The sequence below is a fragment of the Tissierella simiarum genome (genome assembly GCF_018917865.1).
Taxonomy (GTDB): domain Bacteria; phylum Bacillota; class Clostridia; order Tissierellales; family Tissierellaceae; genus Tissierella_C; species Tissierella_C simiarum.
The window spans coordinates 115,343-170,482 of the sequence record NZ_JAHLPM010000007.1; the positions used below are offsets into that span (position 1 = coordinate 115,343).

Consider the following 55,140-nt stretch of genomic DNA (forward strand, 5'->3'; position numbering starts at 1 on the left):
ATTGAATCTTATTTCTAGTAGTCTGAGGTTTATCTGAAATTATGGATATCTTCTCTCCAATAACCTTATTTAAAAGTGTAGATTTTCCCACATTAGGTCTTCCTATAACTGTTACGAATCCTGATTTATACATTTTTTTCACTCCTATTTTCTAATTCTTGTAAGTTTTCTGGTCCAAAGCTATAAGGAAGTAATTCATCTAATTTATATTCTTTGTAATCATCTTCAGAATTAGCAATTATAACTAGAGCATCTTTACCAAACTCTCTAATAACTTGTCTGCACACTCCACATGGATAAGTAAAGTTCGCATCTCCTACTATAGCTATTGCTTTTACTTTTTGATGTCCTTCTGATATGGCTTTAAATATTGCTGTTCTTTCTGCACATATGGTAGGTGAGTAAGAAGAAATTTCTATATTACAGCCAGTAAATATTTCATCATCTTCTGTAAGCAACGCTGCCCCTACATGAAAGTTTGAATAAGGTACATAAGCCATTTTCTGTGCATCTAAAGCTTTTCTTATAAGTGCTTTTTTATCCATCTCATCACTCCCTATAATTATTCTATAGTTATATCTGGATTAATGTTTACAATTTGTATCCAAGTAACTCCAGAATTTAGAATTATTTCTTCCCCATTTTTATTATAATAATAGGTTTTTCCACTCCTTGACTTTTTTACCCAATTTATATCCATTCCCTTACCATTAGTTATATATTTACCTTTTCCTTCTCCAATTAAATCTAACTCCAGTCTTCCTTCTTTATCTATAGTCTTAGTCTTTACTTCCTGAATAATAATATTCTTGGCTATTATAGGAGATTTATCAAATTCATCTATATGGTTTTTTCCATCCTTCATTCTAGTATATATTTTTTCTTTTTCATCATAATTATAAATAGTATTGTTGTTTTTATTATAGTTTATAAAAATTTTATTGGCAGGATATCCGTCAATATCCTTATCTTCTTCATTAAATTTAAAACCTTTATAGTCTCCAGTAAGTTTATATCCCTTTTCTTTTTGAGTTTCTCTTATAACTTCCATACTGGTATAAAGATTATGAGGAGCTTTTTTATTAACAGATTTGTTTCTCCAGAAAACTTTAGGTGAGCTAGACAATCCATCAATATCTGCAACTTTTAAAGCAATTATGTCCTTTTTAGCTTGTGGACTCCCTCCTACTCTAACATAAATTGGATCATATTCTAAAAGAGTAGTTACAAAATATGATCTAGAACTTCTTATTGGTCCAATAGACTTTGGATTCTCTATTAAATATATACCCATATATCTAGTATAAGGAGGTTCTACCATAAATTCATATACAATTTCTGCTTGACTTAATCCAGACTGCCATCTAGCTCTTGGATGATTATCAAACATTATGGCTACGGGACGCCTATTAACTTTTTCCTCTAAAGCATATTTTCCACTTAATGGAGACGGCACTCCTTCTTTTTTCTCAACTGGTTTTTCAGTTTCTTCTTGTACAGTATCTTCCTCTTCTTCAATAATAGGTGGATTTTCTATTTCTTCTTTCCCACAGCTAGATAATAAAAATATACACAGAATTAATACTACAATAATTTTAACTTTTCCTTTCATGTTTGTCCTCCTTATCCTATAATTTGAAATACTAAGACGCCTATAATTATTCCTAGTGCTGCTCCAGATATTACCTCTAATAAAGAATGTATTCTCCCTTCTATTCTGCTCTCTCCAACTAAAATAGCTAACAAATATGACAAAGTAGATACTAACATATTCTTTCCTAGAAAAGCTATTATGGTGGCAATACAAAAAGAAATTGCAGCATGACCACTTACAGCTCCACCTTGAAAATGTGTTCCTCTCCCCCTATAAAATTTAGCTTTAAATCCAATGGTTAGTAATACAACTAAAATTAGAGCTACAAAAGTTAGATGAATTGATGAATTTTTAATCTTATATAGTATAAGATTTGTATATGGATTAAGTCTATCAAAAAACAACAAATAGCCCACAATAATCGAGTTAACAGCAGCAATTAAAACACCACCAGCAGCTACATCTTTAACTAATCGTGCCAAAGGATGAAATTCATCTACAATTAAGTCTATGGTCCTTTCTATGGCAGTATTAAACATTTCTGCTACAATAACTAAAGCAATAGAAAAAAGAAGGATTAGAAACTCCATTCGAGAAAAATCAAAAAATAAGCTTACAGCTATAACTAATATAGCTATAATAAAATGAATTTTCATATTTTTTTCTGTTTTTAAGGCTACTATAATTCCAGATACGGCATAGTTAAAACTTTCAATAATATTTCTTGCCTTCATTAACTTTACTCCCCTTTGCAATCTTTAAACACTCCTAATATTCTCATTACTTCCTTTTCCTTCTCTCTCATTACTGCTTTCTCTTTTTCTTCTATATGATCATAACCCATTAAATGAAACATACTATGAGCCGTTAAATATGCTATTTCTCTAAATAAAGAATGTCCATAATTTTCTGATTGCTCTAAAGCTTTTTCTGCAGATATAATTATATCTCCTAATAGTGGAATAGGCACTATTAAGTCTTCATCTATAGGAAAAGACAATACATCCGTTTCTTTATCTACATCTCTATATTTTTTATTCAATTCCTTAATTTCTTCATTATCCACAAAAGAAAGACTTATTTCATAATCTAAAGTTTTTCCTTCTAATAATAAGCTTTCTTTAGCTACTTTTTCTATAATCTCATAGATTTCTTCTTCGATTTCTATTTTATTCTGTCTATTATCAATATAAATTTCCATTTAACTTTCTTCCTTTCCATTCGCTTCCAGTGTAGGGTATTCTATCCTATCATGAAATATTCCTATTAAAACTTTAATAAAAGAATTAATTATTATGTTTATTTCTTTTAAAGTCACATCACATTCATCTAGCTGGCCATCATCCAATTTTCCTTTAACTACTTTCTTTACCATCTCTTCAATTTTCTCTTTAGTAGGTCCTTTAATTGATCTTACTGCTGCTTCTGTAGAATCTGCTAACATAACTAGAGCTGCTTCTTTAGTTTGAGGTTTTTTCCCTTTATACCTAAATTCATTTATATCTATATCCATATCCTTATTAAGCTCCCTAGCTTTGTGATAAAAATAAACTACTGCGGTATTTCCATGATGCTGCTCTATTATATCTAAAATTTCAGTTGGAAGTTTATGTTCTTTTCCTAACGCTATTCCATCTAAAGTATGACTAGTTATGATTTGAGTACTCTGCATTGGCTGTAGTTTATCATGAGGATTGTCCATTCCAAATTGATTTTCTTTGAAATAATAAGGTCTTTTGGTTTTTCCAATATCATGATAATAAGATCCAACTCTAACTATCAATGGATTAGCATCTATGGCTTCTGCTGCAGCTTCGCTTAAATTTCCTACTAATACACTATGATGATAAGTGCCTGGGGCTTCTAATAAAAGTTTTTTAAGCAATGGTTGATTTGGATTTGATAATTCCAACAATTTTAATGGAGTTAGTATCGCAAAAGTATTTTCCCAAATAGGTAAAGTTCCAATGGTTAAAATTCCACAAATCATACCATTTAATAAGCTATAACCTCCTTTAGTTAAGATATCTCCTATTTCTATACCTTTGATTAAAGTAAAAGATATTAAAGTTAATATGTTTATAAATCCTATTAACAATCCATTAATCAATATATTATATCTCTGTTGTTGTTTTATAACCATTAAAGCTCCTATACTGCCTCCTACAAGGAACATTGCAATTATACTAGTATCTAATTTCAAAACAAATCCTAATATAAAAGAAATAAACAAGTTTACCATTAAAGCAAGTCTTGGATCAATAAGTATAGATACTAATAAAGCACCTGTTGAAACTGGCATTATATAAGGAGATAAATTATATAACCCTTCAGATATAAGTATTGTTAATAATATAATAATTAAAAAGATTAGAAACTGATTATTAAACAATATTTGTCTATTAAAATAATAGATATAACCTAACATTATACTAAGAATTAGAAGTAATAAGAGTATAACCCCTATTATCAAAGATGTTTTATACTCTTTATCATTTTTTAATAAACCTGATTCCTTAATTAACTCTAAAGTATGTTGATCTATTTTATCTCCTTTTCTTGCTATTACCTGATGTTCTTTTATGATAACAGGTTCAATCTTACCTGCTTCCTCTTCTTTTTTTCTTTCAGTTGCTTCAATATCTATAAACTTATTTGGTTGAATTGTGGCATTAAACAAAGCTAGTCCTAATTTCTTTTCTTCTTCAGTAATTTTTAGTGTTTCAAATATATTTTTTATATTTTCCTTCTCATAGTCCAGTTCATCTTCTCTAATTCCATTTCCCATAATCTGATTAATTAAATCTATGATAGTATTTTCAAAAGAATTTAAACCTTTGTAATCCATTCTCAAGGCAATATAAAGTTCTTTTTGAGATAGCTCTATCTGAGACTGCTCTTTTAATAAAGCTACCTTTTTATTAAAACTTATATTATCTTGAGATTTTAAATCTCTTACTATATCTAAGAAATCTTTTATGGTATTTTTCATAGTCATTTGAACTGACGGAGTTATTCTATACTTTGGCTCCACCCTATCCACAGCTTCTTTCTTAAGTTTATTTGTGGCAATTTCATCTATTATCTCTTTGGTAGCTCTTATTTCGTCTGGAGCTATATCTCCTAGTTTAATATTTAGCTTATTGGTTTCTACTTTGTGAATAGTTATAAAAAAAAGGATTGCCGTAAAGCATACAAGCAATAACCCATTAAAATATCTTTTATTCTTTATTAAAGAAAATTTACTCCTTTGATTATCTTTGTTTTTTCTATTGTCTTTTTCCATGGGAGTACCCCCTTATGGTTTTTATCCTTTTTTCTTTTCAAATTTGTCGTAAGCTTCAATTATTTTTTGTACTAATGGATGTCTAACTATATCATATTTTGATAAATATACAAGTTCAATACCATTTACATCTACAAGAATTTCACTTACTGTCTTTAGTCCCGATTGTTTCCCTTTAGGTAAATCAATTTGGGTTATATCACCAGTTACAATAGCTTTCGAACCAAATCCTAATCTTGTCAAAAACATTTTCATTTGTTCATTAGTAGTATTTTGAGCCTCATCTAAAATTACATAAGCAGAATCTAATGTTCTTCCTCTCATATAAGCTAAAGGAGCCACTTCAATAATACCTTTTTCCATATATTTCACATAAGTGTCAAAACCTAATATGTCAAACAGCGCATCATAAACAGGCCTCAAATATGGATCTACCTTTTCTTGCAAATCTCCCGGTAAGAAACCTAAACTTTCTCCAGCTTCAACAGCAGGTCTAGTAAGTATTATTCTATTTACTTCCTTATTTTTAAGGGCATTTACAGCCATAGCCATAGCTAAATAAGTTTTACCAGTACCTGCAGGTCCAATTCCAAAAACTATATCATTATTCCTTATAGAATCTAAATATCTTTTTTGACCTAATGTTTTAGGTTTTATACTTTTCCCAGAAGCTGTTATACATATAACTTCCTCTAATAATTCTTTTATTTTATCTTCTTTTCCTTGAAGAATCAATTGAATTGTATATCTTAATTCCTGTTTTGTTAATCTTTTATTACTTCTTATGATATCTATTAATCTGTAAATAAGCTTTTCTCCTAAAAGAGCAGATGTAGAGTCACCAACAATTCTTATTTCACCTTCCCTTATTAAAAGATTAATATTTAGCTCATTTCTAATTATATTTATATTTTCATCAAATTCTCCAAATATTTCAGATATTATCTGATTATCGTCAATAGATATTCTTCTTTCTTCAATATTGTTTGTCAAATTCAATCCTCCCTGTTATTAATTATTTGTTTTTTACCTATATCTTCAATGGTTTCTATTATAACCTGAGTTTTTAATATATTATCTTCTATGAAATATTTTACATCTTTAGATACTATCTGCACATCATCTGGTAATTCTTTATTTATTTCTTGTGTAGCTCGTATTTGGGATGATTTTTTTAAGAAATCGAGATTTTGTTTTACTTCTTTTATCTCAACTTCCCTAAATTCATAGGTCACTATTTTTATTGGAATATCTATATTAAATTTATCTAAATTAATTATCTTCTTTTCATTTATAACTTCAATATAGTCTTTATAAGGAACATCACCTTTTATAAATTGAATTCCTTTATCCTTTACTTTTAGACCTCTTTCTTTATATACTTCTCCCGTTTCTTCTTCTATTTTCTTGATTATTGATTCTTCAACTATATGTGAATATCTAGTTAAAGCTAAAACTTTTCCCTCTGAATGTACTAAAAATCCATTCTCATTATCTTCTTCTGTATTTATAATACCTGTAATTAATAATTGTCCTTCTTTTACTACATCTCCTTTTTTAACTACACTTTTTCCATTCTTAGCTACTACTTTCATAATTACCCCTTTCTTTTTAGCCACAATATGGCAAGGGTAATCTTTGTTTACTTCTTCTGGAGGTAAATCTTGTTCTTTAATTTCTATAGTAAGTTTAGTGCCCTTTATGTCTACAGACAAAAATGAAAAATAATCAAAATTTTCTAATAAAATTTGTCTGGTTTTTTCTTTATCAATACTATATTTTATTTTTCCAATACTAATATTATGGTCTTTTAATGTCTTAATAATTTCTTCTTGCGCCGTTTGTTCGTTTCCTAATATTTCAATTTTCCATATGAAAGAGGTTAATAAAATAACAACTCCCCAAAACATTAAAAAACCTAAACCTAGCATTTTTCTTTTTTTAAGAGTCTGTAAAATAAAAGGAAAACCTTTTTTATCCACTATTTCTACTCTACAACCTACTTTTTTTACAAGACTTTTTAATGCTTTAAAACCTTTAGTAGTAGCTTTCATCTCAATTACAGTATGATCTATTCTTTTTACATCCCATAAATAGACATTATTAGATGCAGCTAAATTTAACAACCTTTCTAAAGTTAAACCTTCAACTTTAATAATAACATATCCTTTTAAATAATTCCATATTTTTATAGCTAGCATAATAACACTCCCTAGCTGATTATTTCAATCTTTTCAATGATACCAACTATCATTATTTCTTCTGATAGTATAGTCTTTATTTCCATTTCTTCTCCTGTAACCTTTATAACTCCAGAATTAGTATTTACCCTTATAATTTCTTTTGTATATTCTATAATTCCTTTATGATTTGACAAGTTAAGCTGAATGTTTCCTATCATGGTTATCTTAGGTAAATCCATTACTATATCCTTTGGCAATTCTAAAGCTTCGGAAAGATTGTATTTAACATTATCCACTGATTTTTTCACTTTAAGCCCTCCTCTATAACAATTTTATGCCTATGTAGTTAAGAGTATTACAAATTGAAAAACCTGGAACTATAATTCCAGGTTAGATTAAAAACAAAATATTTATTTTATATTTTCAACAGTATAGCCTTTCTTTTTAAGTTGGTCAATTACAGTATCTTTCACTACTAAATGACCAGAACCTACTACAACCAAATATGTACCTTCATCATCACTTTCTAAAAGTTGTATTAGTTTAGATGCCATATCTTCATCTCTTTTACCAAGTAACATTTGTGAAAACTCATCATTTGAACCTTCCATTATAGATGAGTAAGATTTTGTAAATCCATCTACGTCACCTTTGTGCCATTGTTCTAGCCATGTTTTCATCATATCAACTTCATTTAACGCTTCCTTAGATTGTGGATTTAAAATATTATCTAATGCTCCATTTAAATATTCTTCTTGGATTTCTTGAGATAAACCGTTAAATAAATTTGCTTGATATTTTAGTCCCTCTAACTCTTCAATAGGTTTTCCTGTTAATGCTGCTCTAGTAATAAAATACATATCTATACCAAGGGTAGCAGCTTGTTGAGCAGCTTCCGTAGTTTTTGAATCACTAGTTGTTCCAACAAGTGTTAAATCATTAGCAATTCTCCAAGGTTTTAATTGTTCATAAGTTTCCTTAGGTAATTTAATCTCTTCAATAACCTTTATAAACTTCTCATAAGTTTCTTTAGATATATGGTCTTTAAGGCTTGTTCCGTCTGTATACATAGACTCCTGTATAAATTCATTCATCCCTTCTTGTTTCATTAAGTTGGCTTCTACAATAAGAGAATCTGATTCTTCAAATGCATCTTTTAATCTTTTGCTAATTGGATATAAATTTGTATCTCCAACATGAATAGAACCTAAAAGATAAATAGTATTCTTACCTTTAGAAACCTTCCAAAGAAATCCTTGAGATCCTCCCTCGTGAACTTCATAGGTATCAGAAATAAGTCTTGTTGCAAATATTACTGCCTGTTCTGTAGTACATGGCTGTTCTAGTTTTAACTCTTTATTTATACCAATAAGAATACCTCTTCTTTGCATATATTCTATTGGAGTCTCTTGTTTAACGTTTAAAATTTTCGATAATTCATATTGATTTAATAGATTATAAAGAGCTGTCAGAACTGCTTTTCTTGTACCATCTGCTGTATAAAGTATAGGTTTAAAATATTCATTCTTTTTAAGGTCTAAACCGGCAAGTTTCTCGGCAGTTCTTTCTAACAATAGATTAAGCTTATCTTCTGAAATATTTTCTAGAAATCCATCATAATACCAACTAATAGGATATATGCCGTATTTTTCTCCTTCATTAAGCTCTGATATAGCCCATCTACTAATTTGTATCTGAGATACATCATCTGCTATAACAGGTGCTACAGTAGAGAATATTATGGCAAGTATTATAACCCATGAAACCGTACATGCTTTAATATTCTTAAAGCAAACTTTTTTAGTTTTGTTCATCTTTATGTCTCCTTTTTATATATTTAAATCTCTATAAACCTCAGTATATATTATAATCTTTAATTGTCAACTAAGGTTTTGATAAAATTAGACAAAAGAAAAGAAGCATGTATGGCACATTACATGCTTCTTCTCTGATTTTTAATACTTTTAGGTTCTGAAAGTATTTCAGAAAATATTATACCTCTTAAAATATCTTCTCGAACTTCCTTATTATATCCAGTAGAATTTGCAACTTCTTCTTCATGGTGTTTTCTTTCATTTCTCTTTGCTTCCCAAAACGAATCATCCCAGTCTAATTCTCTATCTATTACTTTCTCTTGAACTACTACTTCTTGTTTAGCTTTATTAGTGTTCTGTTTTCTCTGTCTTTTTTGTGTCTCTTTTTGCATTTCATCTTTTAAAACTGTTATAACACCTTTATTAGGTCTAGGTTGTTTTTCTAATTCTTGTATTCTTTTTCTTCTAGCTTCATCAATCTTTTTCTTATCTTTTGAGCTTTTAAGCAATAAGTCTATAACAATTATAAATATAAAAAATATTAAAGGGCTGCGCATTTTATCACATCCTATTTTTGTTTCTTATCATCATCAGCTATCTTTGATATGGCACTTCTCATATCGGTATCTGCTAAAACATTTCTCATATTATAATAATCCATAACTCCAATTTTTCCTTCTCTTAAAGCACTTGATAAAGCCAAAGGAACTTCTGATTCTGCCTCTACTACCTTAGCTCTCATGGCTTGAACTTCAGCTTTCATCTCTTGTTCCTTAGCCACAGCCATTGCTCTTCTTTCTTCAGCTTTTGCTTCTGCTATACGTTTGTCTGCTTCCGCTTGATCTGTCTGTAACTTAGCACCAATATTTCTTCCAACATCTACGTCAGCAATATCTATGGATAATATTTCAAATGCAGTGCCTGAATCTAGACCTTTATTTAAAACTGTTTTAGATATACTATCTGGATTTTCCAAAACATCTTTATGAGAACTTGAACTACCAACTGTAGTTACTATACCTTCACCAACTCTAGCTATTATAGTTTCTTCTCCTGCTCCCCCAACTAGCCTTTCAATATTAGCTCTTACTGTTACTCTTGCTTTAGCTACAACTTCAATACCATCTTTTGCTACAGCAGCTATTTGTGGTGTTTCTATCACTTTAGGATTAACGCTTACTTGGACTGCTTCTAATACATTTCTACCAGCTAAATCTATAGCTGCAGCTCTTTCAAATTCTAATGGTATATTAGCTCTTTGTGCAGCAATTAAAGCATCTACTAAAGTATTTACATTACCTCCTGCTAGATAATGAGCTTCTAATTCATCTACGTTAATTGTAAGACCTGCTTTTGTTGCCTTAATCATTGGATTTACAATTCTATTTGGTACTACTCTTCTAAGTCTCATACCTATCAATGTAGAAATTTTAATCTTTACTCCAGAGAAAAAAGCTGTTACCCATAATCCTACAGGAATAAATGTAAAGAAAAGCATTACAAGGATAATAATAAGTACAGCTATTGCAATTGTGAAACCAAAACCACCCATAATTATAACCTCCTAACAAATATTTTTGATCCTTCTACCCTAGCTACTTTAATAGGAATATCCCTTGGTATAAATCCTTCTTCGGATAAAGCATCTAATCGCTTTCCATCTATTTCAATAAACCCTGTAGGGCGAAGTTCTGAAACTGTAAGTCCTTCTTTATCTAAATATTCATCTTTTGAATCTACACTTAAATATCCTTTTTCATCTTTTTGATGTGTAGTAAGTATTATCTTATTGAAAATTTTACTTCTAAATCCTAGTTTTAGTAATATTATGGTAGCTATTGTAGTAATTATTATAGCCACACTTAAAGATAATATAGCGGTAGATAAAGATTCCATTGCTAATATAGTACCTGCCAAAACTAAAATTATTCCACTAATTCCTGGCAAACCAAACCCTGGAACCATTCCTTCAATTACTAATAAAATAAGACCTGTTACAAATAAAGCCAAAGAAGTCCAATTAGAATTTCCAGCAAGTATATTTCCTCCAAAATATAAACCAAAACCAATAATACTTATAGTGCCTCCAATTCCAAATCCTGGAGTTAAAATTTCTACTATTAACCCTACAAATCCTAGTGTTAGCAGCAAGCTACTTACATATGGATTTGAAATATACTTTGCTAATTTTATTTGAAGACCTTCTTCTACCTTAACTATATTAGTATTTTCTATGTCAAAATATGCAATAATTTCCTTATAATCATCAGAAATAAAATCTGCAATACCATGTTCCATAGCTTCTTTTGATGTTAAATTAACTAATTTCCCTATTTCTGAAACTCCTTCTATATACATATCCTTATCTGCCATAGCTTCAATTATATCAGAATCTCTTCCTCTATATTGAGCTGTATCCCTTAAAAAACTTCTCCACATCGAAAGAACTTTCTCAGTATTTGGTATTGTTTCAGCAGAACCAATAGTTGCAGTAGGTGACATAACTATTTTTTCACTAGCAATAGTAATTAAAACTCCCGCAGATTCTGCCTTATTATTTACATAAGAGATGGTTGGAACATTTAGAGAAACTATCAAATTTTTTATCTTTTCTGCTTGGTCTATTAGTCCACCATAGGTATCAATTTCAAATATAATTCCTTGAACATTTTTCTTCGTTAATTTATTTAATGTATCATTTAAAAAGTTATAGGTTGCCCTGTTTATTTCTCCTTTAATAGGTATTACATAAACTTCTTCTTTCGTTTCTGCAAATACTAAATTTGATAAAATAAAAACAATTAAAAATATTAATAAAGATATCCTCAACTTTTTCATTTTTACACCCCCTATAACATTATATTACATATTATTATATAACTACCCATTTATTATAGCAATAATAATAAAAAGTAATAATTATTTGAATCAATTCAGTTTTAATAATAAACCTGTTACCGTTCTATAAGTTATAAAAAACCTGGGTTAAATAACCCAGGTTAACTTAATACTTTTCTAACAACTTTATTCACCATATTGCCATCAGTTTTACCCTTTACTTTTGGCATTACAGCTTTCATTACTAATCCAATATCTTTAATGGATGTAGCATTAATTTCTTTAACGGTTTCAATAACTATTTTTTCAACTTCCTCTTCAGAAAGTTGTTTTGGTAAATATTCTAAAAGAATTTGAATTTCTTTTTCTGTTAAGTCAATAAGATCTTGCCGCTCGCCTTTTTTAAAATCCTCAATGGCAGTCCTTTTTTCTTTTAATTGCTTAGCTATTATTTCTAATATTTCTTCTTCTAATACTTCTTTTCTTTCATCAACTTCTTTTTGTTTAATAGCTGCTCTAATCATAGTGATAGTATTTTTCTTGATAATATCTTTACTTTTCATGGAGTCTTTTAAATCCTCCATAAGTTTTTCTTTAAGGGACATAAATTCACCTTCTCGATTAGTACTTAGCGTGCTTTTTCCTTCTAGCCGCTTCAGATTTCTTTTTACGTTTTACACTAGGTTTTTCATAGTGTTCTCTTTTTCTATATTCAGATAAAACTCCTGAACGAGCACATTGTCTTTTGAATCTTTTCAACGCATTGTCAAGAGATTCGTTTTCTCCAACCTTAATTTCTGACATCTACTTCTCCCTCCCCTCTCTATTGCAAGAGTCCTCCCATACTATCTATGATAAAGGATTACGACACTAGATTATTATACATTATAATAAAATTTTTTTCAACTAGTTTTTAACCTGGAGGCCACATCATTTGCCTTCCACCTAGCACATGAAAATGAATATGGTTTACGGTTTGTCCTCCATGATTTCCACAATTATTAACCACTCTATATCCACATTCAAGTCCTTGTTCTTTGGCTATTTTACTTGCTACATAAAATATATGACCTATTAAAGGTACTTTATTCTTATCAATAAAATCTGCCGATTCTATATGTTCTTTAGGAATAACTAAGAAATGGACAGGAGACTGTGGGCTTATGTCCTTAAAAGCTATTACTTTCTCATCTTCATAAATTAAAGTACTTGGTATCTCACCATTAATAATTTTACAAAATAGACAATCAGACACCCTTTCACCTCCTCTTCATAATTATATAATTATTTATTCTACAAATATTTATTCTACAAAAAATTTAAAAATCCTTTATTTTTCCTATTAAAATTTCTTCTTTTGCGTCTATTATTTCTAAGGGTATTATTTTACCTTCTAAATCCTTACTAACTTCAGCTTTCACTCTAATGTAGTTAGTTGTATATCCCTCTAAAAAAGTGGGTTGGTCTTTACTCTCTTCTTCGAATAAAACATTTAATGAAGAACCAAGGAATGTAGAATTAAACTTCATCATTAGATCTTCACCTAGTTTAATAAGTTTTTCGCTTCGTATATGCTTAATAGTACCGTCTACTTGATCTTTATATCCACTAGCTGGAGTACCTTTTCTAGGTGAATATTTAAATACATGTATTCTAGAAAATCCAATTTCTTTTATAAATTCATAGGTTTCATTAAACTCTTCTTCTGTTTCACCAGGAAATCCTACAATAATATCAGTTGTAATACCTGCGTTTGGCATGTAGTGTCTAATTAGATTGACTATATCTCTATATTCTTTTGTAGTGTACTTTCTGTTCATTCTTTTCAATACTGAATCACTGCCACTTTGTAAAGATAAATGAAAGTGATCACATACCTTTCCTAAATCCACTATGGTTTTCATAAAGTTTTCATTAATTAATGTAGGCTCTATAGAACTTAATCTAATCCTTTCTATTCCCTCTACCTGATTTACCTTTTCTATAACATCAAGTAAAGTAATTCCTCCTATATCTTTTCCATAAGATGCTACATGAATTCCTGTAAGAACAACTTCTTTAAAACCGGCCTTAGAGAGTTTTTCTGCCTCTCTTATAATATTTTCTAAAGATCTGCTTCTAATAGGCCCTCTTGCATAAGGTATTATGCAATAACTACAAAATTGATTACATCCATCTTGGATTTTTATATAGGCTCTAGTTTTAGATTTTATATTATCTATATTTATATTTTCAAATTCCTTATGACTTTTTATGCTTTTTACTATATTTATTCTCTGATTTCTTTTTTTAGCCTCTTCACATAATTCTACTATTTTATGTCTATCAGTAGTACCTATAATTACATCTACTCCTTGAATTTTTTCTACTTCCTGCGGAGCAACTTGAGAATAACATCCTACTACTGCCATTATAGAATCCTTGTTTAATTTTTTTGCTCGTCGAATAAATTGTCTTGATTTTCTATCAGATAAATTGGTTACAGTACAAGTATTTATTACATAAACATCTGCTGTATCTTCTCCTCTTACTATTGCATATTCGTTTTTTTGAAACATTTCTTCCATAGCTTCAGTCTCATATTGATTAACTTTACAACCCAAAGTTAATATGCATACGGTTTTTTTGCTCTTATCTTTGCTAGAAACCTCGTTATTATCAAGGTTTAGTTTTGTTTTTCTATTTTTATTTTCTCCCATTACGGTAGCTTTCCTCCTAAAATCAAATATTATTAACATCCGCTACCAAAGTATAAATCCCATATTTTTTAAATATCCAAAAATATAGACGGGCTCTTTTCCCGTCATTGCTACCTTTTTTAAATTACATTATCATTTTATTACTCATCAGTATTATCTTTGGTTTTTCGGATTTTATTCTTAAAATTTCTTTTAAATTATACCATTTGAATTTATCTCGTACAAGTATGTTTACATATTTTGAACACTTCTACTCCTCTTCTAATACTTTTTGAACTTTTTCTTCAATTGCTGTAATCATAAATTCATTAAGCGTCATTCCGGATTTTTGTGCGGCTTCTTCATAGACTGCTTTTCTACCTTTCTTTACATATGGATACAATCTATCATAATTTTTGGCGTTATATTTATTCTTTGCTCGCGTTGCCGATGTTCCTTTCTTCTCGCTCATTTTCGCACCGTCCTTTCTTTATGTACTGATTATACCAACTTCCTTTATCTCACGCAAGTATATATTTTTTAAATTATTTTTCGTATTTCCTCTTGACTATATACTCACGTGAGTATATAATGTAAATAAGAGGTCCGGAAAACTAATAAATAAATGGAGGTAATAGAAATGACAATGAAAAGATTTTTAGAAAGTGCGTTTTATTGCGAAATATACGAAATTGCACAATGCCTTGATTATTATTTATCTATAAACGATTGGGATACTGCGCAAGAATTTTTCAAGAAATGGGAAACAGCTAAAGCCGCTTTAAGATTTATTTTCGGAAAAACTTACGTATTTACAAGAACTGATGAATATTACGGTATATTAAATGAAGAAAACGAAACAGAATTTTTAATAAAACGACCAGCTTATAAAGAATAGTGTTATCACTAAAATGTAAAAAACCCACTGGAATATTTATAATCCTAGTGGGTCTTTTACATTATATCATTATTTTGTTCTCATTGACAATGTAGCCGGGACTGGTGTTTCTCCGTCAATATACATTTGTAAGATTTGGTTTCTTTCCCACTTCTTTTTTGCTTCTTCAAGTGCCGTTTCAATCATTTTATCTATGTCCTTCGCTGTAAAAAGAATTCTCAATATAGCTGGTAGACGCTCATAAACCCAGTCTGATACAACTGCAAATTTAAGTTCACCTGTTCCCGCTCCAAATTCACGTTCTGCTTGCGTTACTAACCTATAAAGAATGTTGTTTAAGATTTTCTTTTCACCTCTCTTAATAAGTACAGCAACAAGGATAATGAAGCCTACAACAACAAGAACACTGTCCCAGTTTGAAATCAAAAAATTAAATATAGCCATTTTTTTATTCCTCCTATCCAATAATTGTAAGGTCCTTTTTAAATACATAACTATTTATTCCACCATTCGCACCAAGCAATATTTTTTCACCCGAAATTTTTGAAACTGTATGAGTTCCATTCTTTACCCATCCCGGGATTGTTTGACCAGTTGCGTATGTGCTTCCAATTATTTTGACTTTTGAACCTTCTTTTAATATAGGTGCTGAACTCGCTTCCACTTCAACGTCCTTCAAATATACCCAACTCATAATGTTAGATAGTAATGCTCTGTCCTCTTTAAGTTCTTTTATAGTATATTGGCTGCCTTTCACAAATTCAGCAATGTTTTGACCAGTTGCGTATTTTGTGGCGGTCCTTTTTACTGTCACATCGTCACCGACTTTAAAATTTCCATTTATCTGTGGTGGTGTACTAGGTGTAACTATGCCACCGCATACTGCTCTTATAATTTCGTCAAACTGAAAGTTTCCTCCCGGACAATTCGGTTTACTTATTGGACTTACTTCGTAATGCCCTACAATATGCGCTCTGTCTATTGGCATATCTATCCCGAATATGGTTTCGACTTCTCTTTTAATGTGCTTTATCAATTCAATAGTTGCCACTTTCTGCGCGTCTGTAAGTTTACCTTTGTTTTCTGCCCATCTGCCCTCATGTTCAATTGATATAGTATAATAGTTTGCATTGGTCTTTCTGTCCCTTACTGCCTTTAGTGTTGATTTCCCATAATAAACGTTGCTTGTTGGATTTGTACTTGTGCCATTGCACCATGCGCCGTCTCTTAGGTCTACAAGTTGCGTTACCCTCCCATCTTTAGCTACTACATAGTGTGCGGAAGCTTTTGACGCTGGATTGCATAGCCATGATATCGCCCCATTGTATGAACCTTCTGTAATGTGGCAAACAATCATATCTGGTTTCCAACCATTCCTTCCATTATATTTGTTTGGCGAATTCTTCTTTGTGATATTCATTAAAAACAACCTCCTTACTTGTTATTGTGAAATGTCATTAAAATCTAAAGGAGAACCCGAAATTTCCGGATTCTCCTGTTTGATTTTCAAAATATTTTCTGCCTTTGCTTTCCAGCAATAAAAGGCTATTGCGGCGGCTGTCGGTGTGCCAATAAACGCAAGTACAACCCCTAATTGCGAAAAATCAATAAAAACAATTTTTACACCTACGAAAACACCTACAAAATAAGTTGAAAGCACAAGTAAAAGAATAGTCTTTGAAAACTCAAATTTCTTTTTCTTTCCTTTATTTATCCCTTTTCTGTGCTTTGATGTGTCTTTACTCATTTTCTCCCTCCTTTTACTCTTTATCCATTTCCCCCTCAATGCGGTCAATTCTTTTATGGGCTTGTTTTGCAGAAGCTTCTACGCATGAAAGACGTGATATTACTTCAATATGTTGTAAGTCCTGCTTCTCTTGTTTTCTTTTAATATCATCAACACCAGATTTTATATAGCCTATTTCGGTTAATATAGTGCCATTTTGTTTACCTTCTTTATTATCGTCTTGCTTCTTATTTCTCGAAAAAGCAATATATCCAAATATTATTGCACACGCCGTCCCAAGAATACCTAAAATACTTGCCATTATTGAAATGTCTGCCACTTCTATTCACTCCTTTTATTTTTAAATAATTCATTTAATGACTGTCGGAATCCGTAACTATTGCAATGCTTCAAAATACCTTTATAAGACGCAATGCTTCCTTTGAATGATTCTTCCGTTATTTGCCCACGGGCTTTCGCTTTAATTAAATGCTTAACGCGAGCTTTTATTTTCTTCGCTGTTTTTTTCTTTAGTTTCCTATGTGTTGCCCAAATTCTAAACCCTACAAAGTCAATTCCCATACTACAGGGACGAATTGCAGTTTTATTGTTTAACTGTAAATGCAATTTATTATTCAAAAATGTTTCTATTTCGTCCTTTACTGCCGCAAGGTACTTTTTATCCGGATGTAAAATAATAACATCATCCATATAGCGAATGTAATAATGTAATCTCAATTCATGCTTTACATATTGGTCAAGCTCATTGAGATAAAGATTCGCAAACATCTGTGAAGTTAAATTCCCTATTGGCATACCTACATCCAAAAGCCTTTCATCTTCGGTACACATATCCGGGTCAATTCCTGCGGGTAACCCGAATTTTGTATCTTCACAATTTATGATAATTGAAAGTAAGTCAATCAATCGGTCATCGTGAATCTTCCTTTTTAATATGTTAATTAATATGTCATGGTCTACCCTGTAAAAGTATTTTGAAATATCAAGTTTTAAATAATAATATCGTTCCGGTTTCCTCTCCGTTTGTCGCAACCAATACTGCAACCTATCCGCGGCGGCGTGTGTCCCTTTCCCTTCACGGCAAGCGTAAGAATCAAATATAAATTGCTTGTCAAAGATAGGAAAAAGCTGTTTATAAATAGCCCATTGTACAACACGGTCGCGAAAGGGCAATGCCATAATCAGCCGCTTTTTAGGCTCATAAACGTAAAACTGCCGATACTTCCCCACCTCATACGTTCCATAAATAAGGTGGTTTTGAATTTCAATCAAGTTTGATTCAAGGTTACTACTGAATGTTAAAACTTCATCCCTAAACCTTTTGCCTTTTCTAGCAATTTCATAAGCTTGATATAGATTTTCAAAATCATAAATTTTTGGGTATATATTTTTAATTGTTTTCATCGCTCCCCCTTGTCTTTTAATTATTGATTTCGCTGATGTGTAGCACTCTTCAACTATTTTTGTTTACTAACTGCTTCCACAGCAATTCAATCTTTTTTCCGTTATATATAACAGAAAGGGAAATGAACCCCTTTAACCTATGCACTGGATGTGCACACGTATGTGCACACCTTCTGGCTAAAGAAGGTAGAGCGGCGCGGAAGCCAATGTTGTTACTGGAATTCGCACGCGAGTTATTCAAGTTCAACGCCGCGACACCTGCGTTCGACATGTTGTTCCATCTCGCTCCGCGCAATGGCAAACGCGAATCTATACGATTCATCCCCCATATATAAAAATCTTTATTTTACAGACTTCATATATCCCCCAATCATTCTTCCAATTTCATCAATAAGTTTTGCCCAATACTCATATTTTTTGAACGGCAAACATGGTTTTTGATTCGGGTATAATTTTTTATCCGCGGCAAGTCTTATTAAATGTCTTAATATATCAAGTTCAATATCTAATTCCTGCAACGTGGTTTTCTTGTAATACTTTTTTTCAATCGTCACAGCAAGCATAAGCATTCGGTACATTGATTTTCTAATGTCACCTGCAAGTGCATATTTTTCAACTTTTGGGAATTGTGTTAATGCTGGACTTCCGTAAAGAATCATGTCGTATATTTTCTCTTTTATTTTAAATTCTTCCATTGTCCACCCCCGCAAATTGTATTTAAATACTTTTAAAATAAAGGCGGGTTATCACCCGCCTTTCAGTTTATCAGTTTACAGTTTACAGTTTTTCATAAAAAGCGGCGCGGAAGCCAATGTGGCTACCGGAATACGCACGCGAGTAATTCAAGTTCAACGCCGCGACACCTGCGTCCGACATGCCGTACCATCCCGCTCCGCGCAATGGCAAACGCTCGCCACGATTATCAACATATAAATGCCCGTCTCCGTAAGTATAATCAGAAACAGGAAAAAGCCCTAATCCTTCTAATATCTGTGGAATTTTTATGTCACTTGCCACGGAAAGTTGACCAAACTGTCTACTCGACGAACCAGAATTCGTAATTTTTGTAGATAATTGAACACCGTTTACAATGTCATATTTAAGTGATTCCCATTCTTTTTGTGTTGCGGGCTCTTTAAGTATTCCATCTATCATAATAGTTTTCCATTCTGTGCTCGTATTGCTCATGTTGCAATCTATTTTCATGCAATTACCGTTAGGGATTACTTGAATCTCGCCATCTACAAGACGGAAGCCAGCAACCCACTCCCATACATTCCCGCAAAGGTCAGCAATTCCAGAACTATCATAATTATGATACCAAGTTACTGGTCCACTTCCCGTTGCAGTTCTTCCATCAAGTAATTTCCCATCACTAGTGTATTTGTATGTTACAACTCCCTTTTCGTGTAAATTTCTGTAATCATACCCATAATTTGTATTTCCATGTGGCGGTGTATTATTTTTATAACACCAGTTTTGGATTGTTGCCCATAAAGCATTTGAGAGCAAATGCCAACCAAGCCCCTTATTTCTACATACTTTTAAAGCTGTATCAAAGTTAATAGAAGTTTTCGGGTCTTTAAATGGCAAACTGTAAGCCCGGTCATTTACAACAATGTTTTGATATTTGCTTACATATATAACATCAATTTCTATTCCATCAACAATAAATGCAGGAAGCACATCTTCTGTTCCTCCTTTAATCAAATCCGAATATTTTAATTTTGGGAATGGAACAACAATTGATGGCATGCCAATATCATCAAGAATCACCGTGTTTTTCCCTCCCGAGAGGGCTTCAACAGATAATTTAAAATCATCAAAGTTTGTCATATTCTTTACACCTCCATTTTATATTTATACTAACGTCCAAAGCGTTAACGTGCATTTATCTATGTCAAAAGGAACAGGAAAGGGAACTTCTTTCGGTTGTTCGTTTTCATCCAATCCATCAGCTATAAAATCATACTCCCTTGCCGGGATATCAATTTGTGCAACATAGACTTCTGCAACTCCGGGAATAACTCCGCAAACAAGATTGCCGAATTTATCGCGGCATACGTCAATGTGATTCGGGTCGTCACGCTCGTATTTTTCAAGATTAAGCATTAGTTCATCATCAAATGTAACCTTACTTGTTTTTATTGTATATGGAATTTTTGTTCCTTCATTTTTATTAATAACAATCATCTTCTTACCTCCATTCGTTTAAGTTCTTTATACGCTTCACGTGAACGCGCGGCAATATATTCTGCCGCTTCTCTATCGTCAGATGAAACACCACACCCATTCTTGCCAAAACTGTCAAGCACATACGCTTCCCGCTTTCGGCGTTCTTCCGATTTAATGATAATATTAGCCATCAGTAAATGCCCCCTTTTACAATATATCTCACGGCAACGCTCGGAGCGCTTCCGGTAAATGCAATTTTGAATCCATTTAATTGCTTATCCTTTATGATAATGCGTCCTACATCACCACTAGTGTTTTTTATATCAATATCAACAGTGTAATCTATCGTATCCTGTTTATGAACAAGATCAATTGTTGTCATTGAATTGTTAAACGGGTATTCAAGACTATTTGTTAACGTAACTTCTCCAATTTCTCCTATCAATTTCTTAAATGTCTGTCCGTGATGTTGAAGCATTCTAATTGCTTCATTCCCCATTTCATTTGCGGCAAAAATTCCTTCTTCGATGTTGTTGAAGTTAGCCCCATTTTGTGCCGTCCCCTGCTGAATGACTGCGCCCTCAACGGGTTCATGGGTAACTGTTCCATCGCCGTTATCTATTTCTTTATAGCGGTTTTCATACTGTGTCACGTGGTCTTGCCAAAACGTGCGTTTATAAGCCATCTTTTTTTTACACCTCCTTAATATCAAATGCAAAGCGATATAAAACGCCTTCTTGCACGCTTTTAACTTCAATGTTTTCTGATTTTGAAGCCCACAAGTCATTGTTTGTATCGAAAAGCTGTACTTCTGTTATAGTTACATTACCTGTTGCTTGTGGATTAATAGAAAAATACACCGCGACTTTTCCGTCTGCAAGACGTTCTTTGTGATGTATAGATACCCTGTGATATGTTCCACCTATCTTGTAACGAGCATATGCAATGTTCCTTTCTATAAAAGCTTTGAACCCTTCCATTGCCTTTTCTGTAAGCATTGTTTTCACCCTCCTTTATTAACTTTTGCAAATGGATGTGCCGCAACGCTTAACGTTATACTTATATCCCTCTGCTGTCACTTCTTGAGAAATGCCGCCACTGTCTATTCTTGCAATTGTTGAGCGTTCCGGGATAGTTCCGGCGACTGGACTTGTAAACTTATATCCTTTCAAATCATTGTGTAATTCAATGTCTGTTTCCTCAATTGCCCCTATTATGTTTCTTTGCGGCGAAGTCCCCGCAAGCACTTTTCCCGTCATTCCAGTCGTATAGCAAAACGCATGTGTTTCAATCCCCAACACAAGTGTAACAGTACATTGATAAATGACATCATCCATATGTGCGCTTAATCTTTTATACGAATCAACTGCTTTTTTTATTTCAAAATATCCTGCTCCAATTCTTGAACGCGTCGTATCTAAAATAACGCGAAAAGAAAATGGCTCGCCACCATATTGAAACCATTCTTCAATGCGGCTGTTTGGGTGCAGGTTTCCGAGCGCAGTTTCAACTGCAAATTTTGTTCCTAGCCTTTTATGGACTTTTACGCTGTCTTTTATCAGCGCCCTTTTAGCTTCAATTGGATAACTATAATCGTACCAATCAACGTGTAAATCATATGCCAATATGTCAAGTACAGCTTCGTCAAGTTCATCAATTCTTGCATAAATAATATTAAGTTGCGCCATGCGGCTTGTTTTCTGCAATTCATCACCTATTACGCGAGCCAACGCAAGCATATCTTCATCATTTTTTAAACTTGGCGGTAACATCCTTGTTAAATCAATCCCATAAATTGTATTATTCATCTTCAAATCCTCCGTTTATTACGTTAGTCTTTTGAAGTACCGCAACTTTATTGCCATCAACGAGAGTATACTTAGGGCTTACAATGTCAACTCGTTTTATTCCTGTTTTCATAAGAAGTGAAATCAAATAAGATGGGTTAATGTCCCGTCCCATCTTCTCTGTTTGCCACTTAGTATATTCTCTAATTGCTTCCGCGACGTCTTGTTCTATAATTGCCGCGCTATTTGTGCCAAGTTGTGGAATGTAGTATGTCAATTCAATGTCAAAAGACACAACCTCCGGCGCGGATACTGTAACAAGGTCTGTAAGAGGTCTCGTCTTATCTGCGGAAAGTGCCGCTTCAACCTCTTTCAAGACTTCCTTATTTGGTAATTCTCCATCTTTTAATAGTACCCTAACATCCACAATGCCACGTTCTGTTGATATTGCTGAAACGTCCGCAACCTGTGATGAAGCTGTCTTTGCATGATAAATATACGCTCCCATTGGTCCTGCTGTCGAGAAACTTTCCATGCTCTCACGCATACGTTTATAAAAAGCTTCGTCCGTCTCCGTTTCTGCTCCACCTCCGCTGGTTGTAATGTTTTCAACTTTTTCATAATAAGGGAAAAGGTCTACAATTTGTGTAATTTGCCCCGGAACGAATCCATTTCCTATCGTTCCAACTATTTGACAAACTGCTGGAATATCGCCGTATAGTTCACCCGCTCGTATATAAAGGTTTTCCATTGTCTCAAATGTAATTTTTCCGTCAACAGTCACCCTTGTGCCCTTCGGCACAAGTTGTTGTGTCGCCAGCTTCGTTGATAAGTAAAACCGGAATGTTGTTTTTGCCGCTTGTGCCTGAAGCCTATACGTATCCTTGAATATCTCGGCAAGTGAATCTAAATATTCACCCTCTGCATATCTCGGAACATTTTGTTTTGCGGATTCATTGATTATAACCCTTTCTTGTACGATGATGTCCGCAATCCAAAGAATAAAAAGCCTTGTCGGGTCTGCTGGGTATAATGTCCGTCCTGTAAACATTTCATATGATTTTATTAGGCTGTTAACAAGCTTCTCCGTATCCGTATCAACAAAACTAATATTTGGATAATTTCTTTTACTATCCGCCAATTATATTCACCTCCACCCGCGGAATGAGCTTACCTGCTTGCGCTTCCTCTTCACTCTGCGTAAAAGATATATTTTCAACCTCCGCCCGCGGTTCGTACTGTTCGATTGCGTCCAGTACCTCCGAAACAAGAATTGCCTGTGCTACGGGGTAAGGCTTATCAATGAACCGCTGGGGAAGCCCAAAGCCCCGGTCAAGCGGTACGGTAAATTGTGGGGTTGAAATAATCATTGCTATGTTTTGTAAAATCTCTTCAACGACCGTTTCCGGCGCAAGATTTATTTTCTTATTTTCGTATGCCGTTACTATATGCGCCATGTTTATTACCTCCCTGCATAGGCTTTTAGCGAAATAGATACTTTCGCAACAAGTAAGTTCCCCTTATTATCGAACTTTTCCAAGTCCTTTGATGTTTTCTCTATGACCCATTTGTTCTTTCCATATGTTTTACTACCTATAATAAGACGCATAACCTTCCCCTTCCTCTCTGCGTCAAGAAGTTTTGTAATTTCCTGCATAGGATTAACTCCTAAGAACACTGAAAAATAGATACTAAACGAAATTGTATCCGCGTCCGTTCCTGTAAATTCAAGCAAAACATCTTTTAAATGCCTATCATGTGTGGCATATCTTACGGAACTATCCCATTTCATGTTGTCAAATGTCATTGCAGTTTTCCGCGATACACTGAAAACTATATCTCCCAAAGTGCCTATAGTTGCCATGTTAGATTCCTCCTACCACAAACCCATCATCGCCATTAGGAAGATATATACAAAGCACTAAGTCCCCTACTGATGGAATCCACGGCGAAACAGTAACTTCATGCCCGTGTTCTCCTTCTATCACTAATGTTTCTTTTACAGTTACAAATGGCGGGTTTCTAAGTATTTTTAGCGGTCCAGAAACAAGATTGTTTTTATCTACAAAATTCACACGCGCCGTTCTATTTTCGGTATTTACTGAACTTACCGTTCCAACACGCACTATGTTTTTTAATATTGTTAATTCTTCATTTACCCCATTAATATCCCTCCAGTACGCGACGCAATTTAATATCTATAGTATAACCTCCTGTTAAATTATGCGTTGCACTCTCAACGATATATTTGCCGTCAAATGCTCCATATCCGACTACATTAACCGTAACGCCTGCCACAAGGTCCAAATCACCGACAAGCGTAAAGTCCGCCGTAAATTCTCTTTTATTTTTCTGCCTTAACCTCTTCATTGCAAGCTGGCGAGCTTCCTCTCTGTTGTTCACCTTTTCGTTAATTTCTAGCACTTGACCGTTTTTATCTGCGTCCCTCGGCTTATAAGTGTATTCTATTGTTTCCCCTGTTTTTGGGTCTGTATAGCTAACATGGCAACTACTGTATGCTGTATCATTAAAATTCGTTGAAAATCTGTAACTTAAAACATCCGCTTCGCCACGTTTTATGGTTCTTATTGCGTCTTTTCCTTCATATGTCGCCGCATCAAATAGCACAATTGTTTTTGCTGTCACCTTTAATGAAATGCCAGCATTTTTACAAAGCGTCTGCAAGAACACAATATCTGATTGCTGTACCTGTTCACGGCGATTGTAGTATGGATTATATGCTGATTCAAACATGCACTTCATACCGTTTTTATTTGCGATTTCTTCTACAATAGATTTAAGGTATATATTTTCCCATGCTTTTGTTTTTTTCTGTTTACGGATTGTTGATGTGTAAGGAATAGAAGTGCCTTTTATATTTACTTTTGCAGGTGGTCCACTCCCGTCAATGCTATCCACTTCAAACACTCCGCAATCAAGTACTTTATCTTTTCCGGTAGAATCCCAATTCTTCTGGATAATTATAGCGCGAATCATCGCCCCTTTTGCACCAGCGCTTTGTGTCATTGTGTCTTGCTTTTCAGCTATTTTTTGCACTTGATTTTCTGCAAACCACCCTTTATGGTCAACATGTATCGGATATGGTATACCTTTTTTCAAATTTAAATGTCTAACCTTCCCTTTGTGGTTTGTAAGCATTTTTCCGGGCTTTCCATTTCCATAACTGCTATATTGCGGTTTACCACTTACGCTAACTTCATCCCCTATTTTCCAGCCGTCCTTTGAAGGCGGTGGGTCTGATGGCTGGGCAGGTGTGTTTAACCAATCACCCAACCACACCCCTTCCCTATCATCAAGTGTCAACTGTAAGTCGTCTGTCTTATCCTCTTCATTGTCCGTATACGTCATAGATAGTAAATATTTGTTTATGTCTGCACTGATGTCTACTCCTTCAAACTCAAGGCGTATTTCAACACGCCTTGCCATATTGCTATCACTCATAAGCTAGCCCCCTTTTCCACGGCGGCAACTTTGCCGAAAATTCCGTTTCAACATCTGGAATATCAAGCACGATTCCCGCAGGGAAAATGACAATATCACGATATTGTATATTATTTTTAATGAATTTATCTGTATATGCTTCGTCACCCAGTGTTTTATACGCTATTGTATCCCACATATCCCCGGAGACCGTTGTATATGTTTTACTCATATCTTCCCCGCCTTTCGTCCTCTTCTCTTTTTCTCATTCTTTCATCTACTTGTTTCAATAGTTCTTGATTATTTTTGCGTAACTTTTCTTCCAAATCATCTGGTTTATTTCCGTCAATATGGATTATCGGCTGGTTAGTTATTTCAATTTTCATTGAATGCTGTGTTGAATCTGCTCTTACTGTTGGGGCTTGAACGTCTGTTGCTGTGTTTGTACTGTATTGAAGCTGTGGTAATGCCATGCCATTTGTCGTTACTGCTGCCATTTTTGCAGATGAAAAGATCGTTTGTAATGTCGGCGCAATTGTAACAACCTCTTTAACTTCTCTGTAATTATTTTGTGTTCGTGCCTTATTAATATTGTTAAATATCTGCCCTGTCTGTGCGGCAGTAAACACTTTTCTGCCTTTTGCATTTGTAATAAGTTCGGCACCTTTTTCGCCTGCAATAAATGTGTCCGGAGTACTTTCTGTTCCTTTTGCGAACATCGGTATTTCTGGTACTGATAATCCCTTGCCGCCGATAACTGGAACCCAGTTAGGTATCTGAATCTTATTAAGCCCACGAATAAGGGTATTTACTCCACTTATAATAAAATTTAAGGGTGCTTTGATGATACTTTTCATTGCTTCCCAAACACCACTAAATATGCTTTTAACCCCTTCCCAAGCTTGCTTCCAATTACCTGTAAAAACACCGATGAAAACATCTATTATCCCTTTAATGACACTTAATGCCCCACCGATAACACCCATAATAGTACTTAATGATGTACTAATTATAGCCTGAATTGTCGGCATTAAAAATTGAATAATACCCATTATTGCCGTTGCTACTCCTTGAATGACCATCCACACACTTTGTATGATACCGGAAATAGTAGGTGCCCATTCTGCAAGTTTTTGTGCAATCATCGGTAATACTGTGCCAACTATGAAATTAAAAACACCCTCAATTATCGGCTTTACGTTCGTATTAACAAAGTTTATGAATTGACCAACAATGTTTCCTATTGTTTGAAATACTGTTACAAACCCATTTAGGAAATTTGTTAATGCTGGGTAATTTCCAAATGTTTCATCTATGAATTTCCTCATCCCTTCAATGCCGCCATCTGTAAACACATTCTTTATTGCATTTCCGATATTGCTTATAACTCCAACCACTTTATCAAATACCACAAGTCCCGATTTACCGAATACATTTTCTATAACTTCCCTTACTTTATCCATATGTCCGTGTAAAAGTTGAACTGCGGATACGATTAGCATAACCACCCCAACAACTGGGAATATTTTTCCAAACAAACCGCTGAATGGTCCAAAAATAGCCCCGCCAAGTTTCGCAAGGGGTGCAAGTAATTTACCTATTCCCATAAATGGTTTAGCTATCATTATTCCAATTTTTCCAAGAGGTCCAGCTACAATTTTACTTCCTACACCTCCGAATATCGACGCTATTTTGCCGCCAATTCCTCCGAATACAGTTACTAATTTCCCGCTGATTCCACCGAAAGCATTTCCAAACACCCTGCTCATTCCAGAAAACAATGTTGCAATTCTGCCGCCGCCGAATACTTGCCCAATTGCACTTTCTACACCACCAAGCGCGCCTTTAATTCCTCCAAAATAGTTTTTAATTCCTGCCCCTGCTGTTGTAAGTCTGTTTGAAAGTCCCATCGCTTCAACGCTCGCCGACGCTGTTCTGCCCTTAAAAAGCGTAAAAACCTTTTGTACTGCATTTATGCCCTGCTTCATATCCAAAAACGCTAACTTCGCGCCAAGTGTTGCAATCTTTAATGTAGCTAATCCTCCGACAACTTTTAATATTGTTCTAGTTAATTCTGGATTCGCGTCTGCAAACTGTGTAAGCTTTGTAAGGAATGCTGTTACCTTTTCCATACCTCTCGTAAGCGCTGGCAACAATGCGTCACCTAAAGCAATTTGTAAACCTTCTAACGCTGATTGAGCAAGTATTACTTTTCCCTCGAAATTGTCAAGCATCGTTTCCGCCATTTTCTTTGCGGCGCCATCTGCGTTATAAACAGCCTGTGCCAACTTATTGTAATCTTCTTCCGATGAATTTACAATGGATAGTAAACCCGCCATCGCTGTTTTACCTGCAATTGCTTCTGCTTCTTGTACTTTCCCAGCGGCTGTTAAACCTTCCATAGCCTGTGTTACTTCTCCGTATAGTTCTGCTTGAGTTTTAAGCTCTCCATTTTCTTTTTTAAGGTCTATTGCAAGGCTTTGTGCTGTTTGCGTAAGACTTGCTTCCGCCGCGGCTTTTTCTGCCTGTGTCATTCCATTAAATGCTGTTCTTACATCATCTATAATCTCTTTTAGTCCTCGCATTGAACCATCTGCATTATTTGTCGTGACAATGAACTCTGCGCCATCTGCTTGCGCAACCTTAAAGTCACTAGATAAAGCCGTAAATATTCTGCGCAACGACGTTCCACTTTGACTTGCTTTAATTCCCGAATTTGCCATCAACCCAAGTACAAGTGCGGTATCTTCAACAGCAAACCCATATGCCCCAGCGAGTGGCGCGGCATATTTAAATGATTCTCCTAGTAATGAAACGTTCGTGTTTGAGTTGCTTGAAGCCGCGGCGAGAACATCCGCAAAATGGGCGCTGTCACTTGCTTTTAACCCGAATGCTGTTAATGCGTCCGTTACAATGTCGGATACGATCCCCAATTCTTCGCCTGACGCCGCCGCGAGGTCCATGACACCTTCTAGCCCCGCAAGCATATCTCCTGTTTTCCATCCTGCCATCGACATATATTCAAGGGCTTTCCCTGCTTCAACTGCCGTAAACTTTGTTGTTGCCCCCATCTTCTTGGCTTCTGCAATAAGAAGTGTCATTTGCTCCTTTGTTGAACCGGAAATAGCTTCAACCTTCGACATTTGCGCTTGAAATCCTGCCGCAGTTCGTACTGGTCCAGCGTATATTGCCGCACCTATGGCAGTTACAGCACCGACTGTTCCAAGTAGTTCCTTTCTGGTTTTTCTAATTTGTTCCGCATTTTTCTGTTGGGCGGCGGTTATCTTTGATAGTTCCTCCTGACTTTTCTTTACCGCTTCATAACTTTTCGCAAGTTTACCGTTTGCCGCTTCCAAATTGTTAGTGTTTACACCCGCAGTTCGTAACTCTGAACCTAATTTCCCAAGTTTCTTTTCTTGCTCACTTATGCGAGTAGTTGTCTGTTCAATCTGGCGGGCATTGCGTTCAAATTTCTTCCTCAATTCCTCCGATGGCTTTTCAGTCTTGCTCATTTCCTGTTGTAGTCTTTCATGTTCTACGTTAAGTTCTGCCAATTTTTCTTTGTTTTTTTCTATAGCTTCCGATTGTTTCTTATATCCATCAATCTTTCCAGAAAGTGAATTTATTTTTGTGAGGGTGTTCTGGAGTTGCTTTGTTGTATTCATTGCTGTTTGAAATGTGCTGTTGAAATTTCCTCCAAGTGCGGCTTTTAATTTAAAGAGCAACTCATATTCTTTTCTACTTCCCGCCAATTACTCACCCCCTTTTGCGTCCTCTTCTGCGGCGGCATTTACATCACGTATCCACGCCACAAACTCTGTAGTTGTCATTTCAACCCAAAAAGAAACAGGCGTGAAAGTTGCCTTTGCAAGCCTGTAGCTTTCTTGACGCCACCAACGCCCCGGGCTTTTTAATAGCCCGAACTTATTAAAAAATTACGTGCCGCATTGGTGATTTTATTAAATTCTACAAGTGGCATACTTTCCAATACATCCGCGCCGATTCCTCCGGCTTTTGCCGCCATCCTGCATTGAAAACCTCTTGATATTTCCGGGGCAAGTGCGTATTCTCCCATTTCCTGCATTTCGGTTTCAATGGAAATCATGTCTTTCCCGGTCAATCTATCAAAGTAAAAATTAAGTGTTTCAAACTTTTTCCCTTCAAATTCAAAAGGCTTTTTAAACTTGTGAACATAAACCCCATTTTCGCCTTCTGTAGCGTTTTTATTTACTCCGGGATTTAAGGCATTCGCTGTTTCCCCTTCCCCCAAATCTATAATCGCACCGGGCGCAAGTTCAACTGATGTATTTACTTGACTATCTACTTTTTCTTTCTCTGTAGCTAATTGTGAGCCTTCCATATTCATGCTTTTAATATTTTTTTCACTCATTTTCTTTCCTCCTAATATTTTTTATTGATAAAATGAAAACCAGCGAGTTTTCTCGCTGGTTATTTTCCAAGTGCCTTACGCACATCTGCCAAATAGTCTTTGCCATTTACAAAATATATAAAATTTAAAATGTCAATTTCAAGTGTCTTTTTCCCGTCAATGAACGTTGCCCAATAGGTTGCAGAAAACTCCATTGAAGCTTCTGCTGGAGAAGCTGGAGCAACCTTTCCGGGATTAAGCTTTTTGGGCTTAACAACCATTACATGCTTAACAGACGTAACGGTTGTTTGCCCAGAAACAGTATCTTTCCCCTGTTGCGCAACCCTTAAATCAATTTGATGGTCGCGTGGTTCAAGTAATGCCACTGCGTCTTTTACAAGAGTTCTAAAGTTAAGCGTAAGCGTCATTGCTTCAAGGTGTCCAAGTATAACACTTTCAAAGGTTCCGCTAATTCCTGCCCCTTTCACTTCCTCTGTCAAGCTCGAAATTTCCGGCAATGTTACTTCTGCCATTCCGTAATATTCTGTTGAGTTTTCATATACAGCAAAGTTAATTATAGATTCGTTAATTTTTGGCATATCCATTTACCTCCTTTACGCCTTTAATGCCGCAGTAATATAATTTGCATCATACTCTAAAATAAACTCTAATTCTTTCGCTGGTGATGGCGGTGTCATATAAATGTGGAAAACAGCTTTCCCCGCCATAAGTGCAGTTGTGCTGTTTTCCTCGTCTTTAAATTCAACTCTGCCACCAAGCAACTTTTCTTCTGATGTAAGTCCATTCAACCAAATGTTAAGGCTGTCAATAATGGAATCAATCAAACGACGGTTTAACTTGCTGTCAATCCTTGACCAGTACGTTAAAATAACACTGTTAGAAACCCAGTTGAACATACGGGACACACAAATAAAATAGTCCTTTACATCCGTGTTAGCAGGAAAGCAGGCTGTTTCATTGCCCCAAAGAACGAAACCACCTATGAAATTCAAGGCGGTAACAATTCCGTTTGAGTTAAGGAAATTCGCTTCCTGTAAACCTATAGCAATTTCTGTTCCATCTTTTAGGACCGCACTATCAATTTGCATCAGTTTATTTGACGGACTTTCGCAAGGGCAATCGCCGTTTTCTGTATCAACTCTTGCTATAAGCCCTGCCATCTGTGTTGACATGTGAAACACTCTGTTTCCAAGCTTACACATAGGGAAGCAAAGTATTTGCGTTTTTGAGTTGATATTATCTGCTCTCTTCCAAGCAGGTGCGTCCGCATAGTGCTTTACGGTTGTTGTATCTACATCAATCAATGCTTTGCCCTCAAAGATTCCATTGATATTTTGCGCTTTACTACTCATAATTGCCGCAATTTCTGCTTTATGGGACCATCCCGGGCAAAGTATAATATCCGGAATAATGCCTAACATCGGAAAAACTTTGTCAATTAGTTCAAATCCTGTGCTTTCCTTTGTTTCCACATTGAAGCCGCCTATTATTTCCGCGTCTGTAACTTTTGATGAGTCAACTTCACTATAAGCAATGTTTAGTTTTGTTGTTGATTCTAGTATTGTTCCACCGTCAAGAACTTCAAGCACAAGTTTTTCATTGTCATAGAATAAATCATAGTCCTTTCCAACTTCGTATGCTGTTCCTCCTGCTCCTGCTTCACTTTTTACAACAACGGTGCTTTTTATAGCTTCAAGCGGCAAGTATGCTTTTTTCTCTACTAGGTCAATATCTGCCGCAGGAACTACCTTTTTATGTTTTGCAGGGTCAAGCACATTAACAAATACAACCGGGCTTACTCCATAAAGTTTAAAGTGTGAATACATTACTTCGCAAAGGTTGTATTTCTCCCAGTTATCACTATAACCCAATGCGGTAACTACTTCATTGTAATTGTTTCCAAGTATAGGAACATTCGTTTTCCCACCTACCATGTGAACTGGCGCTGTACCTACAACAAAGGCAATTCCACTTCCCGCCGCAACCGGAGTTGAAACCGATGTTTCAATTTGTCGCGTTTTTACACCATGATAATATGCCATCTTTATTCCTCCTTATTATTACTCATTGCAGAAGCAATATCATTGTAATATTTATTAATAACGTTTCCCGGCGCTTGTACTTTTGCTTTCATTTCGCCTAACTTATGGACCGGGACAATCAAGCGCACAATTTCCGGGTATTCTTCTAATACTTCTTTGTAATATGTTTTAATTTCTTCAATTCCACCGCATAAAACAATATTGCTTTTTAACTTTCCGCCCGGTAACGACGGTCCAATGTAAACAAAATGCTTATAACCTTCGTTTTCTGTTTTTGCTTTTTTTGTTTCTATTACGTTCACCGTTTCTTCTGGTGAATTAGTATTTTTCTTTACAGCCATAAACCTTCAACCTCTCTTTCTACCTCTGGAATTTCCCATATCGTTAACATTTCGCCCATGTAAAATGGGGCTGTACTGTCTGGATAAACAATATATTCAAGTGGTTTCTTAATCAAGAATTGTTTCCCAATGATTCCCGTTTTTAATAATGCAATTCGTATTCGGGTTAATAGATTTAAAACGTCTAGTGCTCCCTCTCCGCCATCTTCCGAATATGTCGCAACAACTATTCTGATTTTGCATTCACTTTCTGCGCTTTGCCCTTCTTCCTGTTCATCTTTACCCGTTAAAAACTGCAAAAGAATGTATGGAATAAGTTTTATTTCTGCGTCTTTGTCGGGTAGTCGCATTTTATGAACCTCCGCGGGTCTTTCGCTCAATTCCCCGCTACTTCCTCTTACTCGAACAGAAAGAATAATGTCTTTTATATGTTCTTCAATGAACTTTTTTAATTCATCAAGCAATACAATAGGGGTCATAGTTTAATCCCTCCCTTAAACATAGCCGTTTAATATACGGCTTATTTCATGCTCAATACGTTTATCAATTGTTTCTTGTGCGGCGGCTTCAACTTTTTGTATTACCCCTGCATTACCCATCATGTGTGCTGTTGATGGTCCGAAAAGCTGTTGAGACGTTTCACGCTTGCTAGTCATTCGTTCAAAAACTCCTGCGCCATATCTTCCTAGATTCGCAACATACGCCGATTGTAACCGTTTCCCACCTTCTGTTCTTAAAACAGACACACTCACTGTCTTTCTTTTTGGTTCACTCGGCGTTACTTTAAACTTAATTAATGGAATCACTGACCCTGCAAATTCAATTTGCCCTTCCAAATTTCTCATGCTCGCCCGTTTCAACTTCATGTTTTGATTGCTGGTAATGTCGCTTTGTTTTATGCGGTACGTTTCCCGAATCATTTTCCCAGACTTTGAACGTACCGTCATTAACGCTCTATTTATCGTGTTGTAAAAGGCTTTGTTAGGGGCATTTTTTATTCCTCCAAGTATCAAATTAACCCTTTCTATTTGTTCGTTTGTTATTTCAATCATTCGTCTAACCTTTCTAAATCAAGAATAATTTCGCCCGCTTCATTTCCCACTTTTGCAATTCTAAAAATTTCGTCTCCAACTTCTATTTTTGCACCTTGTCGTGGCAAGATATTTAAATCGCTATAAGCAACGTACATCGTTACATCGACACGAAAAACGCCGTCTACGTTATCGCTTGACGGCTTTTTTCTGTCTTGTACGCCCTCATAATCAAGGACTATCGGAATATTGTAATAGTTATTGTTGTAATGAATTTCTGTTTCTTCCGCAAATTCTTTTGTGTTGTGGAAAATGTCTTTTACATCACGTTTAAGTTGTTCTTTAAAATTCACTAAAGCACCTTTGCAACAAACCAACTATCAACTTCATGTGGAACGGGAAGAGGGTTACTATTAAGTTGTAAGAATCTGCGTGATGGGTTTCTTTCAATCCAAGAATCCGGCACTTTTGCGCCCTCTACTGTAACGAAATTCTTTGTATTTTCATCGAGCAATGTTACTGCTCCATAATACATAGAATAGCTTGCATTTGTAGAAAGAAGTGTAACAGTTCCTTCTGGAACGAGTGGTTTCTGCTCCGGCGCTTCCGGATTCGTCCAATCATCTAAAAACCATTCATTATAAGTGTAAATATCCAATCCCTCTGCATGAAGCGTCCCGATGTAAGTAACACCATTTGGAAGTTCACGTGGTTTGATTACCGCAAGGTCATAACCCTTTGTATCAAGAAGCTTTTGAACTTTTGCGTTGTTAATAAACGCCGCCGCAACATCGTCTGCCATTACGCAAACATTGCAGTTAACAAATCCATTCTTTTGAACTTGTTTTCTCCATTTTTTAAGGTCTGCAATAGGGTCTGATGTGTCAGCGGTCCATTTTTTGCCTGCCGTTGTTATGGTTTCAGTGTTCGTAAATGAAAAGTCAATTACTTCATTGATACCATCGCCCACAATCGGAATTGTACCTGTAAAAATAGCCTGCGCCGCCATCCATTCTTCACGGCGGATAATCATTTCGTTAAGTTCTATAAAATCCTGTGCAAGCTTTTCAATCGCTCTTTCCGCTGGACTTTTTCCACTATAAATACTTTCGCCCGGAAGCCTGTTTAAAAGGTCGTCAACGGTTGTAATTTTATTCGGCGCTACAAGTGGCGGAGTATATGTTTTAGTCTGATAACCACTATTTGGAATTGTCTTACCTCCAATTTTTCTATGAACAAACGGGGCAAGTGCTCTGTTGCCCTTTTTAAAGTCAACATCAACACTCTTTGTTGAGAATGTCTGCACATTTTTAAAGAATGTTGTTCTAAAAAACGTATGGACTGCTGGCATACGGTAAACAACTTTTCCCATAGTACGTGGGTCAAAAATACTTATTTCATTAGCCATTTTTAATCTCTCCTTTACTTTAAGAAAATTCCTAGTTTTCTACATGTTGTTTTCAATTCTTCAATTGTCACGCCATCTGGTAATGTGATTGCGTCCGCAAAAAATTCACCTGTTAGGTAATATACTATTTTACCGCCGTTCGGTTCATCTGCGGCAATTCCTAAAAGATTCGCAAGCGTTCCCCCTGCAACTTCTTCAATTCCTGTTTCTCCCTTTGTAATAGGTGCATATTTCCTTATAACTGCCCCTTTTTTGATTGTGTCCGAATCGGTCACAATAGGGAAATCGCCCGCAAAAAAGTTTTTTGGTGTGTGTACTGCCGTGTCAATCTCAAACATTCTTCATTCCTCCTTCTTATTTCTTTTCTGGGAACAGCTTATCAATTGCCGCGTCATATGGATTTTCTCCACTTTTTCCGCTTATGTCCTCTTGATTGCTGTTGCCTACATTGTTTACATTACTATCATTTACGTCTGTGGCTCTGTTCACAAGATAATTTGTGCCTTGCTTTTTCTGCTCTGCGATAATTCGTATTGCAACCTCTGCCGCATTAATAGGCTTTTCAAATTTTGCATTCTTCACAATTTCTTCAAAGCCATCAAGTGACAGTTCTTCAATATCTTTAATGCGATTACGTTCTTCCACCGCCGCATTATTCGCAATTTGCTTCGTTAAATCCGGGTAAGCGGCTTTCAGTTCGTCAACTGTTTTAATTTCCATAGTACTTCCACTCTCCTTTTCTTGAATTTTTTTTGATGTATTTGAAAAACCACCGTTAGTGTGGGCTGGACGGTGGTTTAATAACGATATTGGCATATTGGGATATCTTGTAAGGTCGAACGAAACGGCATTCACTACAACACGCGATGAATTTTCAACTTGCGTTTCAATCTCTTCAAACATTAGTTTATCGCAAAATCCACTTTCAACAGCTTCTTTGCCATCGTACCAAGTTTCCTTTGCCATAAGCTCTGCTATTTCTTCCGTCGATTTCCCGGTTTTCAGCGCATATCCATTAATGATTGATTGTTTTATTACTTTCAGCTCTTCGGATAGCTTGATAAAATCTTCTTGGCTGTAATAGCCCCAAGTACCCATTTTAGGGTCATGAATCATAAATACACCATTTGCAGGTATTTCTATCACATCACCAGCCATTGCAATAATTGTTGCCGCAGAAGCCGCCCAGCCATCTATTTTTACGGTTATACGTGCCTTGTGGTCTTTTAACCTTGTATATATTGCATTCGCGGCAAACACATCGCCACCACCGCTGTTGATTCTTACAACGATTTCTTCAACATCGCCAAGCGCGTTCAAATCATCATTGAATTGACGCGGTGTTATATCATCATCCCACCAACTCGTACTTGAAATATCGCCGTAAAGAATTAGTTCGGCTGGCTCTGAATTTAATGGGCTTGTGAAATTCCAGAACTTATTTGCTATTTTCTGTTTCGCCAATGTCTCTCACCTCTTTCATTAATTTTTCTTCTTGTTTCAATTGCTGTATGTTTCTATAAAAATCACTTCCCGCCATTTCCATAGCTTCACGGTCACGAGTAGAGAACCCATTTTGCACCCTTTTTTCCGCCGCAGTAACCTCTTGTACCGGGTTTAAAAGTCCTTGCGCTGGTCCATTCCATTCTGCACCGCAATACGCCTTTCTAATAATCGGGTCTGCAAAAAATCCCGGCGCCGATATTCTTCCTTTTGCCACCGCTTCCGCAAGCCATTCTTCAAAAATCGGCTGGCAAAAATCATTTGCAAGCCAAGTGCGGTACATCCGGAACATTTTCCAAGCTTCTAGTAAGGCACCTCTTGAAGCACTATAAGAAGCATTGAAATTTTTTACAAGCAATTCATAGGGTATTTCTAGCGCCGCGCCAATTTGCCTACAAATAGCGATAACAAACCCATCAAATGCGCTATTAGGTCTGCCGGGATTTAAAGCATTCGCTGTTTCCCCTTCCCCCAAATCTATAATCGCACCGGGCGCAAGTTCAAATGTGTTATCTTCTCCACTATCTACTTGTAGTCCCTGCGGTATAACTTCACCAAATGCAGAATCATTTGACGCGTTCTCTTTCTCAATAAATACTGTAAACATCCCACTAACAACTGCGGCGACAAGTTCTGCGTCTGTGTATCTCCCTAATTGCTTTAGTGCTTCAATTACAGGCGCTAGAAACGGAACTCCTCTGCGCTGTCCTATACGCTCACGGTTCATAATATGAAGTACGTTTCTTCTTCCTGTTTTTTCTCCATAGGCTTCGACACGCGCCCACTTTGTTTCAATGCTTTCAAAAGACAATGGATGGTGCGTACTAATGTGATATGCTACAACTTCCCCAGCTTCGTTTACTTCAACACCTCCGATAATCTTGGGGTCTGTGTTACCTGCAGGGTTACTTAATCTATCTGCTTCAATTAATTTAATTCTTAAATCATACGGCATGTTAATTCGCTTTGTAACTGGTAAGGTAACTATTACATCCCCACTCATAAGCCAATTCAAAAATGCCAATTGTTGAAGTTCATAGAAATTATCAAGTCTTTCAATGTCACACGCTGTGGAATCAGCCCACAAAGCAAATTCTCGTTCAATTTTATTTTCTAACTTCCTCACTTCTTCTTCTGTGATTCCTAAAATCTCATAATCAACTTGACTTTTAAGTTTCAATCCTCCACCAACAACGTTAGTTCTGCATGTTTTAATTGCTCCGGTTGCCAAAGGCACACCCATATATAAATCACGTGAACGTTGCCTAAGGGTTGAAAGATTGTCTTGTATATCCTCTTTGGCGCTTCCTCCGCCGTAAAGCCATCCAAGCAATGATTTTTTAGTATGTGAAGCCCCATAATTGCCGTATCCACTGTTCATTATTTGAAGTCTCTGGCGCGCGGCGGCTCTTTTAAGTCCTTTTTCCGGGGATATTGTTGCAATTGCCTTGTCTAATATATTCAATCATTCCCACCCCCTTTATAGATCACGTGGAATAACCTGTATCACGCGGTTTCTTCCTCTTCTCTTTTCTATATTCTCAAGCTTCGCGACTTCGTTTTGCCAAAATTGAATTTGCTTGCGGATTTCCGAAAGATTCGCTTTTGTCAAACTTCGTGTTCCTATCGTATAACTTTGATGTGTTGTTACTTCAAGCTCTGCTTCAAGCCAAGCCTGTAAATGCCTTTTTGCTGTTTCTAATGTGTATCCTGCCAATTATATAACACCTCCCGAGCGCGTATGCCTACCTTTTTTCTTTGTTTGTGTAGTTGGCGTATCTGTATTGTCTGGCTTTTTCAATACTGGGTTGGCAATTTCTAGCGCAACCGTTGCATAGTTTCGACAATCCAATGGTTCATTACGTTTGTAACTACTATCTTTTAATGTCCAAATGTATTGTGCTTTACCTCTTTTATAGGTCATAACCATTTTTTCAGAAGTCAACCCTTTGAAATATTCTTCTGTATAACCCCTATCTTTTTCCTTTGGAAAATGACAATAATTCGCTCCTTCTTCCTGTACTGCTAGCCGTTGATAAAGCAACGCTTTACCTGTATCAACTCCTACGGTGAACAAAGGGGTTTTTTCTCTGTTTGATGTTGTCGGCTTGTTGTAGTATGGAACTTCTGCGCCACCTTTGCCCTTAATCGCAAACACACGACGCGCAATTCTGGTTTTACAAAACTTATATACTTGATTCGTGAAATGTCCCCCACTGTCTATGCAAGCGCATATAATTTTTAGCTTCGCGCCATCCGAACGAGTGAAAGTTTGATTAAGAAAAGCGTCTAGTTCATCCCACACGCCTTTCAATTTCAAATCTCCATATATAACTTGATATTTGATTCCCCAACTTTCTTTACCCTCACCCCATCCAACAACCTCGATTTCAAATCTGTCATCTTGTGTGTCAACCCCGGCTGTAAGACAAATCACATCTTCCGGGACTTCGCAATTATATTTTTCGCGACGTTTGTAAAGTTCGTCCTTTTCAAGTTGCTCGCCCTCTTCCTCCCATGTTTGCCCCATTTCTGTGTTGGTCCACACTTTTAGCAATTCAATATTGCCTTTTTTCTTTTCCTCATTGGCAGTCAAGAACTTTGACACAATTTCTTTCCACTCAACAAATAGTGAAGCAAGGGCATTTAAATGGAACCCTCTCACTTTTCTTTCCGGATACTTGGCAACGAACTTGCCTTTGTGAAAAAGTTCTTTCCACTCAACTTCACTAGAAATTACGCCACATTTGCAACAAGCATGTGAAATTTCGTCAAGGTTTTCTTTATCAAATACAATTTGCCCCCACTCTAACGGTTGCAGTTCTCCACACTCTGGGCACGGTACGTTCCATGTTTCCTGTGTGGAATGTTCGTATTCAACTTCGATTCGCGAAAGTCCTTTTATCGTCGGCGTTGAAACACAAACTTCTTTTTTGTTCCAAAACGTTGTCAATCTCTTCCCCGCAAGTAATAGCGGGTCGCCCTCATTTCCTGCGGTCGCCGGGTATGCGTCAATTTCATCCGCTAGTAATATACGAATCGGTCGGCTTCTTAATCCCGCTGGTGAATTTGCCCCAACCATCGTTACGTGTCCACCCGGAAAAATTTTTTGCAATATCGTGTTACCGCTGTTTCGACTTTTATCATTTACCCTTTCTTGCAATGCTGGTGTATCACGCAACATAGGGGAAAGTCGGTCTTTACTAAATGTTTCTGCCATCTGAATCGTTGGTTGTAATACCATAATCGGACTTGGGTCATAGTGCATGTAATAGCCAATAGGATTCAAGATAAATCCGTCAGTTTTACCTATTTGTGCCGCACTCATTACGACAATCTTTTGTACTTTAATATCTGAAATCGCGTCCATGATTTCACGCTGATATGGTGCTTTTGATGTTCTCCATCGTCCCGGTTCGGCTGATGATTCGGAAGAAAGACGCCTGTATTCATCCGCCCATTGTGAAATAGTCATATCTGGCGGTGGCTTTAATACTGAAAATATTTTTTCAAATAAATCAATTGTCGCTTTCTTCATCTTCTTTTACCCTTTCCCCAAAAACTGTTTTGAAGTCCGAAAGCTCGTTTAATGCTTCGTCTATATATTCTTTTAAAATCTTGAATATCTCTGTTTTATCCGTTTTTTTACTCAAAACAGGTGAGAGTTTTGACGGTATAGCCATTAAACGGCTCTTAAAATTTATTAACATGTCAGTCATAACCCTTTCAATATCCTCTGAATTATGCAACTGATTTTCTTTGATTTTTAATTCAAATTCTTCATTTAACCGCTTTGCACGCACAAGCTTTGCCCTTTCTGCGTTGTAGTTAATGGCTTCTTCACTTTCTGGATTGCCCTTTCTTAAATAATTGATATAACTATGAACGGTTGGCAAAAGTTCATAAAGACCGTTACTGTTCGGATATTCTTCAATAATTTTTTCATCCCGCAATTGCCGCACTCGGCGTTCCGTGATGTCAAGAAAACGCGCAATCGCCCGTGCGTCATAAAGTTTCAAAAGCCGCACCTCCTTCCCTGTTTTTTAACACCCCCCTCTTTAAAATTTTCCAGTAGCTCCGGAAGTGATTATTTTTTATAATTTTCTAAGCAAGTGCCGGGGGTCAACGTACCCGCAGGCTTCTTTTATCGCTGGAAGAACCTATATTTTTCCGGTTTTTAGGTTATGGTATCTTCGTTTTCATCGTCTTTCATGTCGTCAATTTCTCCAGTTACTGGGTCAACGTTATACACACCTGTCAACCTCTGTTTTGTAAGGCGATATTTTTTCTCTTCAAGTTCAATGCGACGGTTATCAAGTTCATATGACTTTATGCTATCAAGAAGTTTTATGATTCTTCCATGCGTCTTATTTAATTCGGCTTCAAGCTTCATTGCCCTGTCGAACGGGCTTGCTTTAACGACTGTTTTCATTGCTGTTTTTAATTTCTCTATGGTGTCATTTTCTTCTTCCTCTTCATCGTTTTGTTTACCTTTCTTCTTCTTTGGCGATTTTGGCACAAGCATTTCAACTACTTTATCCACGTGCAATGTTTCTGCGTCCTCTTGCTCTAAAGCTTTAATCTTTTTCTTTAAATCATTCTCTTTCGCTATAAGCAATTGAAGTTCGCGCAACATATTTTCTTGCGTGTTTAATGTTATTGATTCTATATATTCCCGCTCTTCCGGAGGTAGGTCGTCAAGATGTATAGTTGAATACGCTCCGTGTGTTTCTGCATTTTTATTTCTTATAGGCGCACCATGACCGACGGCATTTGTATTCCCTTTCTGCCCTCCACGTTTCCGCTTTGAAAGTTTTTCTTCTAAAGCGTCTTTCCATTTATCTTCACTTTTCCATTTTCTTATTCTGCTTTCTGGTACTTCTGCCATTTCTGCTAATTCTTTTGTCGACATAGTACCATCGCTTTTTAACCATTCTTCCATCGCTTTGTCGCGGTTCGGATTTCGCGGTCTCGCCACCTGTTTCACCCCCTATTCGTTTGTTTTACAATTTGCCTTCCGCTACTCTCACGGAAGCAAAAAAATAATGAGCCTAAAATTAAACAGGCTCATTGGTATAGATTTCCATAATACTAATATAACTCATAAAAAGCGGACAAAACGGACAAAATCTAAGCTTCTTTAAAAAATCTTTTTATCTTTTTTCTTGCTGTGTCGCCGTTAGGATAACCATAGACTTTTAAGGCAACCCTATTCCATTGCATTCCTTTTATATACCTTAATTCTATAATCTGCCTTACTTTGCTATCCTCTACACTCTCTATAAAATTTTCTATTTCTTCTAACTCATGATATAGTGCTGTTTTGCGTATAATTAACTTTTCTTTCACATTATTTACTCTCTCGCGTTTTTTCATATCAATTCCAGTTATGCGAATCGTATGTTCCGTGTACGGAAATGCGCTTGTTGAACCTCGCACGGTATCCGATACATATTCCTCTGCTTCTTGCTGAATCTCTAAAATTCTACTCTCTAACATCTTAATTTCTCTCGTTTTATCTTTGTATTGTTCAAGTTTTTTTAAATCCATTCTGCATAACCCTCTTTCTTGAAATATTTTTTAAGGCGGTTTATATTTCCTCTGAAAATATCTAAGGTTCATTTCTCTTTTATTAAAAGTAATTCTAATCTGTATCAAGGCGCCTGTTACCCGCTCCATTACCTCTTGCGGTATTGATTGCCTTGTTATTTCCATGTTTTCACCTTCTCTTCTGCGCCTGCATTTTTAACCATTTAATGCATATTTCGTGGCGGTCTGCTTTTTCACTTTGATTGCATTCAATAGCAAAATCACAGAATCTTCCCACCTCATCACATCTATAGCATATAAATTCCGCTAATTCCGGAATGCTCATTTCTTTTAGAATCTCATACATAGTCGGGATTGGCTGTAATCGCTCTATTTTTTCTTTTTTCTGGTCTGTCTTAATTTCTGCCTTTTCTTCTACTGCTTCCTCTGCTTCCTCTGGCTCCTCTTCTTCTGATTCTTCTTCTGATTCTTCTTCCTCTTCTGGTTTTTCCTTCTGTTCTAAAATTTCTTTTGATTCCTCTTTTATTTCTGCCCTCTTCTCTTTTACATCATTTATTGAAATGCTTCCGTTTTCCATGTATTCTTCAAAAACTTCTTGTTGCGCTTCCTCTGGTAAAATAGAAAGTTCATATGCTGTTGATATATTAATTTTTTGCTCCTTGAACTCTTCTTTGAACTCCTCTGAAAGTTTTTTTGAAATACTGTCCATTCTCCCAACTTGTGCCGCTGATGTATTTAAAGTCTCGGCAATGATTTCGCGTACACGCCCCGGCAACTTTTCTTTCTTTTTATATCGTTCCAAGACAGTTCGTAACCGTTTGACTTCCTCTACTTTATCCCAATCTGTTTTATCTCGCTGTGAATTTGTCAGAATCAACAAGAGTTCTTCTCTGATTTCCTGTAATTCCTCGTCCTCTTCTATAGTTTCAACCCCGCATGGTACAAATTCATATTCTGTTTTCCCCTCTTCGACAAGGGCAATGGAAGCAAGGCGGCGGCGATGTCCCGCCAAAACCTTGTATTTTCCATTTTTCAAAGGTATAACTGTTAAATTCTGTTTTATGCCGCCCACAAGTTCAATTGCTGTTTTTAAATCTTCTATCTGTTCCATTGAATAAAAGTTGTTTTCAGACGGCACCAAATCATAAACACTTATTGGTATAACTTTGTGATTTTTTCGTGACTTCTTTTCTCCCTTTTCTTCACTTTCTGCATTGTTTAACGATGTTCCACTAAGCAACGAATTTAGATTAAATTTAGCCATTCTTTAACACCTCCAAAATGTGACCGAATCGGTCTATTTTATTTGTTTAAATACTCTTCAACAAATTTTAAATAATCCTTTGCCGCTCCACAGCGCTTTGAGTATTCAATAATCGGTGTTGTTGCGAAAGTACTTTCATCCACTTTTTCCGTGCGTCTTATATGTGTATCAAATACCGGATATTCGTTTTGATTTATTAACCATTCTTTGCCTTGCTTATTAACTTCGTTGTTTTGGTAGGAAGTTATAAAGCAACCTTTTAAACATAATTCCGGGTTTAAATCTTCTCGGGTATTGTCAATCTGCTCTTTCAGTTCTGCCAACCCATCAAAAGCAAATTTATCAATCTTTATTGGTATCAATACATCGTCGGAAGCTACCAGCGCATTTATTGTGCTTATATTGATGTCTGGCGCATTGTCAATAATACAATAATCGTATTCCCCTGCTATAGAACGTAAAGCCGTTCTAAAACGCGTTTGCTGTGGTCTTGTAGTATCAAGCATGACTTCAAGATTCGCTTTAAGAAGCGTCATATTTGCTGGTATAAGGTCAAGGTTTTTATATTGTGTTGGTGCAATTACTTCTTCAACATTTATACCGCGGATGGTCATAATTTCCGCAACGCTCGGTTCATTATAACTGTGTACTCCAAACATTTTTGAAGAGTTGCCCTGTTTATCATTATCAACAAGTAAAACACGTTTGTTGTGGATAACCGCAAGTATATGTGCCATATTTGCGGATGATATAGTTTTTGCAACCCCGCCTTTTAAATTGATTATTGATATAGTTTTCATCGTTGTTTCCCTCGCTTTTCTTTTATTTTTTTCTCACTGATTAAAACATTAATAGCCCGAACTTATTAAAAAATTACGTGCCGCATTGGTAATTTTATTAAATTCTACAAGTGGCATACTTTCCAATACATCTGCGCCGATTCCTCCGGCTTTTGCCGCCATCCTGCATTGAAAACCTCTTGATATTTCTGGGGCAAGTGCATATTCCCCCATTTCCTGCATTTCGGTTTCAATAGAAATCATGTCTTTCCCGGTCAATCTATCAAAGTAGAAATTAAGTGTTTCAAACTTTTTACCTTCAAATTCAAAAGGCTTTTTAAACTTGTGAACATAAACCCCATTTTCGCCTTCTGTAGCGTTTTTATTTACTGCCGATGTTTCCACTTGATTATCTGTGTTTTCTCCCTTTATGGTCAATTCTGCGCCTTCCATATTCATACTTTTAATATTTTCATTCATTTTTCTTTCCTCCTAATATTTTTTATTGATAAAATGAAAAATTATAAACTTTATGGTTCTTTTGGATTGCATCTTACTTATTTCTATACTTTCCAACATCCTTGTCTTTGCTTTCCTTTGTTTTAAAAAAGCATTTTTCACACAAGTATGTTTTGCTTGCTCCTTTGCCAATCTTATAAGGCATTACAATTTCATTTTGTTTACCTCTATATCCGCAATGTAAGCAAATTCTGTCGCTTGTTCTAAAATATCCCCTTGCCATAAAACCGCTCCTTCACACGATATGTCTTTATTCAAACATGCTACTCGACCAGTAGTAGCCTTCTGTATCTATATCAATATAAAAAACGTCGGCTCTTCCTCTATGTTCTTGTGTACACACTATAGTTGCTTTTTTACCAGAATGTTTTAACATTCCAGCATGACAATAAATGCCATCATATCTAGTGTCAGCTTTCAAGTCACTTCTTACTTTCACCCTATCCCCTTTCTTATGCATTTTCACCCTCCTTTCTTATTGAATCTGTTGAAATATCTACATTCCACCATCCCTGCTGCCCTCTTATTGATATAGGGGTGTCAAATCTTACTGGGTTTTCAAGTATCCAGCCGAAACGCCCGTCTGTATAATCTCCCAAAGCAAGTTCAACGGCTGAAATCTTATGTCGTAATTCTTCTACTCGTATACAATCCACTATATCAACGGTTCCAATAATCGCACCTTTTACATACGGTCCATTCTCATAAAGCAATATAGGATTCCATCCATCATTAATAAACTTCTTCCCAGCATGAATGAATACAGTCCCCCTAATATTGGTTTTCCTCGGTCTTGTTTCAATCTTCTTTGCCCCTGTAATAATAAAACCTGCACACGGTTGATAAACTGTAAAACCTTTCATTTTTCCACCACCCCTTTCATACTTTCTTGCACTTTTTCCATTTGCGCAATCTCTCTGGCGCGTTCAACAAATGGTTTCAATCGGTTTATTTCTTCTAATCTTTGCCTTATCGGATTTACTGGTTTTTGTTTAATGCTTACGGCGTTTTTTCTTTTTCTCCCCCGTTTACATGTGTCTTTTCTTTTTTTCTTTTTATTCATGACTTTTGGCTCCCTCCTTTACTTCTTCGCTAATAACTTCTAGTTCTTCTACGTCCTCTCTATTAAAGCATATTGCACAGCCGGGATCGTATCGTTTAGCCTTCCAGTCCGCAATAAATGTTTGAAGTTTTCCTTTGTATTGTGGAAATGGGTGTATTTGTTCTGCATAATAAACACCCATCATCATTTTTTCGTCAAATTCATCATCCCATCCACAAATATGATAGCTTTCGTAATTGTCATAATCCCATAGTGATAAATAAAGTATTACATCGTCAAATTGCTCATATGCTCGCTGTATATTTTTAAAATCTCTATACGCAAGCCCTTGCCCTTTATTTTTTTCTCTAATTTCTTCAATTGTTTTCCCGCCTGTTTTAAGACGACATTTTATAATTTTTGGCACATACCCCATCTTCACACCCCTTTTCTAAAAACCGTTATTTCTTCCCCTTGAATGTCCCTAGTCCCCGGTCTATATATAGGTTTCACTATCACATCTAACCCAGCATTTAGCAACCCATCAATAATAACCCTCTGTTTTTTAGTTTTCTTTCAACTCTTCTTTTATGCCATGTACTAAATCGTCAATGATACCTTCGATTTCGTTGTAACAATCGCAATCTAGTTTATTTTCTGTGTCAACTACTTTAAAATAGTGAACTAATAGTCTTTTGGCGTTTTCTATATAGTCATTCAATTTTCAAGACCTCCCCTTTCTCGCTTCATAGTTTGTTATTGTGAACTGTGCAACCTGTTCTTTAATTTCTCCTTTTACTTCCTCTAACATTATTCTTCTCTCCCTTCTAATCTCTCCGCAATATTTAAAATGCTTTGCATTGCGGCTTTTATATTCTCACATGCGTCTGCTGTAATGTTTAAAATGTTTGCAATATCCCTTAATTCTTCCGCGATTTTAATTTCTTCTTCGCTTGCTCCAGATTCTCTCATGCATTGTGGGCATATTTGTAAGACTTCTGGTACTGGTTCACCACAATTTATACACTTATCAATTTCCAAATTTCTCGCCCTTTCTTTATGTGAGTTTTAACGCAAACTTTGCGCCGTCATGTACATAATCGAGAAACATTACAGCGCCCGTGAATTTTACACGGTACTGCTCAACATCTTCCGCCGTTACATATTGCCGTCCGTAAATCTTTTTCATGTCCTGCCATGCCTCCCACGGTATAAAGAAAAACTTATTTTGAATCCCTATACATACCCCTGCAACCGCTCCAAGTTGCGAGTGGTATTCTAATGCTTCCATTTGTGTGTCTGTTAAAACACTTCTCTTCATTCGGTCTGTTGTAGTACATTTTGCTTCAAAGCATATGGACCGCCCACCATTTAATGTGCCTTGGAAATCTGGTTGGGCATGTGCTGTGAATCTGCCTGTGAATGTCCCATCTTGGTGTTTTTTCATTACTCTAAATGGTTCTGGTGTCTTTTCAATCTCTGCGCGCTTATCATCACGGTATATTGCACAAGCAACCTTTATATAGCCTTCAAAGAAATGTCCTTGTGCATTGTTCACACTGTTTTGGTACCTTCTGCGCGCTTTTTGTTGATTATACTGCATTCTTACTCCCTCCCTCTAACATTTTCTTTATCGCGTGACGTTCCATCCCCTCCATCATCATCATTATTTTTAAAGCTTCCAACTCGGAAATTCCGTCATTTATATCTTCTCTTTGCATTTCCTCTGGTGGGAATATACGGTTTTTACTGCAAAATGCAGAAAAGAATGTTTCTATTTCTTTTTCCATTGCGTTTTTGAAAAACTCATAGTTTGCTTCAATCTCTATCCGTTGATAAGTCGTACAATATGCACCAACAAGTTTATGACGTCCGCCCTTTCTTTTGTACGTATCTACATTGCCAGTAACCATATATATAATCTGTTTCAATAATCTTCGTTGTAAATTATCCTTGTATCTGAACCACTCGCATTCAACTGTATCTTCTGAAATGGATTCTTCTGTAATTCCGTACTTTTCCATGAGTTGTGAAAGAAGTTTTTCCGCTGATTCTTTTTCTCCCCCACTCCCGCGTTCTGCAAGCGCTTTAACCTTTTTCAATAATTCTTCTTTATTTCTCATTCTTAAACCCTCCTGTCTTTCTCTCATTCTTTCCGGCGTAGCTTCAAATATATTGACCATCCTGTAAAATCGTTATATACCGTCTTTATGCCATACACATTGTCTGTAAGGGTCCACCCCTCATATTTCCTTTCCCAATATGAAACGTCTGGTAGATTCTTTGCTATTCTTTCAACCTCTCTACGGCTATACTTATAATCATTGGGTCTACTCCACGGCTTTTCAAGATTCTGCGATGAACTCCAACGTTTTTTTCCTCTTGGATTCTTTGTTAGATAGGTACAAAGTGCGGCTACTCCATTTTCATCCGGCTGTAATCTATCCGCATTAACAAATCCTATCCGTTCACCTTTCTCCTGCCCTTTCTTCCTTCTCCTACACCACAAATCTTCTACCGTATCCCTATCAAGTCCCCCATTCATAAAAATATGATGATGTATACGTACAGGTTTTTCTCCATCTGCTTCCATACTGCATTCTGTTACAAGTATATATTTCAATGGAGGTAACCCATCTTTTTTTCTCCTGTAGCTAATTCTTCTTAAATAGTTTGTAACTTCCTTTTCAGCTTCTTCTATTGTTGATGGAAGAAATTTATCTTTGTATGTAGTTGTAACATGTAAATCCTCTTCATCGAAATTTGTATTTGCAAGCTGTGTTAAATACCTTCTTGCATTTTTATCATTCAAATTTCTTTGTTTGGGTTCTGTCACTCTTTCTTTCTTTGACCTCTTCCCTCTACTTACCTTTTTTTGAACATCTGAATATGGAAATATATCAACTTCTAAATATTTCTTTCCGCAGTATATTTTTTTCTCTCTTATAAAACTTCTCACGGTTTTCTCTCCTTTCTTTTTTACATATAAGGAGTATTAAAACCATTCCACCCATCCTGTTAGAATATTAAAATCTATTTTCCAGTAGTGAATAATCTTTCTTATACTGGTCCATGATATAAATAACATGTATCACCCATTTTGATACTCTAGTTATTTATGTAGGTTATATTTCGTCGGAATGTTAATACCCATTACAAGCCCGGTAATCTGCCAAATATGTGTATTCTTGTCTTTACTTTCGCCGCGCTTTTTGTTATAATAGGCTTATAGTTTAATCGTTGTTTTTAGCGACGAAAGTTTTAAAGAAAAGCGCTTTGCATTTATTTGTCGGAAGATATTTGCAAAGCGTTTTTCTATTATCTGTAGTGAACCAATTTGTTTTTTCATAGTTTCCCATATTCTTCCATTAGCGTTTGAATCCTGTAATTTCCAATTTCTTGATACCTGTTTCACTTAACAAGTGGGGTAGATAGAATAAATTTAATATCTCTGCATACCAATCTTCATTATCTAATTCAGTACTTAAATGAGTTGCTACGGGTTTTTCTGATGATGGATTCCAGATAAAAAAGTTACCGTTTGTAGTATTAAATTTAATCTGCAACATCCTATTTCTAATATCTCTTATCCAAATCCAATCACTTCCATCTTTATCAAATTCAGTAGTATCAACATCCCATCCATTTTCCTTTGCATTTTGAAGTATTTCTTTCAAACTCCTATTTCCTTTAAATTTTTTCATTCTTTCACTCCTTCTTATTCCGCCCTTTTCCTCTATTGATTCGCTCTACTTAATAGCTTTTCTTCTTTATTTACGGGGGACACCATGCAGCCTATGTTTAATGGCTTCATGTTTTTTATGGCTTCGTCAAGGTCCTTTTCGCTGTGTATGCCATACGTCGCAAGCGCCCTCCATACTTTGTCAATTTTTTTAGGCTCCAAAAGCCATCTCCTCCTTTTATTGATTTAATTAATGTTTACGCTCCTGCTGCCATCACTTCTTTTCTTGATTCACTAATCAATTCGATTCCTTTTATCATATAGTAGATTTTCATTTTTTCTTCATTAGATAAGTTGCATAGCGCTTTCGCAAGTTCTTCCGTGTCAACCTTCTTTTCTTTTAAAATAGAATTGTTTACTAACATATTTTTTTCACTCCTTTTTCTTCTAAATAATAATTAACAATGCATTTGTCTAAAATTTCAGATTGCTGTTGTATCGCTTCTTTAGTGGCGCCTTTTTCGATTAGTTGATATAACTTATCTCGCTCCTGTTCTAGCACCTCTCTTTTATTCACTGCCTTTTCCCTCCATTCCCCCTTTATTTCTCTCCCCTTCAATTTAAAGTGCTATAATGAAATCGGAAGGGGGTGTTATTGTATGTCTGTATTAAGTCCTAAAAAACTTTGCCCGTTAATGAGTACCGCCAAATCAAAGGTTTATTGCTCCGATGAATGTATGTGGTACATATCTAACGAAAATGTTTCCGGTGTTACTTGTGCTGTTCCTTTATCGCTTATGACAAGCGGCGAAATTCTAACGGCTATTGAAAAAAAGGTTAAATAAACTTACAATCTTCAATCATCAATCTAACTGTATCTAAAACACCCATCGCTTCTGATATGGTTAGATTTCTTTTTTTGAGCATTTCAAAGACTTCATTTGCCACTTTATTCGCTTGCGTTTCCTCTGCTCTTACTTCTGCAAGCTGTACTTTTCCCTCTTTGTATTTAAGAATTGCTTTCTTTTTGTCCTCCAATTCTCTCCCCTCCTTTTATAGCTTTCTCACGCCCTCTTCCAATTCAAAATGCTATAATATAATCGGAAGGGGGTGTTACTATGTCGTATGAAAAAACATACTATGTTCCCAATGAAGATGAAAAAGAACTTGTTGTTAAGCCGGGAACGTATTTCTGCTACAAGTGCAATGCTAAACAGGAAATATTTTTTAAAGAATCTCCATTAAAACCTTGCATTAAATGCGAATGTAGAGTATTTGTTTCTATCTAATTTTCTTTTCTTCTGTCTCTGGCATTGCTGGTAACAATGCTGGAGTTTTTTATTTTTTGAATAAACCTTTTTGATGTACTAAGCCAAGTGCAACATCATACTCTTCGTGTAGAAATTGTTCTGTCTCGTTATTTTCTTGAATTATTTTCAAAATCTCTAAAGCGTAATTTTCTATTGCTTTGTATGCTTCTTTTGAAAGTTTTTTCACTTCCGCTTCTATGCTTTCCGTATTAAGTTCTCCGTCATCTATCTTTTTTTGAACACTTTTAATTATTCTTTCTGCGGCATGACATTGAGCAAGGGTCACTTCTTGCATTTTCGTTATTACATCTAATGTTTTTTTGACTGCATTTTCTTTGCTTGCCAATTCTCTCACCTCCTTTTAAAAAATGTAGCTTATGTCTACATTATAGTATCGTATATCTACTTTGTCAATACTTTTTTGTTGACATACGATACTTTTTTTGTTACTATTTTTTTAATAGGGGGTGAATTACGGTGAATAATAGAATAAAAGAAATCAGAAAATCAAAAGGACTTAGCCAAGAAAAGTTTGGTAAGCAATTAGGTGTAACTAAGACTTCTATAAGTAAAATGGAATTAGGAACATATAATGTGACCGATACAATGATTAAGCTTATATGCACTGAATTTAATGTTAATGAGGAATGGCTTAGATATGGAAAAGGAGAAATGTTTATTGAAAATGATTCAACTATTATATCAGCACTTTCTACCAAATATAACCTTAACTCGCTTGACGAAAAGATTATAGAAAGTTATTTAAACCTAACATCAGAACAGCGAAAGGCAATACAGAGTTATGTGTGTTCCCTTGCTAATGTTATTGTCAATAATGAAATAACCGTGGCAAAGGAAACTGTCCTTTCTGGCGAGAGTAGTAAAAAAGATGTATTACAAATTCAAGACGATTCCATTGAAAAAGAGCTAAACGCATACCGTCTCGAATTAGAAGCGGAGAAAAAAGGGAAAATATCATCAGTCTCCGAAGATATAAAAGAAAAACTAGGTTAAAAAGTAAATAAAATAATAAGACATTCGATATTACGCTAGACGGCTAAAAATATATATTGGGGGAATGGGAATATGAAAAAGATTCTTGTAAGTTTAATTACTATTTTGTTGGCTTTTTCTTTGGTGGGTTGCTTTGCCAATGCACCCACACAAGAAGAAAAAGCTACTATGATTAATGATATTTCCAAAAGTATTGAACTTGATGAACTTCAAACCTTATATTTAAGTTTGGACCGTTTTATGACTTATGAAGATGTTGAAAAGGCAGTTAATGCTTCTGGTCTCATAAGTAAAAATTCTGGAACATCTTTACAATGTGGATATGATTCTGATGTTGTTAGTTCTTTATTTAATAAAAAAGGTGACTTGCTGAAAATTGATTATTCTGGTACAAAAAAGAGCATTGACTATATAACGTATTATAACTACGCAAAAGATGTAACGCTTGCAGAAAACCCTACCCTTGTAATAAAAACACCTAATGCAAAGGATAAGAAAGTTGATTCAAAGAAAGAACAAATTGAATTTTTAAATACATATGTACATGATGATTTTGAATCCCGTAATAAAATTACCGTTGATGCTCGCGAAAGATGGCTCAATCCAGAATTAGCAGAAAAAGAAGCACTTGAACTTGCGAAATCTACTGCCATTGCCCTTGATAATCAAATCTTTGAGATGGTCATAAATTCCGAAAAAACTATGCAACTACTTCAAGATGGCGCTGAATTGATTAGTCAAGATCAAGGTAATCTGCTGGAATTTTATGAACTAGCAAAACAAGTAAAGGATAACCAAAGTACATTTTACTCAAACCTTTCAAAATTGAATGATAAAGCCAACAAGGACTATATAGCCGTTTGCCAAGATTATGTTATAAATGCCAAATTGATAGCTGATAATTTAATGAAATATATAGATAAACAAGAATTAAAATACATGTCAGAGGTAACCCAGCGAATTGAACTTGCAGAAGAACATTCCTCTAAAGTAATAGCCGAGCGAATGAAATATCTATCAAGCCAAGGTTTAAGTGATGATGAAATTACCAACATTTTATCATCCGTAAGTAAAACAGAATAGATATAGTAAGTCCGCTAAACGCTTGAATTACCCAACCCCGCATATTTACGGGGTTATATTTTTATTTTTAAGGGGGTATTAACTTGAAGAAAGTCGCTCTATATACAAGAGTATCAACATCTTACCAAATTGATAAAGATTCGCTTCCTTTTCAACGTCAAGAACTTATCAACTACTCAAAGTATGTATTAGGTATTGATGATTACGAATTATTTGAGGACGCAGGATATTCTGCTAAAAATACAGATAGACCGAAATATCAAGAAATGATGTCGCGTATTAGAAATAAAGAATTTACACATTTACTTGTTTTTAAAATAGATAGAATTTCACGAAATTTAAAAGATTTCACAGAAATGTACGATGAACTAAAAGACTATAGTGTAACCTTCATTTCAAAGAACGAACAATTTGACACCTCTTCGGCTATGGGTGAAGCTATGCTTAAAATCATTCTAGTATTTGCGGAACTTGAAAGAAAACTTACAGGGGAGCGAGTATATTCCATCATGCTGTCACGAGCCGAAAAAGGGCTTTGGAACGGCGCAACTATACCTTTAGGATATAAATGGTCAGATGAAGTCAAATTTCCCGTTATAGACGAAATAGAAGCCGAGGTCGTCAAATATGTGTATAATTTGTATGAAGAACTTGCTTCCACCCCTAAGGTGGCTTATCGTTTAAATTCAGAAGGTGTTAAAACTAAGAGGGGTGGAAAATGGACTGCTAAAACAATAGGGGACATACTTAAAAATCCCTTTTATGTCGGCACATATCGTTACAATGTAAAAAGTAGTCCCAAGCGACGATGGAAGGATGAAAAAGAATGGGTTATTATTCCCGATAATCATCCGGGCATTATTGAGCATGAGCAATTTGAAAGAGTGAATAAGATGATTGCTCACAACTATAAAGGAGATAGAACATATCAAAGGTCTAATGAACATGTTCATATTTTTGCTAAGATGTTAATTTGTGATAAATGTGGCGCTACTTGTATCTCTGGTCTAGATTCTCCAAGGAGCGATGGTTATAGACCATCAAGATACACTTGCTACTCAAGCCGCTATGATAATATAAACAATTGCAGTAATTTTATAAGTGATATTACCTTGCTGCCCTTTATATTGAATTATATTTCTAATTTTATAAACCTTCAAAGCAGAATTACTCAAAGACATTCTCTTAGAGATATTGAAAAAATACTTTTACGTGGGAAAGCATTTGTAGATGTGCTTGGGATAGACAAAAAAGGACTAGAAAGCACCTATACAGCTTTTGTACTCGGTCTTAGAGATATGGAATATTCAAAGTCTGAAAGCGAAGAATCTGCCACTGATTACGAGTTAGAAAACTTAAAAAAAGAAAAGCAGAAATTTGAAAAAGCTCTAGCAAGGTTAGAGGACTTATATCTTTTTTCAGAAGAATCTATGTCTCAAAAAGATTTCTTGTTCAAAAAGAGAGACATTGTTCAAAATATAGAAAGAATTAATAATAAGATTACTTCACTGTATGAGATGAATGCAAATATTAAATTGACAACTGATGTATCGTTTTTAAATAAAGCTAGTTATTTTTTAATGAGCCAAGAATTGACAAATAAAAGATATATAGATTTTAGGGACATGCTGGAAACTGTAGACAAAAATCTTATAGCTGATTTCGTTCAAACTGTAATTGATGAAATAACTATAGCAGATAAAAAAGTAACATCAATTAAGTTTAAAAATGGAATTACCCACAAATTCTTATATAAGGAGCATAGCGAGCAAAAAATAAGGACTAGGGAGAAGTTTTTATACAGAACCTTTGAACCTATGCTTATGGAGTATCTAAAAGAAAATAAATCTGTAACTAGAAAAGAAGTGGAGGAACTCACTAGCATGGGTAGGTCGGGAGCAACTTCTATTTTGGCAGAATTTATGGACAGGGGTTTGATAGAGAGAAAGGGCAATTCTGTGGCAACTAGATATTTTTTAGTAGAGAAAAAAGATAGTTCAGTGACAACAAAATACTTTTCAAAAGAAAAAGACCACTAAAAATAGTGGTCTTTTTGCCATCTACTCAACCCCTCATATATCAATGCTTAGGAGCAATCATATTTACTTTAACTCTCGGGCATCCTAAAGTATAAAAAGCTACTCTCTTCGTTAAATCACTCCTAAATCTCCAAGTTCATAAAGTATTATAGTAGCTGCAACCATTCCTGCTGTTTCTGTTCTTAAAATCCTCGACCCCATAGTAACAATTTTAGCTCCTATGGATTTTAAAGCTTCTATTTCTTCAACTTCAAATCCACCTTCTGGTCCAATTATTACATGAATTACTCCCTTATCT

80 protein-coding genes (2 of these 80 only partly in view) are annotated in these 55,140 nt (G+C 35.5%); 6 read left to right on the top strand and 74 right to left on the bottom strand.

From position 1 onward, the window contains the following. From era to KQI42_RS09630, 18 genes are all read right to left on the bottom strand, one after another. On the bottom strand, positions 1-133 hold the start of the coding sequence (gene era, locus KQI42_RS09545) for a GTPase Era (protein ID WP_216519203.1). The gene continues 752 nt to the left of window position 1, outside the view; only the first 133 of its 885 coding nucleotides appear in the window; the start codon lies at positions 131-133; the stop codon falls past the left edge of the window. Beyond that, positions 126-545 carry a cytidine deaminase gene (locus KQI42_RS09550; RefSeq protein WP_216519205.1) on the bottom strand — a complete coding sequence of 140 codons (420 nt, stop codon included), beginning with the start codon at positions 543-545 and terminating at the stop codon, positions 126-128. The genes era and KQI42_RS09550 overlap by 8 nt, the downstream gene beginning before the upstream one ends. Positions 546-562: 17 nt before the next feature. Beyond that, positions 563-1,612, bottom strand: coding sequence for a DUF3048 domain-containing protein (locus KQI42_RS09555; RefSeq protein ID WP_216519207.1), 1,050 nt, complete (start codon positions 1,610-1,612; stop codon positions 563-565). Positions 1,613-1,623: 11 nt separating this feature from the next. Further along, positions 1,624-2,328, bottom strand: a complete 705-nt coding sequence (locus KQI42_RS09560) for a diacylglycerol kinase (RefSeq protein WP_216519209.1) — start codon at positions 2,326-2,328, stop codon at positions 1,624-1,626. Between the two features lie 5 nt (positions 2,329-2,333). After that, the gene (gene ybeY / locus KQI42_RS09565) at positions 2,334-2,795 is read right to left on the bottom strand and encodes an rRNA maturation RNase YbeY (protein WP_216519211.1); all 462 of its coding nucleotides are present in this window, start codon (positions 2,793-2,795) and stop codon (positions 2,334-2,336) included. Continuing rightward, positions 2,796-4,880, bottom strand: coding sequence for an HD family phosphohydrolase (locus tag KQI42_RS09570; protein ID WP_216519213.1), 2,085 nt, complete (start codon positions 4,878-4,880; stop codon positions 2,796-2,798). It lies immediately after the preceding gene. A gap of 21 nt (positions 4,881-4,901) precedes the next feature. Continuing rightward, positions 4,902-5,873: a PhoH family protein gene (locus KQI42_RS09575; protein WP_216519215.1), complete on the bottom strand. Its 972-nt coding sequence runs from the start codon at positions 5,871-5,873 to the stop codon at positions 4,902-4,904. 2 nt (positions 5,874-5,875) lie between these two features. Beyond that, positions 5,876-7,081, bottom strand: coding sequence for a sporulation protein YqfD (gene yqfD / locus KQI42_RS09580; protein WP_216519218.1), 1,206 nt, complete (start codon positions 7,079-7,081; stop codon positions 5,876-5,878). 11 nt (positions 7,082-7,092) lie between these two features. Further along, positions 7,093-7,371 (bottom strand): sporulation protein YqfC, encoded by a 279-nt coding sequence (gene yqfC, locus KQI42_RS09585; RefSeq protein ID WP_216519220.1) that lies wholly within the window; start codon positions 7,369-7,371, stop codon positions 7,093-7,095. A gap of 102 nt (positions 7,372-7,473) precedes the next feature. Then, positions 7,474-8,877: a TraB/GumN family protein gene (locus tag KQI42_RS09590; RefSeq protein ID WP_216519222.1), complete on the bottom strand. Its 1,404-nt coding sequence runs from the start codon at positions 8,875-8,877 to the stop codon at positions 7,474-7,476. Between the two features lie 119 nt (positions 8,878-8,996). Then, positions 8,997-9,434: a hypothetical protein gene (locus tag KQI42_RS09595; protein ID WP_216519224.1), complete on the bottom strand. Its 438-nt coding sequence runs from the start codon at positions 9,432-9,434 to the stop codon at positions 8,997-8,999. A gap of 11 nt (positions 9,435-9,445) precedes the next feature. Continuing rightward, positions 9,446-10,429 (bottom strand): flotillin-like protein FloA, encoded by a 984-nt coding sequence (gene floA, locus KQI42_RS09600; RefSeq protein WP_216519226.1) that lies wholly within the window; start codon positions 10,427-10,429, stop codon positions 9,446-9,448. A gap of 2 nt (positions 10,430-10,431) precedes the next feature. Continuing rightward, positions 10,432-11,715 carry an NfeD family protein gene (locus KQI42_RS09605; RefSeq protein WP_216519228.1) on the bottom strand — a complete coding sequence of 428 codons (1,284 nt, stop codon included), beginning with the start codon at positions 11,713-11,715 and terminating at the stop codon, positions 10,432-10,434. A gap of 161 nt (positions 11,716-11,876) precedes the next feature. Next, entirely contained in the window at positions 11,877-12,320 is a 444-nt protein-coding gene (locus KQI42_RS09610; RefSeq protein WP_216519230.1) for a GatB/YqeY domain-containing protein, read from the bottom strand. A 16-nt stretch (positions 12,321-12,336) separates the two neighbouring features. Next, a complete protein-coding gene (gene rpsU, locus KQI42_RS09615; RefSeq protein ID WP_216519232.1) occupies positions 12,337-12,519 on the bottom strand; it encodes a 30S ribosomal protein S21 in 183 nt (60 codons plus the stop codon). Positions 12,520-12,628: 109 nt separating this feature from the next. After that, positions 12,629-12,970 carry a histidine triad nucleotide-binding protein gene (locus tag KQI42_RS09620; RefSeq protein ID WP_216519234.1) on the bottom strand — a complete coding sequence of 114 codons (342 nt, stop codon included), beginning with the start codon at positions 12,968-12,970 and terminating at the stop codon, positions 12,629-12,631. A 64-nt stretch (positions 12,971-13,034) separates the two neighbouring features. Continuing rightward, positions 13,035-14,414, bottom strand: coding sequence for a tRNA (N(6)-L-threonylcarbamoyladenosine(37)-C(2))-methylthiotransferase MtaB (mtaB, locus tag KQI42_RS09625; RefSeq protein ID WP_216519236.1), 1,380 nt, complete (start codon positions 14,412-14,414; stop codon positions 13,035-13,037). A gap of 250 nt (positions 14,415-14,664) precedes the next feature. Beyond that, the gene (locus KQI42_RS09630) at positions 14,665-14,865 is read right to left on the bottom strand and encodes a type II toxin -antitoxin system TacA 1-like antitoxin (RefSeq protein ID WP_216519238.1); all 201 of its coding nucleotides are present in this window, start codon (positions 14,863-14,865) and stop codon (positions 14,665-14,667) included. A gap of 168 nt (positions 14,866-15,033) precedes the next feature. On the opposite strand from KQI42_RS09630, the gene KQI42_RS09635 reads away from it, so the two are divergent. Next, positions 15,034-15,291, top strand: coding sequence for a hypothetical protein (locus tag KQI42_RS09635; RefSeq protein WP_216519241.1), 258 nt, complete (start codon positions 15,034-15,036; stop codon positions 15,289-15,291). Between the two features lie 69 nt (positions 15,292-15,360). On the opposite strand, the gene KQI42_RS09640 is transcribed toward KQI42_RS09635, so the two are convergent. From KQI42_RS09640 to KQI42_RS09890, 53 genes are all read right to left on the bottom strand, one after another. Beyond that, a complete protein-coding gene (locus tag KQI42_RS09640) occupies positions 15,361-15,735 on the bottom strand; it encodes a hypothetical protein (RefSeq protein ID WP_216519243.1) in 375 nt (124 codons plus the stop codon). A 13-nt stretch (positions 15,736-15,748) separates the two neighbouring features. Then, the gene (locus KQI42_RS09645; RefSeq protein ID WP_216519245.1) at positions 15,749-16,711 is read right to left on the bottom strand and encodes an N-acetylmuramoyl-L-alanine amidase; all 963 of its coding nucleotides are present in this window, start codon (positions 16,709-16,711) and stop codon (positions 15,749-15,751) included. A 21-nt stretch (positions 16,712-16,732) separates the two neighbouring features. Next, on the bottom strand, positions 16,733-17,038 hold the full coding sequence (locus KQI42_RS09650) for a hypothetical protein (protein ID WP_216519247.1): 306 nt from the start codon (positions 17,036-17,038) through the stop codon (positions 16,733-16,735). A gap of 13 nt (positions 17,039-17,051) precedes the next feature. Then, positions 17,052-17,357, bottom strand: a complete 306-nt coding sequence (locus KQI42_RS09655) for a hypothetical protein (RefSeq protein WP_216519249.1) — start codon at positions 17,355-17,357, stop codon at positions 17,052-17,054. A 2-nt stretch (positions 17,358-17,359) separates the two neighbouring features. Beyond that, the gene (locus KQI42_RS09660) at positions 17,360-18,442 is read right to left on the bottom strand and encodes a reverse transcriptase/maturase family protein (RefSeq protein ID WP_216519251.1); all 1,083 of its coding nucleotides are present in this window, start codon (positions 18,440-18,442) and stop codon (positions 17,360-17,362) included. Positions 18,443-18,783: 341 nt separating this feature from the next. After that, positions 18,784-19,137, bottom strand: coding sequence for a diversity-generating retroelement protein Avd (gene avd, locus KQI42_RS09665; RefSeq protein ID WP_216519253.1), 354 nt, complete (start codon positions 19,135-19,137; stop codon positions 18,784-18,786). Positions 19,138-19,219: 82 nt separating this feature from the next. Beyond that, positions 19,220-20,278, bottom strand: coding sequence for a hypothetical protein (locus KQI42_RS09670; RefSeq protein ID WP_216519255.1), 1,059 nt, complete (start codon positions 20,276-20,278; stop codon positions 19,220-19,222). A 24-nt stretch (positions 20,279-20,302) separates the two neighbouring features. After that, on the bottom strand, positions 20,303-20,635 hold the full coding sequence (locus KQI42_RS09675; RefSeq protein WP_216519257.1) for a hypothetical protein: 333 nt from the start codon (positions 20,633-20,635) through the stop codon (positions 20,303-20,305). Then, positions 20,632-20,757, bottom strand: a complete 126-nt coding sequence (locus tag KQI42_RS21345; RefSeq protein ID WP_281420400.1) for a hypothetical protein — start codon at positions 20,755-20,757, stop codon at positions 20,632-20,634. The genes KQI42_RS09675 and KQI42_RS21345 overlap by 4 nt, the downstream gene beginning before the upstream one ends. 50 nt (positions 20,758-20,807) lie before the next feature. After that, on the bottom strand, positions 20,808-21,302 hold the full coding sequence (locus KQI42_RS09680; protein WP_216519258.1) for a hypothetical protein: 495 nt from the start codon (positions 21,300-21,302) through the stop codon (positions 20,808-20,810). A 7-nt stretch (positions 21,303-21,309) separates the two neighbouring features. Next, a complete protein-coding gene (locus tag KQI42_RS09685; protein WP_216519260.1) occupies positions 21,310-21,615 on the bottom strand; it encodes a hypothetical protein in 306 nt (101 codons plus the stop codon). 18 nt (positions 21,616-21,633) lie between these two features. Next, positions 21,634-22,425 carry a phage tail protein I gene (locus KQI42_RS09690; RefSeq protein WP_216519262.1) on the bottom strand — a complete coding sequence of 264 codons (792 nt, stop codon included), beginning with the start codon at positions 22,423-22,425 and terminating at the stop codon, positions 21,634-21,636. Continuing rightward, positions 22,418-23,545: a baseplate assembly protein gene (locus KQI42_RS09695; protein WP_246566340.1), complete on the bottom strand. Its 1,128-nt coding sequence runs from the start codon at positions 23,543-23,545 to the stop codon at positions 22,418-22,420. The genes KQI42_RS09690 and KQI42_RS09695 overlap by 8 nt, the downstream gene beginning before the upstream one ends. Next, entirely contained in the window at positions 23,535-23,861 is a 327-nt protein-coding gene (locus KQI42_RS09700; protein WP_216519263.1) for a GPW/gp25 family protein, read from the bottom strand. The genes KQI42_RS09695 and KQI42_RS09700 overlap by 11 nt, the downstream gene beginning before the upstream one ends. Before the next feature lie 5 nt (positions 23,862-23,866). Then, complete coding sequence (locus tag KQI42_RS09705) at positions 23,867-24,268, bottom strand: phage tail protein (protein ID WP_216519266.1); 402 nt, start codon at positions 24,266-24,268, stop codon at positions 23,867-23,869. 1 nt (position 24,269) lies between these two features. Continuing rightward, positions 24,270-24,530 carry a hypothetical protein gene (locus KQI42_RS09710; RefSeq protein ID WP_216519269.1) on the bottom strand — a complete coding sequence of 87 codons (261 nt, stop codon included), beginning with the start codon at positions 24,528-24,530 and terminating at the stop codon, positions 24,270-24,272. A gap of 37 nt (positions 24,531-24,567) precedes the next feature. Next, positions 24,568-25,866, bottom strand: a complete 1,299-nt coding sequence (locus tag KQI42_RS09715) for a phage late control D family protein (RefSeq protein WP_216519271.1) — start codon at positions 25,864-25,866, stop codon at positions 24,568-24,570. Then, on the bottom strand, positions 25,859-26,077 hold the full coding sequence (locus KQI42_RS09720; RefSeq protein WP_216519273.1) for a tail protein X: 219 nt from the start codon (positions 26,075-26,077) through the stop codon (positions 25,859-25,861). Before KQI42_RS09720 ends, KQI42_RS09715 begins: the two co-directional genes overlap by 8 nt. Beyond that, positions 26,070-29,597, bottom strand: a complete 3,528-nt coding sequence (locus tag KQI42_RS09725) for a phage tail tape measure protein (protein WP_216519275.1) — start codon at positions 29,595-29,597, stop codon at positions 26,070-26,072. Before KQI42_RS09725 ends, KQI42_RS09720 begins: the two co-directional genes overlap by 8 nt. 158 nt (positions 29,598-29,755) lie before the next feature. Continuing rightward, positions 29,756-30,235, bottom strand: a complete 480-nt coding sequence (locus KQI42_RS09730) for a hypothetical protein (protein WP_216519277.1) — start codon at positions 30,233-30,235, stop codon at positions 29,756-29,758. A 59-nt stretch (positions 30,236-30,294) separates the two neighbouring features. Further along, the gene (locus KQI42_RS09735) at positions 30,295-30,813 is read right to left on the bottom strand and encodes a phage major tail tube protein (RefSeq protein WP_216519279.1); all 519 of its coding nucleotides are present in this window, start codon (positions 30,811-30,813) and stop codon (positions 30,295-30,297) included. A gap of 15 nt (positions 30,814-30,828) precedes the next feature. Further along, a complete protein-coding gene (locus KQI42_RS09740; protein ID WP_216519281.1) occupies positions 30,829-32,277 on the bottom strand; it encodes a phage tail sheath family protein in 1,449 nt (482 codons plus the stop codon). A gap of 2 nt (positions 32,278-32,279) precedes the next feature. Continuing rightward, positions 32,280-32,618 carry a hypothetical protein gene (locus KQI42_RS09745; protein WP_216519283.1) on the bottom strand — a complete coding sequence of 113 codons (339 nt, stop codon included), beginning with the start codon at positions 32,616-32,618 and terminating at the stop codon, positions 32,280-32,282. Beyond that, the gene (locus KQI42_RS09750; RefSeq protein WP_216519285.1) at positions 32,609-33,097 is read right to left on the bottom strand and encodes a hypothetical protein; all 489 of its coding nucleotides are present in this window, start codon (positions 33,095-33,097) and stop codon (positions 32,609-32,611) included. The genes KQI42_RS09745 and KQI42_RS09750 overlap by 10 nt, the downstream gene beginning before the upstream one ends. 15 nt (positions 33,098-33,112) lie before the next feature. Continuing rightward, entirely contained in the window at positions 33,113-33,670 is a 558-nt protein-coding gene (locus tag KQI42_RS09755) for a phage tail protein (protein ID WP_216519287.1), read from the bottom strand. Continuing rightward, positions 33,667-34,002: a hypothetical protein gene (locus KQI42_RS09760; protein ID WP_216519289.1), complete on the bottom strand. Its 336-nt coding sequence runs from the start codon at positions 34,000-34,002 to the stop codon at positions 33,667-33,669. The genes KQI42_RS09755 and KQI42_RS09760 overlap by 4 nt, the downstream gene beginning before the upstream one ends. Further along, on the bottom strand, positions 34,002-35,057 hold the full coding sequence (locus KQI42_RS09765) for a major capsid protein (RefSeq protein WP_216519291.1): 1,056 nt from the start codon (positions 35,055-35,057) through the stop codon (positions 34,002-34,004). Before KQI42_RS09765 ends, KQI42_RS09760 begins: the two co-directional genes overlap by 1 nt. Before the next feature lie 14 nt (positions 35,058-35,071). Next, entirely contained in the window at positions 35,072-35,395 is a 324-nt protein-coding gene (locus KQI42_RS09770) for a hypothetical protein (protein WP_216519293.1), read from the bottom strand. 16 nt (positions 35,396-35,411) lie between these two features. Next, positions 35,412-36,521 carry a head maturation protease, ClpP-related gene (locus tag KQI42_RS09775; RefSeq protein WP_216519295.1) on the bottom strand — a complete coding sequence of 370 codons (1,110 nt, stop codon included), beginning with the start codon at positions 36,519-36,521 and terminating at the stop codon, positions 35,412-35,414. Then, positions 36,496-38,025, bottom strand: a complete 1,530-nt coding sequence (locus KQI42_RS09780; protein ID WP_246566343.1) for a phage portal protein — start codon at positions 38,023-38,025, stop codon at positions 36,496-36,498. The genes KQI42_RS09775 and KQI42_RS09780 overlap by 26 nt, the downstream gene beginning before the upstream one ends. A gap of 15 nt (positions 38,026-38,040) precedes the next feature. Beyond that, entirely contained in the window at positions 38,041-38,277 is a 237-nt protein-coding gene (locus KQI42_RS09785) for a DUF6148 family protein (protein ID WP_216519297.1), read from the bottom strand. Next, the gene (locus tag KQI42_RS09790) at positions 38,278-40,098 is read right to left on the bottom strand and encodes a phage terminase large subunit family protein (RefSeq protein ID WP_216519299.1); all 1,821 of its coding nucleotides are present in this window, start codon (positions 40,096-40,098) and stop codon (positions 38,278-38,280) included. Beyond that, positions 40,079-40,588 carry a hypothetical protein gene (locus KQI42_RS09795; protein WP_216519301.1) on the bottom strand — a complete coding sequence of 170 codons (510 nt, stop codon included), beginning with the start codon at positions 40,586-40,588 and terminating at the stop codon, positions 40,079-40,081. The genes KQI42_RS09790 and KQI42_RS09795 overlap by 20 nt, the downstream gene beginning before the upstream one ends. Positions 40,589-40,737: 149 nt before the next feature. Beyond that, positions 40,738-41,538, bottom strand: a complete 801-nt coding sequence (terS, locus tag KQI42_RS09800; protein ID WP_216519303.1) for a phage terminase small subunit — start codon at positions 41,536-41,538, stop codon at positions 40,738-40,740. Between the two features lie 152 nt (positions 41,539-41,690). Further along, the gene (locus KQI42_RS09805; protein WP_216519305.1) at positions 41,691-42,110 is read right to left on the bottom strand and encodes a hypothetical protein; all 420 of its coding nucleotides are present in this window, start codon (positions 42,108-42,110) and stop codon (positions 41,691-41,693) included. Positions 42,111-42,140: 30 nt separating this feature from the next. Continuing rightward, complete coding sequence (locus KQI42_RS21350) at positions 42,141-42,275, bottom strand: hypothetical protein (RefSeq protein WP_281420401.1); 135 nt, start codon at positions 42,273-42,275, stop codon at positions 42,141-42,143. 4 nt (positions 42,276-42,279) lie between these two features. Further along, the gene (locus KQI42_RS09810; RefSeq protein ID WP_216519306.1) at positions 42,280-43,374 is read right to left on the bottom strand and encodes a ParB/RepB/Spo0J family partition protein; all 1,095 of its coding nucleotides are present in this window, start codon (positions 43,372-43,374) and stop codon (positions 42,280-42,282) included. Between the two features lie 38 nt (positions 43,375-43,412). Continuing rightward, entirely contained in the window at positions 43,413-44,174 is a 762-nt protein-coding gene (locus tag KQI42_RS09815; RefSeq protein ID WP_216519308.1) for a ParA family protein, read from the bottom strand. A 48-nt stretch (positions 44,175-44,222) separates the two neighbouring features. Continuing rightward, on the bottom strand, positions 44,223-44,633 hold the full coding sequence (locus KQI42_RS09820; protein WP_216519310.1) for a phage tail assembly protein: 411 nt from the start codon (positions 44,631-44,633) through the stop codon (positions 44,223-44,225). Between the two features lie 73 nt (positions 44,634-44,706). Then, positions 44,707-44,895, bottom strand: coding sequence for a hypothetical protein (locus KQI42_RS09825; RefSeq protein WP_216519312.1), 189 nt, complete (start codon positions 44,893-44,895; stop codon positions 44,707-44,709). A 27-nt stretch (positions 44,896-44,922) separates the two neighbouring features. Beyond that, positions 44,923-45,132, bottom strand: coding sequence for a hypothetical protein (locus KQI42_RS09830; RefSeq protein ID WP_216519314.1), 210 nt, complete (start codon positions 45,130-45,132; stop codon positions 44,923-44,925). Beyond that, positions 45,125-45,535 carry an ASCH domain-containing protein gene (locus KQI42_RS09835; RefSeq protein WP_216519316.1) on the bottom strand — a complete coding sequence of 137 codons (411 nt, stop codon included), beginning with the start codon at positions 45,533-45,535 and terminating at the stop codon, positions 45,125-45,127. Before KQI42_RS09835 ends, KQI42_RS09830 begins: the two co-directional genes overlap by 8 nt. Next, the gene (locus KQI42_RS09840) at positions 45,532-45,735 is read right to left on the bottom strand and encodes a hypothetical protein (RefSeq protein WP_216519318.1); all 204 of its coding nucleotides are present in this window, start codon (positions 45,733-45,735) and stop codon (positions 45,532-45,534) included. Before KQI42_RS09840 ends, KQI42_RS09835 begins: the two co-directional genes overlap by 4 nt. Beyond that, complete coding sequence (locus tag KQI42_RS09845) at positions 45,728-46,150, bottom strand: hypothetical protein (protein ID WP_216519320.1); 423 nt, start codon at positions 46,148-46,150, stop codon at positions 45,728-45,730. Before KQI42_RS09845 ends, KQI42_RS09840 begins: the two co-directional genes overlap by 8 nt. 129 nt (positions 46,151-46,279) lie before the next feature. Further along, positions 46,280-46,435: a hypothetical protein gene (locus KQI42_RS09850; protein WP_216519322.1), complete on the bottom strand. Its 156-nt coding sequence runs from the start codon at positions 46,433-46,435 to the stop codon at positions 46,280-46,282. An 89-nt stretch (positions 46,436-46,524) separates the two neighbouring features. After that, entirely contained in the window at positions 46,525-46,755 is a 231-nt protein-coding gene (locus tag KQI42_RS09855) for a hypothetical protein (RefSeq protein ID WP_216519325.1), read from the bottom strand. Between the two features lie 16 nt (positions 46,756-46,771). After that, on the bottom strand, positions 46,772-47,317 hold the full coding sequence (locus KQI42_RS09860; RefSeq protein WP_216519327.1) for a Holliday junction resolvase RecU: 546 nt from the start codon (positions 47,315-47,317) through the stop codon (positions 46,772-46,774). Beyond that, positions 47,307-47,837, bottom strand: a complete 531-nt coding sequence (locus KQI42_RS09865; RefSeq protein WP_216519328.1) for a hypothetical protein — start codon at positions 47,835-47,837, stop codon at positions 47,307-47,309. Before KQI42_RS09865 ends, KQI42_RS09860 begins: the two co-directional genes overlap by 11 nt. Before the next feature lie 23 nt (positions 47,838-47,860). After that, a complete protein-coding gene (locus tag KQI42_RS09870) occupies positions 47,861-48,673 on the bottom strand; it encodes a hypothetical protein (RefSeq protein WP_216519330.1) in 813 nt (270 codons plus the stop codon). A 409-nt stretch (positions 48,674-49,082) separates the two neighbouring features. Further along, positions 49,083-49,418, bottom strand: coding sequence for a hypothetical protein (locus KQI42_RS09875; protein WP_216519332.1), 336 nt, complete (start codon positions 49,416-49,418; stop codon positions 49,083-49,085). Positions 49,419-49,450: 32 nt separating this feature from the next. Continuing rightward, positions 49,451-49,618, bottom strand: a complete 168-nt coding sequence (locus KQI42_RS09880; RefSeq protein WP_216519334.1) for a hypothetical protein — start codon at positions 49,616-49,618, stop codon at positions 49,451-49,453. 35 nt (positions 49,619-49,653) lie between these two features. Beyond that, entirely contained in the window at positions 49,654-49,821 is a 168-nt protein-coding gene (locus tag KQI42_RS09885; protein WP_216519336.1) for a hypothetical protein, read from the bottom strand. After that, positions 49,815-49,973 carry a Spo0E family sporulation regulatory protein-aspartic acid phosphatase gene (locus KQI42_RS09890; RefSeq protein ID WP_216519338.1) on the bottom strand — a complete coding sequence of 53 codons (159 nt, stop codon included), beginning with the start codon at positions 49,971-49,973 and terminating at the stop codon, positions 49,815-49,817. The genes KQI42_RS09885 and KQI42_RS09890 overlap by 7 nt, the downstream gene beginning before the upstream one ends. 82 nt (positions 49,974-50,055) lie before the next feature. Here KQI42_RS09890 and KQI42_RS09895 point away from each other — a divergent pair, with 82 nt between their 5' ends. After that, on the top strand, positions 50,056-50,241 hold the full coding sequence (locus KQI42_RS09895; RefSeq protein ID WP_216519339.1) for a hypothetical protein: 186 nt from the start codon (positions 50,056-50,058) through the stop codon (positions 50,239-50,241). On the opposite strand, the gene KQI42_RS09900 is transcribed toward KQI42_RS09895, so the two are convergent. Then, positions 50,234-50,434, bottom strand: coding sequence for a hypothetical protein (locus tag KQI42_RS09900; protein WP_216519341.1), 201 nt, complete (start codon positions 50,432-50,434; stop codon positions 50,234-50,236). The genes KQI42_RS09895 and KQI42_RS09900 overlap by 8 nt on opposite strands. 80 nt (positions 50,435-50,514) lie before the next feature. Between KQI42_RS09900 and KQI42_RS09905 the strand changes: the two genes are divergently transcribed. Next, positions 50,515-50,685 (top strand): zinc ribbon-containing protein, encoded by a 171-nt coding sequence (locus tag KQI42_RS09905; protein WP_216519343.1) that lies wholly within the window; start codon positions 50,515-50,517, stop codon positions 50,683-50,685. A 49-nt stretch (positions 50,686-50,734) separates the two neighbouring features. Here KQI42_RS09905 and KQI42_RS09910 read toward each other — a convergent pair whose 3' ends face one another. Beyond that, the gene (locus KQI42_RS09910) at positions 50,735-51,052 is read right to left on the bottom strand and encodes a hypothetical protein (protein ID WP_216519345.1); all 318 of its coding nucleotides are present in this window, start codon (positions 51,050-51,052) and stop codon (positions 50,735-50,737) included. A 131-nt stretch (positions 51,053-51,183) separates the two neighbouring features. On the opposite strand from KQI42_RS09910, the gene KQI42_RS09915 reads away from it, so the two are divergent. The 3 genes from KQI42_RS09915 to KQI42_RS09925 all read left to right on the top strand — a co-directional run bounded on the left by KQI42_RS09915 (position 51,184) and on the right by KQI42_RS09925 (position 54,842). After that, the gene (locus tag KQI42_RS09915) at positions 51,184-51,720 is read left to right on the top strand and encodes a helix-turn-helix transcriptional regulator (protein ID WP_216519346.1); all 537 of its coding nucleotides are present in this window, start codon (positions 51,184-51,186) and stop codon (positions 51,718-51,720) included. A 72-nt stretch (positions 51,721-51,792) separates the two neighbouring features. Next, entirely contained in the window at positions 51,793-52,803 is a 1,011-nt protein-coding gene (locus KQI42_RS09920) for a hypothetical protein (protein ID WP_216519347.1), read from the top strand. A gap of 83 nt (positions 52,804-52,886) precedes the next feature. After that, entirely contained in the window at positions 52,887-54,842 is a 1,956-nt protein-coding gene (locus KQI42_RS09925; RefSeq protein ID WP_216519349.1) for a recombinase family protein, read from the top strand. Positions 54,843-54,953: 111 nt separating this feature from the next. Here the strand turns inward: KQI42_RS09925 and KQI42_RS09930 are convergent, their stop codons facing one another. Then, positions 54,954-55,140, bottom strand: partial view of an RsmE family RNA methyltransferase gene (locus tag KQI42_RS09930; protein ID WP_216519351.1) — the end only. It continues 557 nt past the right edge of the window; the window shows 187 of its 744 coding nt (coding positions 558-744); its start codon lies beyond the right edge, outside the window — the gene reads right to left on this strand; the stop codon is at positions 54,954-54,956.

Excerpts from the sequence above, each read along its gene's own strand:
- KQI42_RS09550 (WP_216519205.1), bottom strand. The coding sequence starts at position 545 with ATGGATAAAAAAGCACTTATAAGAAAAGCTTTAGATGCACAGAAAATG.
- KQI42_RS09555 (WP_216519207.1), bottom strand. The coding sequence starts at position 1,612 with ATGAAAGGAAAAGTTAAAATTATTGTAGTATTAATTCTGTGTATATTT.
- KQI42_RS09560 (WP_216519209.1), bottom strand. The coding sequence starts at position 2,328 with ATGAAGGCAAGAAATATTATTGAAAGTTTTAACTATGCCGTATCTGGA.
- ybeY (WP_216519211.1), bottom strand. The coding sequence starts at position 2,795 with ATGGAAATTTATATTGATAATAGACAGAATAAAATAGAAATCGAAGAA.
- KQI42_RS09570 (WP_216519213.1), bottom strand. The coding sequence starts at position 4,880 with ATGGAAAAAGACAATAGAAAAAACAAAGATAATCAAAGGAGTAAATTT.
- yqfD (WP_216519218.1), bottom strand. The coding sequence starts at position 7,081 with ATGCTAGCTATAAAAATATGGAATTATTTAAAAGGATATGTTATTATT.
- KQI42_RS09590 (WP_216519222.1), bottom strand. The coding sequence starts at position 8,877 with ATGAACAAAACTAAAAAAGTTTGCTTTAAGAATATTAAAGCATGTACG.
- KQI42_RS09595 (WP_216519224.1), bottom strand. The coding sequence starts at position 9,434 with ATGCGCAGCCCTTTAATATTTTTTATATTTATAATTGTTATAGACTTA.
- floA (WP_216519226.1), bottom strand. The coding sequence starts at position 10,429 with ATGGGTGGTTTTGGTTTCACAATTGCAATAGCTGTACTTATTATTATC.
- KQI42_RS09605 (WP_216519228.1), bottom strand. The coding sequence starts at position 11,715 with ATGAAAAAGTTGAGGATATCTTTATTAATATTTTTAATTGTTTTTATT.
- KQI42_RS09610 (WP_216519230.1), bottom strand. The coding sequence starts at position 12,320 with ATGTCCCTTAAAGAAAAACTTATGGAGGATTTAAAAGACTCCATGAAA.
- rpsU (WP_216519232.1), bottom strand. The coding sequence starts at position 12,519 with ATGTCAGAAATTAAGGTTGGAGAAAACGAATCTCTTGACAATGCGTTG.
- mtaB (WP_216519236.1), bottom strand. The coding sequence starts at position 14,414 with ATGGGAGAAAATAAAAATAGAAAAACAAAACTAAACCTTGATAATAAC.
- KQI42_RS09630 (WP_216519238.1), bottom strand. The coding sequence starts at position 14,865 with ATGAGCGAGAAGAAAGGAACATCGGCAACGCGAGCAAAGAATAAATAT.
- KQI42_RS09635 (WP_216519241.1), top strand. The coding sequence starts at position 15,034 with ATGACAATGAAAAGATTTTTAGAAAGTGCGTTTTATTGCGAAATATAC.
- KQI42_RS09640 (WP_216519243.1), bottom strand. The coding sequence starts at position 15,735 with ATGGCTATATTTAATTTTTTGATTTCAAACTGGGACAGTGTTCTTGTT.
- KQI42_RS09645 (WP_216519245.1), bottom strand. The coding sequence starts at position 16,711 with ATGAATATCACAAAGAAGAATTCGCCAAACAAATATAATGGAAGGAAT.
- KQI42_RS09650 (WP_216519247.1), bottom strand. The coding sequence starts at position 17,038 with ATGAGTAAAGACACATCAAAGCACAGAAAAGGGATAAATAAAGGAAAG.
- KQI42_RS09660 (WP_216519251.1), bottom strand. The coding sequence starts at position 18,442 with ATGAAAACAATTAAAAATATATACCCAAAAATTTATGATTTTGAAAAT.
- avd (WP_216519253.1), bottom strand. The coding sequence starts at position 19,137 with ATGGAAGAATTTAAAATAAAAGAGAAAATATACGACATGATTCTTTAC.
- KQI42_RS09670 (WP_216519255.1), bottom strand. The coding sequence starts at position 20,278 with ATGACAAACTTTGATGATTTTAAATTATCTGTTGAAGCCCTCTCGGGA.
- KQI42_RS09675 (WP_216519257.1), bottom strand. The coding sequence starts at position 20,635 with ATGATTGTTATTAATAAAAATGAAGGAACAAAAATTCCATATACAATA.
- KQI42_RS09680 (WP_216519258.1), bottom strand. The coding sequence starts at position 21,302 with ATGGCTTATAAACGCACGTTTTGGCAAGACCACGTGACACAGTATGAA.
- KQI42_RS09685 (WP_216519260.1), bottom strand. The coding sequence starts at position 21,615 with ATGCTTACAGAAAAGGCAATGGAAGGGTTCAAAGCTTTTATAGAAAGG.
- KQI42_RS09690 (WP_216519262.1), bottom strand. The coding sequence starts at position 22,425 with ATGAATAATACAATTTATGGGATTGATTTAACAAGGATGTTACCGCCA.
- KQI42_RS09700 (WP_216519263.1), bottom strand. The coding sequence starts at position 23,861 with ATGGCGCATATAGTAACGGCATACGAAAATAAGAAAATAAATCTTGCG.
- KQI42_RS09705 (WP_216519266.1), bottom strand. The coding sequence starts at position 24,268 with ATGGCAACTATAGGCACTTTGGGAGATATAGTTTTCAGTGTATCGCGG.
- KQI42_RS09715 (WP_216519271.1), bottom strand. The coding sequence starts at position 25,866 with ATGAGTGATAGCAATATGGCAAGGCGTGTTGAAATACGCCTTGAGTTT.
- KQI42_RS09720 (WP_216519273.1), bottom strand. The coding sequence starts at position 26,077 with ATGAGTAAAACATATACAACGGTCTCCGGGGATATGTGGGATACAATA.
- KQI42_RS09730 (WP_216519277.1), bottom strand. The coding sequence starts at position 30,235 with ATGAGTGAAAAAAATATTAAAAGCATGAATATGGAAGGCTCACAATTA.
- KQI42_RS09735 (WP_216519279.1), bottom strand. The coding sequence starts at position 30,813 with ATGCCAAAAATTAACGAATCTATAATTAACTTTGCTGTATATGAAAAC.
- KQI42_RS09740 (WP_216519281.1), bottom strand. The coding sequence starts at position 32,277 with ATGGCATATTATCATGGTGTAAAAACGCGACAAATTGAAACATCGGTT.
- KQI42_RS09745 (WP_216519283.1), bottom strand. The coding sequence starts at position 32,618 with ATGGCTGTAAAGAAAAATACTAATTCACCAGAAGAAACGGTGAACGTA.
- KQI42_RS09750 (WP_216519285.1), bottom strand. The coding sequence starts at position 33,097 with ATGACCCCTATTGTATTGCTTGATGAATTAAAAAAGTTCATTGAAGAA.
- KQI42_RS09755 (WP_216519287.1), bottom strand. The coding sequence starts at position 33,670 with ATGATTGAAATAACAAACGAACAAATAGAAAGGGTTAATTTGATACTT.
- KQI42_RS09765 (WP_216519291.1), bottom strand. The coding sequence starts at position 35,057 with ATGGCTAATGAAATAAGTATTTTTGACCCACGTACTATGGGAAAAGTT.
- KQI42_RS09770 (WP_216519293.1), bottom strand. The coding sequence starts at position 35,395 with ATGTTTGAGATTGACACGGCAGTACACACACCAAAAAACTTTTTTGCG.
- KQI42_RS09790 (WP_216519299.1), bottom strand. The coding sequence starts at position 40,098 with ATGAAGAAAGCGACAATTGATTTATTTGAAAAAATATTTTCAGTATTA.
- KQI42_RS09805 (WP_216519305.1), bottom strand. The coding sequence starts at position 42,110 with ATGGATTTAAAAAAACTTGAACAATACAAAGATAAAACGAGAGAAATT.
- KQI42_RS21350 (WP_281420401.1), bottom strand. The coding sequence starts at position 42,275 with ATGGAAATAACAAGGCAATCAATACCGCAAGAGGTAATGGAGCGGGTA.
- KQI42_RS09810 (WP_216519306.1), bottom strand. The coding sequence starts at position 43,374 with ATGGCTAAATTTAATCTAAATTCGTTGCTTAGTGGAACATCGTTAAAC.
- KQI42_RS09815 (WP_216519308.1), bottom strand. The coding sequence starts at position 44,174 with ATGAAAACTATATCAATAATCAATTTAAAAGGCGGGGTTGCAAAAACT.
- KQI42_RS09820 (WP_216519310.1), bottom strand. The coding sequence starts at position 44,633 with ATGAATGAAAATATTAAAAGTATGAATATGGAAGGCGCAGAATTGACC.
- KQI42_RS09825 (WP_216519312.1), bottom strand. The coding sequence starts at position 44,895 with ATGGCAAGGGGATATTTTAGAACAAGCGACAGAATTTGCTTACATTGC.
- KQI42_RS09830 (WP_216519314.1), bottom strand. The coding sequence starts at position 45,132 with ATGCATAAGAAAGGGGATAGGGTGAAAGTAAGAAGTGACTTGAAAGCT.
- KQI42_RS09835 (WP_216519316.1), bottom strand. The coding sequence starts at position 45,535 with ATGAAAGGTTTTACAGTTTATCAACCGTGTGCAGGTTTTATTATTACA.
- KQI42_RS09840 (WP_216519318.1), bottom strand. The coding sequence starts at position 45,735 with ATGAATAAAAAGAAAAAAAGAAAAGACACATGTAAACGGGGGAGAAAA.
- KQI42_RS09845 (WP_216519320.1), bottom strand. The coding sequence starts at position 46,150 with ATGGGGTATGTGCCAAAAATTATAAAATGTCGTCTTAAAACAGGCGGG.
- KQI42_RS09860 (WP_216519327.1), bottom strand. The coding sequence starts at position 47,317 with ATGCAGTATAATCAACAAAAAGCGCGCAGAAGGTACCAAAACAGTGTG.
- KQI42_RS09865 (WP_216519328.1), bottom strand. The coding sequence starts at position 47,837 with ATGAGAAATAAAGAAGAATTATTGAAAAAGGTTAAAGCGCTTGCAGAA.
- KQI42_RS09875 (WP_216519332.1), bottom strand. The coding sequence starts at position 49,418 with ATGAAAAAATTTAAAGGAAATAGGAGTTTGAAAGAAATACTTCAAAAT.
- KQI42_RS09885 (WP_216519336.1), bottom strand. The coding sequence starts at position 49,821 with ATGTTAGTAAACAATTCTATTTTAAAAGAAAAGAAGGTTGACACGGAA.
- KQI42_RS09895 (WP_216519339.1), top strand. The coding sequence starts at position 50,056 with ATGTCTGTATTAAGTCCTAAAAAACTTTGCCCGTTAATGAGTACCGCC.
- KQI42_RS09905 (WP_216519343.1), top strand. The coding sequence starts at position 50,515 with ATGTCGTATGAAAAAACATACTATGTTCCCAATGAAGATGAAAAAGAA.
- KQI42_RS09920 (WP_216519347.1), top strand. The coding sequence starts at position 51,793 with ATGAAAAAGATTCTTGTAAGTTTAATTACTATTTTGTTGGCTTTTTCT.